The sequence below is a fragment of the Collinsella sp. AM44-11 genome (genome assembly GCF_003467145.1).
GTDB lineage: Bacteria > Actinomycetota > Coriobacteriia > Coriobacteriales > Coriobacteriaceae > Collinsella.
Genome location: NZ_QSFE01000008.1, coordinates 1 through 57,671, shown reverse-complemented (window position 1 = coordinate 57,671; position 57,671 = coordinate 1). Strand labels below are relative to the sequence as shown.

Genomic DNA, 57,671 nt, shown 5'->3' with positions numbered 1-57,671 from the left:
GCGTGTCTTTATGGGCACGTTGCGTAAGAAGATCGAGTCCGACCCCGCGCATCCGCGCTATATCCAGACGCACGTAGGCATTGGCTACCGCTTAGTTACCCAAGGCTAGATCGCCAACCACCATCCCAATATGAGTTGCGGTGAAATACGGTCTAAATTTGCCTAATTCCAGGCAAAACAGTCCGTATTCCACCGCAACTTTGTTATTTGCCCTTGGGCTTGCTGGCGTAGAACTTCTTCTTTTTGGGCTTGCCGGCGGGGGAGGGTTTGCCGGCAAAGTTGGACTTGTCGTTGCCGGCCTGCGCGTGCGCGGGTACTGCCGCACGAGGCTTGCGGGCTCCGGGGTTGCGCAGTTCCTCGACGCGTTCAGCAATTTCCTCGGCGCTAAAGCCGACTTCGGCCATGGCGTCCTCGATGGGCAGGCGGCGCACGATGTAGCAGTGGTGCACCTTCTGGTTGCGCGCGAAATCCTCGGGGATGGTCTGCGCCGTAATGTCCTCCAGCACCACGCCTGCGCGCGCAAGCTTGCGCGTCTCGGGGCGAAAGCCGCGCAGGTTGCAGCTAAAGATGGCATGGCCGCCCTGCGCGAGCAGGCGCGATACGCCGGCCAAAAGCTCAACATGGTCGCGCTGAACATCCCAGGTGCGACGGCCCATCTTGGACGAGTTCGAAAACGTGGGCGGGTCGACAAAGATCAGGTCCCAGCGGTTGCGCGTCTGACGCTGGTCGCGAATCCAGGCGAGCACGTCGTCGCGCACAAAGTGATGCTGCGGGCCCACAAAGCCGTTCTGACGCATATTGCGCTCGGCCCAGTCCAGATAGGTGTTCGAGAGGTCAACCGTCACGGTCTCCTCGACGCCGCCGTCTGCCGCATAGCAGGTGGCAGTGCCGGTGTAGGCAAACAGGTTGAGGAAGCGGCGCGCCTGCTTGGCGTGCTCACGCACCAGATTGCGCGTGACGCGGTGGTCCAAGAAGATGCCCACGTCCAGGTAGTCGTCAAAGTTGACGGCAAAGGTGAGGCCGCCTTCCTCGATGAGCGGTAGGCGACGGCGCGCAATGTTGGCGCGCTCGCCCGAGCCGCCCTTGCCGGCGCCCTGCTTACCGTACTGCGAGCCGCCGCGCGAACGCATGCGGGCCTTGGCATGCACATGCTCGGCTGGGACATCCAGGATGCGCGGCGCGATGGCCAAGATGTCGAGCATACGGGCCTGGGCCAGCGCCGGGTCGATGGTCTTGGGCGCCGCGTATTCGGCGATGACGAGCCAGCGGCCTGGAGTCTGTGGGCAACCCTCGTACAGGTCGATGGCGGCGGAGTAGTCGGGCAGGTCGGCATCGTAGACGCGGTAGCAGCTCACGCCCTCGCGCTTGGCCCACTTGCGGCGCAGGCGAGCGTTCTTGCGCAGGCGGTTGGCGAACTGTTCGGATTCGGGGATGAGCACGGGCAGCGGCTTGCCGTCGCCCAGGTCGAGCGTGGCAGCGGGCTCGGGCATGGCAGAAGCTGCGGCCTCATCGTTGACTTCGTTGGCATCCGCAACCTCGGCCTCGGCATCCGCGCTGGTCGCAGCTTCAAACGCTGCGGCGGCGTGGTCGAGCGAGGGCCAAACCTCGATAGTCGCCTCTTCGTTGTTGGGCATGACGGCAATGGAGCGCGCGGGCTCGGCATGGAACGCGCGGGCCAGCAGGCCGTCGCGGGTGAGCGCGGCGACCGGTGCCGAAGCAAGCTCGGGCGCGCGGCGCAGCTCGCCGACCAGCGTCATGGCGTCATGCATAAGCGACAGCGGTGTCTCGGTCGTATCCGCGACGAGGGCGGCACCGGCGACGGCGCCCGCGTGGTCCAGTACGGTGGCAGATTTGGCGGCGCAAAAATCGACAAAGCGCTTGTAGCCGGCAAACTTAACCATGCGCTCGGCGGTCTTGCGGGCGGCGGGGTCGATGTCCGCGGCCACGATGCGCGCCTCGCGCTCACGCGCTGCCGCCTCGCGCCCGCGTGCCTCGGCAAGCAACTGCTCCCATAGGGCGGCATCGTGCAGCTGCCAGCCCTCAAAGCCCCAGCGCTCGCGTGCGGCGCCCGGGGCGCGGTCGGTCAGGATGTTCACGGCCTCCAGCAGCAGGCCGCCGCCGGCGCACGACGCGTCGATCAGCGTAGGTAGGGCCTCGTTTTCGTAGTCGTCGGCCGTCAGCTCGCGCTCGCACAGCGCGGTCCAGCCGACCTGCGCCAACACCAGGGCGGCGTAGTCGGGGCGTAGCACGTGCGCGCCCTCGCCGGCGCGAGTCGCGGCGGGCGGCAGGCGCTTGAACAGCGGGTCGCCCGAAAGGTCCAGGCTTATGCTCGCACGGCGCTGGCGTAGCGAAAGCAGCAGGTGGACATCGGGGTCGGCAGCATCGACATCGGCGCGACGGCCTGTGGTCTCGGCCAGGCGATCGCACAATGCGTCCTTGGCGCGCAGGGCAGAGAAGCGCGTGTTGCGCAGCTGCTCGGTCACACCACGGGCAGTGATGGCAATGGTGGCGCCGCGGCGGACGATGTTTTCCCAGGCAATGTCGTAAACGGCATCGTACAGCTCGTCGGCATCCTGTGCCTCAAAGCGTCCGAGCACCACAAACACGCGGCTGGCCAGGCGCGACCACAGACAGGCGCGGTAGCCTTCTTCGAGCTCGCCCTCAAACGTAGCGCGGCCCTTCAGGCGGCGGACATGCGAAAGCCCGAGCCACTTGAGCTCGTCGGCGAGTGCGGATTCAAAGCCCTCGGGGCAGCTTGCATAAAATTCCATGGGTGACCTCTCTGGTTGCGTCGCTCCATTATATGATGGATGCTTCGTTTGCCATCGCCCTCGAAAGGAACCCATATGATTGATGCGTGCCCCGATTCCGCCGTGCTCTTTTTTGACGTGGACGGCACGCTGACGTCGTTCGATCCCGACAGCATGACCGATAAGGACTTCTCGGCGGTGCGTCCCTCGCAGGCGGTCATCGAGGCGTTTCATCGCCTGCGCGATGCGGGGCACAAGGCGTTTATCTGCACGGGTCGTCCCTTGTGGCTGATTGCGGACAGCCTGCGCGCGCTCGACCCTGCGGGTGTCGTGGCCATGGCGGGCGCCACGCTCGAGGTCGAGGGGCGTGTGGTGCACGAGGATTGCATTGACGGGGGCATTGTCGAGGAGCTTGCGCGTCGCATTGTTGCGGCAGGGTTCGAGGCCTTTTTCGAGGCCAACGAGGCAACCTTTGCGCTGGAGCCTGCGGGCGTTGAACAATCGTCTTTGATCGGCACCGCTGTGGTGCATAGCGCCGAAGAAATGCGCATCGACGGTCATCTGCGTGTGGGCAAGGTGTGCCTCAACGCGCCCGGCTTGGCTCGCGTGGCCAACGACGACGGCTTTATCGATCGCAACTTTGAGCTGTGCAATACCGGCGGCCAGAATCGCGAGCTGAGCCCCAAGGGTATCGACAAGGGCGTGGGCGTGGCACGTGCGCTGGAGTATCTGGGCCGCACGGGCAACGAGCGCACCTTTGGCTTTGGCGATTCGGGCAACGACCTGGGCATGCTTGCCGCCGTCGAGACGGCTGTCGCCATGGGCAACGCCATGCCCGAGGTCAAGGCGGTCGCCGACTACGTGACCGACGATGTCGCACACGACGGCACCGTCACGGCCATGCGCCACTTTGGGTTGATCTAGCGCTGCGCGCGTCCCAGCCACCGCATCTCGCCGTTCAAGCCGTCGCTCGCGTACCAAAGTACGCATCGCTCCTCTTTCACGGCGACCTGCGGCACTTGGAACACGCTCGCTGACGTTTGCTCAAACTGAGACTTTCTACTTTTGCATGCTCAACCGATTTATCAATCCAAACACTGAGGTGTTTATACCGTTCGCCGAGAAGATAAAAACCCGCAGCTCACGCCTTGATAAACATAGGTAAAGTGTTTAGCAGTTTACCGGCCTTGTGCAAACGGAAGGAATCAGGCAGATGGCAATCAAGGTGTTCGCTGACGGTGCAAACCTCGAGGGCATGCTCGACATGTACGAGAACGGCAACGTTCAGGGTTTCACGACCAACCCGTCCCTTATGAAGAAGGGCGGCGTGACGGATTACCGTGCGTTTGCCAAGGAGGTTCTGGCCCACATCACCGATGTGTCCGTGTCGTTTGAGGTCTTTGCCGACGACGTCGAGACCATGGAGATCGAGGCCCGCGAGATCGCTACCTGGGCCGAGAACGTCTATGTCAAGATTCCGTGCGTGACCACCAAGGGCGAGTCCACGGCCGAGTTGGTGCGCAAGCTTTCCGCCGACGGCATTAAGGTCAACGTCACCACCATCTTTACGCCTGCGCAGGTCGACGAGATGGTCGACGCTGTCGACGCCGAGACGCCGTCCATCATTTCGCTCTTTGCCGGCCGTATCGCCGACACGGGTGTCGATCCCATTCCGTTTATGACGGAGTCGGTCAAGAAGGCCGCCGCCAAGCCCAACTGCGAGGTCCTGTGGGCGTCCACGCGCGAGCTTATCAACATTTACCAGGCGCAGGCCTGCGGCTGTCAGATCATCACGGTGCCCAACAGCATCCTGGCCAAGCGCAAGAACATCGGTCGCGATCCGTACGAGGTCTCGCTCGATACCGTGCGCGGTTTTGCCAAGGATATCGCCTCGCTAGGCTTCCATATCCTGCCGTAACGCGAACACTGGCTGCGCCGCGGGTTGTTCGCCCCGGCCTTTCCTTTCCCTATCGCTCACGCGCTTCGCGAGGGTCGCGCTAGGCAAAGGAAAGGCCGGGGCTGCCGACACGAACCCGTCGGTAGGTCCTGAGCTGAATCGCTACCTTTATTCCGATGGGGGTCGACAGTGCTACCCCGCCAACTGTCTCGGGCAGTAATGGGGCTGGGCTCGGATGGCAACGCCGCGTGCCACTGGCGGCTTCGTTCGCCGGATGACGATTCGTGTTACGCGGCCGGCGTCACCTCGGACGGCGGCGTGGGCTCCGACGGCATCGCGTGGACAACGCGGTTCCGCATTATGGATCAACCTGTAATCTAATGATCTTCTAATCCATATCTATCAAGTATCGAAAACGATCCGGCCCCGAGTTGGCAGTCATCGCCAAGGCAAAGGACCCTGCCGGCTATGTGTTCGGGGCGACGCGCAAGTCGCCCAAGACCCTTCGATTATCCTTTGTTCCGCGCATGCAAGATCTCATGCTTGACGTGGTTGAACAGCTCTACCGGGCAAACGAGGTCTTTGCGGCTCGTGCCCATAAGTGTCCCACCAACAGAAATCGAGATATTCGGCCTCAGAGTGCCGTCAAGATTGCCAATATGGCTGAAAAACGTCCCGTACCGCACCTCTGCGGGTGCAGATATGGGACGTTTGTGGAATATCTGATGCCTATTTGTTGAGCTTGCACTTTGAAGAAGTGTTATCGCGGCCCAGCGAGGCCGAATATCTCAATAATTGCAGGTGATGATTAGCGGAAACGGCGTCTCGCACTTCGGGATATCGCCAAATCGTTTTAGAAGGAGAGGCGCTCGGCGGAATGGGGCCCGCCGAGCGCCTGCAGCGGCTTATTTGCCCCGCACCATGGTGAGGGAGATCTTTTTGCGGTCGCGATCGACCTTTTCTACCCATACCTTCACCGTGTCGCCGACGCGCACCACGTCGCTGGGGTGCTTGACGAAGCGGCTGGCCAGCTTGGAGATGTGCACGAGGCCGTCCTGGTGCACGCCCACGTCGACGAAGGCGCCAAAGTCGACGACGTTGCGCACCGTGCCCTTGAGCTCCATGCCGGGCTCCAGGTCGTCAATAGAAAGTGCCGAGCGGCTAAAGACCACCTCGGGCGCGTCGTCGCGCGGGTCGCGACCGGGCTTCTTGAGCTCGTTGACAATGTCGATGAGCGTCAGGGTGCCACAGTCCAGGTCGCTTGCCAGCGCCGAGATGCTGCCCAGGCGGCGCTCGATGTCGGGCACGCCACCGCGGCTGAGCTCGCTGGCTTTAACGCCTGCGCGCTCTAGGACGGACGTGGCCACCTCGTAGCTCTCGGGGTGGACGCTTGTCGCGTCGAGCGGGTTCTTGCCGCCGCTGATGCGCAGGAAGCCCGCGGCGTTGAGGTATGCCTTGGGTCCCAGCTTGGGGACCTTCTTGAGCTGGCGGCGATCGGTAAAGGCGCCGTTTTCCTCGCGGTATGCCACGATGTTCTTGGCCACGCTCGGCGTAATGCCCGACACGTAGCCCAGCAGGCTCGCGCTCGCGGTGTTGACGTCGACGCCCACGCGGTTGACGACGTCTTCCACCACGTGGCCCAGGGTGCGCGAGAGTTCGGCCTGGTCAAGGTCGTGCTGGTACTGGCCCACGCCGATGGACTGGGGCGGAATCTTGACGAGCTCTGCCAGCGGGTCTTGCAGACGGCGGCCCAGGCTCATGGCGCCACGCACGGTGACGTCCAGGTCGGGATACTCTTGGCTCGCGAGCTCGGAGGCCGAGTACACCGACGCGCCGGCTTCGTTGACGATGGTGTAGCGAAGGCTGGGCGCCTGCTCGGCAATGAACTCCGAGACGACTTCCTCGGTCTCGCGGCTGGCGGTGCCGTTGCCGATGACGATGGTGTTGACGCCGTCCTTTTTGACGAGGCGGGCGAGCTCGCGCTTGGTGCCGGCGACGTCGTGGCGTGGTTTGGTGGGGTAGACCACGCCGTGGTCGAGCAGCTTGCCGGTCTCGTCCATGACGGCGACCTTGCAGCCGGTGCGGTAGCCCGGGTCGAGCGCGAGCACGCGGGCACCGTGCACGGGGCGTGCCGAGAGCAGGCCCTCGAGATTCTTGGCAAAGACGTTGATGGCCTCGGTCTGGGCACGAACGGTGAGTTTGGCGCGGGCCTCGCGCTCCAGGGAGGGGGCCATAAGGCGCTTGTAGCCGTCGGCGATGGCGGCGTCGAAGACCGGGGCGAAGACGCCCTGGCGTCGGGGCCAACGGCTACCGAGGCGTGCCGTGGCGGCGGCGCCGTCGACGTTGACGCGTACGCGGAGCTTGCCCTCGCGCTCGCCGCGGTCGATGGCAAGGATGCGGTGGTTGGGGATCTTGCGCACGGGTTCGTCGTAGTTGTAGTAGGGCTCGTAGGGGGTCTTCTCGGCGGGATCGGTTGCCTCGACGACGATGTCGGCGGTGTTTTGCGTAAAGGCACGCAGGTCGGCGACGTTCTCCGGGTCCTCGGCTACCGTCTCGGCCACGATGTCGGCGGCGCCGGCAAGCGCCCTCTCGGGCGTGTCGAAGCCGGCCTCCCCGTTGACGTATGCCGCGGCGGCGTCGAGCGCGCTGCCCTTGGCCGAGGCCTGCATGATGATCATATTGGCGAGCGGCTCCAGGCCGGCCTCGCGGGCCTTCTGCGCACGGGTCATGCGCTTTTTGCGATAGGGCTTGTAGAGGTCCTCGACACGCTGGAGCTGCATGGCCTCGCGGATTTGTGCCTCGAGCTCGGGCGTGAGCTTGCCCTGGGCATCGATGAGCAGGATGACGTCCTCCTTGCGCTGCTCAAGATTGCGCAGGTAGGACAGACGCTCGTCGAGTGCGCGCAGGGCGACGTCATCCATGCCGCCCGTTGCCTCCTTGCGGTAGCGCGAGATAAAGGGGATGGTGTTGCCCTCGTCGATGAGCTTGACGGCCGCCTCGACGTTGGCGGCCTTAAGGTTGAGCTCGCGGGCGAGCTGGGCGATAAGATCCATGGGACTCCTTGCGTTTAAGGTGCGTTTGCAGCACAGGGCTACCAAGGATACCACCCGCCCCAAAAGACTGTTTTGGGGCCGCGCCACGAAAGCGGCCTATCTACTACGTTTGAACCGTATGGGTCGACCATCCCCGGTTTTCCGAGAATACGCAAGCCGTCTACCTGCGGCTTTTATTTCGCGAAATTTGGCATGGTTAAGGGCGATCGGTTAAACGTAGTAGATAGGCGCGTTTCGTGGCGAACGAATCAAGCCGAGGTGCAAAATAGCCCCCGCCCCAGAAAAATCGTCGGCAAGGTAGCAAAATGCCCCGCGGGCAGGAGGCTGCTCGCGGGGCAAAGAAGAGGGGCTTATTTGTGGCGGACCGAGGGGCTCGGCATGGGGTTTCCGCCGCGGCCGCTCTTAAGGCATTACAGCTCGACGAGCTGACCGGTCTCGGCGGCCTCCTTGATGGCGTTAAGCAGCGTGAGCGTCTTGACGTTGTCGGCGGGGGTCACGACGGGCTCGACCTCGCGGCGGACGACCTTCACAAAGTGCTTGAGCTGCATCTTGTGCGGCAGTGCCGGGTCGACGGCCGGGATCTCCATTTGCAGCGGCTTGTGCCAGTTGGAGGCACCGTCGTAGGAGAACTGGTGCAGGCGGGGCAGCGAAAGGGCGCCCTTGGTACCGCCAATAAAGTAGGCATCGGCGTCGAAGGGACGGTACTGCGGGTCCTCGCGGGCGGTCGCCTCCCAGTTCCAGGGGCTGGCGGTGGCGTCGGAGATGGTCATGCTCGCGAGTGCGCCATCGGCAAAGCGAACGTTGACCACGGCGGAGTCCTCGGTCTCAAAACCGCGGGCGGCGCTGGACTGCATGCCCTGGACGGCAACGGGCTCGCCCAGCAGGTAACGGAGCAGGTCGACGTCGTGCACCAGGTTGACCAGAATCGGGCCGGCACCCTTCTTGCGGCGCCACTCGACGTCGAAGTACTCGTCGTTCTTATAGATCATGTAGTGGAAGCTCGACACGGTGAGCTTGCCCAGCTCGCCGGACTCGATGATCTCCTTGGCCTTGTTCACAAACGGGTTGTGGCGACGGTGCTGACCCACGAGTACGGGCACGCCGGCGGTCTCGGCTTCGGCGGCGAAGGCCTGGGCATCCTCGAGATCGTTGGAGATCGGCTTTTCGACCAGCGGCACGATGTTGCGCTTGATGGCCTCGCGGGCAACGCCCAGGTGCAGGTCGTTGGGGGTGGCGATGATGACGGCCTCGGGCTTGACCTCGTCCATCATCTGGGCGGGATCGGTATAAAACGGCACGCCGGCGGCCTCGGCCGTGGCGCGGGCGCCCTCAAAGGCGTCGGCGATGGCGACGAGCTCGGCCTCGGGCTCCTCGGTGACAAAGCGGATGTGGTTGCGGCCCATGGCGCCGGCGCCGATAACGGCAATGCGGACGGGGTTGAGCTCAGACATTACGACTCCTTAATGCTGGTGGCTGGTGGAATGCGACAAAGGGACAGTCCCTTTGTCGCATCGATAAAACTAGGCGGACTTCTTCTTGCTGTCGGAGACCATCATGTAGACGGTGAGAACGACGGCGATGGCGGCAATCACGATGGCGCCGTAGAAGGACTGCTGGTAGGCGGCGCTGCCGGCCTCGGCGTGATACAGCACGGCGGTGATGGGCTGGCTGATCCAGGTGGAAGCGGCGTAGCCCAGGAACATGATGCCGTAGTTGACGCCGATGTTGCTGGTGCCAAAGGCGCCACCGGTGAGCGGCGGGTAGATGACGAGCAGGGCGCCAAAGCTAAAGCCGAGCAGGGCGAGTGCCACAAAGAACATGCTCTGCGTAAAGCTCATCGACATGATGACGAGCGCGACGATGGTGACGACAAGGCTGATGAGCAGCGACTTGTAGGCGCCGAGCTTGTCGATGATCTGGCCAAAGGACAGGCGACCGACCAGGTTGGCGCAGGTGTTGACGGAGACCACCACACCGCCGAGGGCGACGGCCGCGGCGCTCGTGGGATCGGCGAAGAGCTGGACGGCGGCGATGGAGGCAACCTTGCCCACGAGCAGGGTGCCTGCGGTGGCGGCACAGGCGAAGGTGACGATGAGGACCCAGAAGCGCGGGGTCTTGACCATCTCGCCCGGGGTGAGGTCACCGAAGGTGCCGGCATGCGCGCCGCCCTTGGGGGCCTCGAAGCCCTCGGGCAGCCAGCCGGCCTCGGGGGCCTTCAGGAACAGGGCGGAGGCGGCGATCGTCACAAAGAAGATGACGCCGAGTGCCTTGAGGGCGCCAAAGATGCCGAGGCTCGGGATGAGCAGCGAGGCGAGCACCGGGGACAGCACGGCGGGGCCGGCGGTCGAAGCGGCCAGGGTGATGCCGGAGGCGAGACCCTTCTTGTCGATGAACCACTTTTGGCCGGTGGTGAGCGCGGGGTTGTAACCCAGACCGTTGCCGATGGCGGCGACGAGCGAGAACCACAGGTAGAACTGCCACGGCTCGGTGACGGTGCCGGACATGAACCAGCCCACGCCGTAGCACACGGCGGCGGCGATCACGACGTTGCGGGGGCCGATCTTGTCGGAGATACGGCCGGCGAAGATGCCCGTCACGGCCATGATGGTCTGGAAGACCGGGAAAGCCCAGGTAAGTGCGCTGGACCACTCGGGGTAGACGGCGAGCAGATTCTTGGACACGACGGAGTACAGCGCGATGGAGCTGATGAAGAACATGGTGACGCACGCGGCAGAAAGCACGACGGCGCGACCCTTATTGGAGTTGGTGGAAGCCATTGGACTCTTTCTAATCGATACGGGGGAGGGAGGGGCGCGTCCGCGGGGCCTCCCAGTCGGGCTGGTTTACTGATCGGTCGGCTTTGCGACGCCGGACTCGTCGGACCAAAGCTCGACACCCTTGTTCTTAAGGTAGTTGTCGGCGTATGCGCGACGGCCGCCGGGCTTGGCGGTGAGGTCGCCCATCATATTGGAGAAGCCGCCGTCGACCTTGATGGCGTCGCCGGTGGTAAAGTCCGAGCGCGTGGACGCCAGGAACATGACGGCGTTGGCGATATCGCTGACCTCGCCGATGCGGCGCGTGGCGATCAGGCGGCTGCGGCTCTTCTCGACCTCGGGGTCGGCGTAGAAGTTGGCCGACATCGGGGTCTTAACGAAGCAGGGCTCGACGCAGTTGGAGCGCACGCCGTAGGGGCCCCACTCGGCGGCCAGCATCTTGGACATCATGTTGACGCCGGCCTTGGTGGAGCTGTACACGCCCGAGAACGTCTCGGGGGAGTGGCTGGCGACGGTGGAGATGTGCACCAGGCGGCCCTGGCCGGCCTTGATCATCTCGCGACCAAAGCGCTGCGAGGTGATGAAGTAGCCGGTGAGGTTGACGTTGATGACCTCGTTCCAGTCGGAGAGCGGCAGGTCCTCCATGGCGGCGAAGCGCAGGATACCGGCGGTGTTGACGAGGACGTCGACACGGCCGAAGTTGGCGATGGTGGCATCGACGGCGGCCTGAACCTCGGCCTCGTCGGTGGCGTTCATCTTGTAGCCCTCGGCGTGGATGCCAAACTCAGCGGCGAGGTCAGCGGCTGCGGCCTTGACCTTTTCCTCGTCCAGATCGAGCAGGACGACGTTGGCGCCGTTGCGGGCGAACTCGCGGCAAATCTCGACGCCCATACCGCCGAGTGCGCCGGTCACGGCGCAGACATCGCCCTCGAGCTTAAGCCAGTTGCTCATAGGAACTTCCCTTCTTGTGCCTCCCGGTGGGTCGCTCCCATTAACCGACCCACGTGGTTTTCGCTGGTTATCGTATGCTTAGCGTTCGCGCAGGTGAATTGCATATTTGTTAGAATGACGTTAACCGTAGGTTTACACTGTACATTGAGGTTTGTTCTCAATTGAGCGCGTGACCTGCGAAAACGACCCCCTGCGGTGCTGTGGGCCCGCGCGTGCGAAAACGGGAGATTGACGTGTACGATCGACGACTTGACGCTATTTCGGCCGCCGCGGAGCTGGGAAGTTTCTCGCGTGCCGCGGCAAAGCTGCGCGTGTCGACGCCGGCACTCGTCAAGCAGGTTTCGGGCTTCGAGGCCGAGTTCGGTATCACGCTGTTCGAGCGCTCGCATTCGGGCGTCAAGGTGACGCCGGCGGGTGCTCTGCTGGTGGACGACGCGCGCTCGATCATGCGCCAGTCCGAGGACGCACTGCGTCGTGCCCGACGCGCGGCGGGCGATGGCGGCGCCGTGCGCCTGGGTGTGTCGATGATGTGCCCGGGGCGCCATACACTCGCGCTATGGCCGCAGCTGCACGACATGGAACCGCGTTTGCGTTTTGAGATTGTGCCGGTGGGGGACCTTTACGATGAGCACGAGACCGTTATGCGCAGTCTGGGACGCGAGGTCGACGTGGTGCAGTCGAGTTTTTCGACCCCGCGCTGGGGAGACGCCTGCCAAAAGCTTCGCATCGTTACCGTGCCGTTTTATATCGACGTGCCGCGCACAAGCCGACTCGCGCGCAAGACGCGCATCACGGTTGCCGACCTGGAGGGTATGCGCCTGCGCGTGCTTCGTCACGGCAACGACGCCATGGACAGCCTGCGTATCGATCTTTTGGCCGACGGCGGCGTGGACGTGATCGACGTGGACAGCTTTGACTTTGCGCTTTTTAACGAGGCGGAGGAAAAGGGCGACGCGGTGCTCACCTGCGGAGCGTGGTCGGGCGTGCACCCGGCCTTTGTGGGCGTACCGTTTTTGTGCGGCCGCGAGGTGCCGGTCTATTTGCACTACCCGCTCGAGCCCACCCTCCAAGTCCAAAAATTCGTCAACGCCATTGCCCAACTCCTCAAGTAGCTCACACAAAACGAGGCCCTGGCCAAACGGCCAGGGCCTCACTAACCTTTATTTCGTTTTAAACGACGGGCTGATCACGCGTAGGAGGGTGCCCCGTGGACGGCGGTGTATTTCCTCCGCGCGCAGTTTCGCAGCGCAGCGAGAATGTTTGAGCACGGAGGAATTACCCCGCCGCCCCGGGGAACCCTCCGTCAGTAATCGTTCCTACTCCAGCTCAAATGCACCCGTGTACAGCTGGTAGTAATACCCGCGCTTGGCGATCAGTTCGTCGTGGTTGCCGCGCTCGATGATGCGGCCGTGGTCCAGGCAGATGATTGCGTCGGAGTTGCGCACGGTGGAGAGGCGGTGCGCGATGACAAACGTCGTGCGGCCTTCCATGAGCTTGTCCATGCCGGCTTGCACGATGGCCTCGGTGCGGGTATCGATGCTCGACGTGGCCTCGTCCAGAATCATTGCCGGCGGATCGGCGACGGCGGCGCGTGCGATCGAAATCAGCTGGCGCTGGCCCTGCGACAGCTGCGCGCCGTTGCCGGTGAGCATAGTGTCGTAGCCGTCGGGTAGGCGGGTGATAAAGTCGTCGGCGCCCGCGAGCTTGGCCGCCGCGATGCACTCCTCGTCGGTGGCGTCCAGGTTGCCGTAGCGGATGTTATCCATCACGGTGCCGGTGAACAGGTTCACGTCCTGCAGCACGACGCCCAGGCTTCGGCGCAGGTCGGCCTTGCGGATCTTGTTGACGTTGATGCCGTCGTAGCGGATCTTGCCGTCGGCGATGTCGTAGAAGCGGTTGATGAGGTTGGTGATGGTCGTCTTGCCGGCTCCGGTGGCGCCGACAAACGCGATCTTCTGGCCCGGCTTGGCAAACACGGACACGCCGTGCAGCACTTCGTGGTCGGGCGTGTAGCCAAAGTCGACGTTGTCCATGACCAGGTCGCCACGCAGCGGCACGTACTCGATCTCGCCGGTTGCGCGGTGCGGATGTTTCCACGCCCACATGCCGGTGTGGTGGTCGGCCTCCTCGAGCTGCCAGGTGTCGGGGTTGACCTGCGCGTTGACGAGCGTCACATAGCCTTCGTCGGCTTCGGACTTCTCGTCGATGAGCTCAAAGATACGGTCGGCGCCGGCGAGGCCCATGACTACGGCGTTGATCTGCTGCGAGATCTGGCCGATCTGTCCGCAGAACTGCTTGGTCATGTTGAGGAACGGCACCACGACGGCGATGGACAGCGCCATGCCCGAGATGCTCAGGTTGGGCACGCCCAGTGCCAGGAAAATGCCGCCGGCAAGGGCCACCAGCACGTAGAGCAGGTTGCCCAGGTTCATAAGGATGGGCATGAGGATGTTGGCGTACATGTTGGCCTTCTGCGAGACCTCGAAGAGCTTTTCGTTGCGCTCGTCAAAATCGGCCTCGGCGGCAGACTCGTGGCAGAATGCCTTGACGACCTTCTGGCCGTTCATGACTTCCTCGATATGGCCCTCGACCACGCCGAGCTCGGTCTGCTGCGCAATGAAGAAACGCGCGGAATTGGAGCCGAGCAGCTTGGTCATAAAGGTCATAAAGGCGACGCCGGCGATGATGACCAGGCACATCCACACGCTGTAGTACAGCATGATAAAGAACACCGTGACGATGATGATGATCGTCATGAGCAGGTTGGGCAGCGACTGACTGATCATCTGGCGCAGCGTATCGATGTCGTTGGTGTAGTGGCTCATGATATCGCCGCGCTGGTGCGTGTCGAAGTAGCGGATCGGCAGGTCCTGCATGCGGTTGAACATCATCTCGCGCAGCTTCTCGAGCGAGCCCTGCGTGACGATAGCCATGGCGCGGTTCCAGAAGAGCGAGGACAGGACACCGACGCCGTAGATGCAGGCGAGGGTGGTCACGAGCTGCAGAATCTTGGGCTGTGCGGCTTCCCAATCGCCCGACTGCCACGATTCGCTAATAATTTGCAGGGCGCTCTGCAGGAAGGTCGCGCCGATGGAGTTGATGATGGCGCAGAGCACAACGCCGGCGACGACAAGGGGCAAAAGCACGGGATAGAAGTCAAAGAGCGTCTTGATGAGGCGCGACATGGTGCTGCCCTTACGGTTGAGCGCGCGCTCGGCGGTCGTTGCCTTACTCATGTGCCTCGCCTCCTTCCTGGGTCTGAGCTTGCGTTGCGGATGCCTCGGTGTCGGCCTCGACGGCCCCTTCGCCCTCGGCAGACATCTTGTTTTGCGAGGTAAAGGTCTCTCGGTAGATCTCGCTCGTCTTGAGCAGCTCTTCGTGGTTGCCGATCTGTGCGATGCGGCCGCCCTCCATGACAATGATGCGGTCTGCGTCCTGCACGGAGCTGATGCGCTGGGCGATGATGAGCTTGGTCGTGTTGGGCAGATAGCTTGCCAGGCCTGCGCGAATCTTGGCGTCAGTCTTGGTGTCGACGGCGCTGGTGGAGTCGTCCAGGATCAAGATCTTGGGGCGACGCAACAGGGCGCGTGCAATGCACAGGCGCTGCTTCTGACCGCCCGAAACATTAGAGCCGCCCTGTTCGATCCAGGTGTCGTAGCCCTTGGGGAAACCGTCGACAAACTCGTCGGCGCAGGCCAGATGCGCTGCCTCGCGGACTTCCTCGTCGGTGGCGTTCGGGTCGCCCCAACGCAGGTTCTCGGCGATGGTGCCGCTAAACAGCACGTTTTTCTGCAGCACCATGGCGACCTGGTGACGCAGCGCGTCCAGGTCGTAGTCGCGCACGTCCACGCCGCCCACGCGCACAGCGCCTTCGGTGGTGTCGTACAGGCGGGCGATGAGGTTAACGAGCGTGGACTTGGCCGAGCCGGTGCCGCCGATGATGCCGATGGTCTCGCCGCTCGTAATGTGAAGGTCGATATCGTCGAGCGCCTGGCGCTTCGCATGCTTGGAATACTTAAAGCTCACGTGGTCAAAGTCGATGGAACCGTCGGCAACCTCGAGCACGGGCTCGGCGGGATTGGCGATCGTGGGCTCGGCGGCCAGCACCTCGGCAATGCGGTGTGCCGATTCGTCGGCCATGGTCACCATGACAAAGATCATCGACAGCTGCATCAGGCTCATGAGAATCTGGAAACCATAGGTAAAGGTCGAGGAGAGCTGGCCCACGTCGAACAGCGTGCCCTGGCTCGTGATGATGAGCTTGGAGCCCAGGTAGATGATGACGACAAACGCGCCGTTGACGCAGATGTTCATCATGGGGTTGTTAAAGGCGAGCAGCTTCTCGGCGCGGGTGAAGTCCATCTGGACATCGCGCGCGGCGGCCGCGAACTTCTCCTTCTCAAAGTCTTCGCGTACGTAGCTCTTAACCACGCGCATGCCGGTGACGTTTTCCTCGACGGACTCGTTAAGGGCATCGTACTTGTGGAACACGCGCGAGAAGATGGGGCGCACCTTAAAGATGATAAAGAACAGTCCAAAGCCCAGCAGCGGAATGATGACCAGGTAGACCATGGCAACACTGCCGCCCATGATAAACGCCATGGTAAAGGCGAAGATCAATACCAGCGGCGCGCGCACGGCGATGCGGATGATCATCATAAAGGCCTGCTGCACGTTGTTGATGTCGGTGGTCAGGCGCGTGACGAGCGAGGAGCTCGAGAACTCATCGATGTTGGCAAAGCTGAACGTCTGGATTTTGTAGAACAGGTCGTGACGCAGGTTCTTGGCGAAGCCGCAGCTCGCATGGCTGCAGGTGACGCCTGCCGCGGCGCCAAAAGCAAGCGACGTCAGCGCGATGAGCACCAAAAAGCCCGCGGTGGGAAGCATCTCGGCTACGGTGGCGCCGTCTTTGATGGCGTCGATCAGGTTGGCGGTGATAAATGGAATCAGCATCTCGCAGAGCACCTCGCCAAGCACGAGCAGCGGCGTGGCAACGGTGACTTTCATATAGTCGCGGATGCTTCCCATGAGGGTTTTAATCATCCAGTTCCTCCCAGGTTACACGGATTTTCTCGAGCATTTCGGCGAGCTGCTCGCGCTCGTCGTGGGTGAGGGCACTAAAGGCTTGCTCTCTAAAGCGAATGCGGGCCGCCTGGTCGATGCGGGCGTTTTCCCGGCCGGTTTCGGTCAGGCGAATGGTGAGCTGCCGTCGATCCTTGGGGTTACGGCTGCGCTCGATGAGGCCGTTGAGCTCGAGCTTGGACAGGATCTCGGAAAGCGACCCCGGCTTGAGGTCAAAGTGCATGCCGAGTTCCTGCTGAGACATCTCGCCGCCGGGCTGCTTGGCCAGCAGGCAGATGATGGGCGCCTTGCCGGACACGCCTCCGCCATGAAAGTGCATGTAATGGCCGCAGAAGCCAAGCCCGTTAAGGATGCGCTTGGCAAGTGCATCCGATTGCGATTGCGCCTCGGGCGAATCTGCAGGCTCGATGGGGTCGCCGCCCGGCGTATGGGGGCAGAGGTCGATGCATTCGTCGCACATGGTGTTGCTCCTTTCTTTAGTTAGGTAGAGAAATTGTTTTGTACCTAAGTGATTCTAGAGGTACCTAACTGATTGTCAAGGTACCGAATCGATTTTGTGGCAGTGCTGGGGTGCCGGTGCCAGGGGAATCTTGGACAGTCTTCGCAGCGTAGATTCAGCGGGCCACGGCGTATCCCGGAGTTTTCGATAGGTTCATTAAGGGGGCGAGACTGGCAGCTGCCGGTCTCGCCCCTTGGCTTTCCGAGACTTAGAGCGGCTCGTCGCCGGTTCGGAGGATGGCGAGATATGGCTCATATGAAAACGTGCGGTATCGTTTCCTGCTCGTATCACGTTGGACAAGAATGCCCCAATCGGTAAATTGGGATATAAGGTTGTTTGCGCTCGATCTGCTAATCTGCATTCGTTCAGACACAAAGGCGGTGTCGACGATCGGATTGCCCTCGAGAAGGTCGAGTAGCATAAGGGCGTTCGTCGTAGCCCTTCCCGCCTTTTCGCGAATCAGCCTTTCGGTTTCCGAATGGAGGTCGACAAGCTTCCGCATCGAATCCCGCGCCTCGCGTGCGCTTGCAAGCAAGCAGGTACTGAAAAACGAAACCCATCCCTCAAAATCGCCTCTCTGCCTTACGCGCATAAGCCAATCGTAGTATTCGCTCCTGTGTCGTTTGAGTTCATACGAGGGGTAGATGACCGGCTTGGTGAGCGCCCCATCATGTATGAGCGAAAGGAGGATGAGCAGACGCCCGAGGCGTCCGTTGCCGTCGAGGAACGGGTGCGCGGTTTCAAACTGGTAGTGCACCAAAGCGGCCTTGATGACTGGATCGATGTCGTCACGCTCGTTGATGAAAAGCTCGAGGTCGCCAAGTGCCTCCTTCATATCCTCCGTGTTGGGAGGGACATACGGGGCCTCATTGAGCGTGCAGCCGTTTGGTCCGACCCAGTTCTGAGTCGTCCTGAACTGGCCCGGCGTCTTGTCGGAGCCTCTGCCATTTCCAAGCAATGTGGCATGGACGGATTTGAGCAGCCTCATACAGAGTGGCAGTTCCTCCATGAGCGTGGTCGCCTGCTGCACCGCTCGAGTGTAGTTGACGACGTCGGTTAGGTCCCGGCTCGCATTGGATTCGTTTGACGGGTCAAGAACATCATCGAACGTACATTGCGTACCCTCGATTTGAGAGGACAAGAGCGCTTCCTTGCGAACGTACATAGAAAGGTACATGTCGATGTTCGGAACAAAGCGAGACATGCCCTCAACCTCGCCGAGTATGGCGCGGCAATCGGAGACAAGCCGCATGGAATCAGCGGATAAATTGATTGGAAAGAATGAATCCATATTGGCGGGTCTAAACGAATCATAGGCGAGGGCTCCTGAAAGGTTGTGCCTGACGTTTCCCTGTCGTCCGGGTGTGATGGGTGCGAGCATCGTTAGTGTCCTAAGAACAAATTTGAGCCAAAACTTGTTCTTAGAATTTTATAGCGCCTTCTAAGGCCAAGTTTCTGCAATAAGAAGCGTCAGAAAAACTCTAAGAACAAAATTACGCCCAAACTTGGTCTTACATCCGAAGGCAAGACTTAGATTGCACTGCGCTACACTTAGTCGCATTATGGCGACATCGCGCCGCGCCCGACCCAAGGGGGACACTCATGAAGAACACTCAGCTGCTGCTGATCAACGATATGTGCGGCTACGGCAAGGTCGCGCTCTCGGCCATGCTGCCGGTACTGTCGCACATGGGCTATCGCATCCACAACCTGCCGACGGCGCTCGTTTCCGATACGCTCAACTATCCCAAGTTCTACATTCACGACACCACGGAGTACGTGCGCCAGAGCCTCGCTATCTGGGAGGAGCTCGGCTTTGAATTTGATGCTATCTCGACCGGCTTTATCGTGACCGAGGAGGAGACGCGCATCATCTCGGACTTTTGCCACCGCCGCGCTCAAAAGGGCACCAGGGTGTTCGTCGATCCCATCATGGGCGATAACGGCAAGCTCTATGCCGGCGTGCCCGAGTCGACCATCGGACTCATGCGCAGCTTGGTCGAGTGCGCCGACTACGCGGTGCCCAACTATACCGAGGCGTGCCTGCTCACCGATACGCCTATCGCCGAAGAGATTACGGCCGATGAGGCCCGCACGCTCGTGGACGCCATGCTCGCGTTGGGCACCAAGTCGGTTGTCATTACGAGTGCGAAGGTCGATGGGGCGAGTGCCGTCATCGGCTACGACCATGTGGCGGGGGAATACTTTGAGATTCCGTTTGAGCTGATCCCGGTGTACTTCCCGGGTACGGGCGATACGTTCTCGGCCGTGCTCATGGGCCGCGTGATGAACGGTTGGAGCCTCCAGCGTGCCACGGCCGATGCCATGCGTGTGGTGGCCGAGCTTATCGAGCGCAATGCCGACCAAGAGGACAAGTCGGCTGGCCTTCCCATCGAGGCCTGCCTGGATGTGATTGACCATGAGTAACGCTGACGAGGGCGGCGCCAAGCCTGCAGGCGAGAGCAAGCCGCTCGGCGCGCCGCGTGGCAAGCGTCCGCGTATCCGCATTAGCTGCGTGGACCAGTTGGGAACGTGCCGCTGCCATCATGGTCACAAGCCAGGCGATGTCTTTGACTTTGACCGAGACCGCGGCAAGATGTGCGCTATGGCCTGCCATGTGGGCTTTCCTTACATTGACATCTTGCGTTACGGCGGAACCGTGCCCGGCAACGAGCCCGGCACGGCAAAGTTCTGCTGCCCCGAGGTCGATACATTGAACGTCTGGCTCGCCGAGATCGTCGACGAGTAGTCGAGCGAGGATTTTCTCCCGCCGAGATAATGAGCGTGGATTTTTCCCGTTTTGGACGCAATTTCGCGCTCAAAGTGGGAGAAAATCCACGCTCGATTTGTATATGGGAATCCCGATCTCGTTTATGCCCGTGCTTAGGCGTTATCGTCGTTGTCCTGCGTGCGAGTAAGGTCAAATTTCTGCATTTCATCCGATTTGTGGCTCTAAAAACTCTGCATTTCATCGATTACAGCTGCTCGAGCATAGCGGTGCAACCGGCGAGCACGTCGCGGTAGGTGGCATCGAAGTTGCCGGTGTACCAGGGATCGGCCACGTCGCCGGGGCGCTCGGTCCAATCGAGCAAGCGCGTAATCTTGCCGTCGGGGTCGTCGTCAAAGATGCGACGCAGACCGCGCGCGTTCTCAGCATCCATATAGACAATGCGATCCCAGTTGCCATACTCCGCGCGCCGCACCTGACGTGCGCGATGTGCGACGACGGGAATCCTGACTTCGCGCAGCTTGGCGACCGTGCCATGATGCGGCGGGTTGCCGATCTCTTCGGTTGAGGTTGCTGCAGAATCGATGACAAACTCGCCCGCGCGTCCAGCGCGGCGCGCTAGCTCGGTAAACACGGACTCAGCCATCGTCGAGCGACAGATATTTCCACAGCAGATAAAAAGAATGCGTTGCATGAGCGGTTTCCTTTCTGGGCGGTCGCGCGGGGCTTACAGGCTGCCCTTGAGACAGTTTGCTCCGATAAAACCCGCTGCGTACAAGGGGAGGTGGCGCAGCTCGCGCCCGTCATCAGTTTCGCTGCGGGCAAAATTGTTCTCGGACAAAATGTAGGCATATGGCGACCGGGCTTTGTCCATAAACGACCCGAGGGTTCTTGCGCGCACGTTGCGTGCGGACTTTACCTCGACGGGCACAATTTCCATACGGTCGGTCTGAAGTAGAAAATCGAGCTCACCGCTCGTCTTCCAAGACGACGGCGGCACCCAATAGTACGTCCGCAAACCATTGCTCGAAAATGCCTGCATGACCGAGTTTTCGGCCAGGGCACCTCGAAAGTCGGAAGACAGTGCTATGGCGGAATCCTCTTTGAGGTCGAGCCAGAGCCGCGGGTTGATACCGAGTTTGTAGAACATGAGGCCCGTATCGAGAAGATAGACCTTAAAGAAACTTCCGTCTTCGTCGTCGAAGGGAACGAGGGGAGGTTCGATGCCTTCGGTCAGGTTGTTGACCGATATGATGGCGGCGCCTTCGAGCCAGTCGAGCGGCTCGATAAGCTTGGCGCGACGGCCTCCGCGTTCGACCTCGGAGTACTTGAATTTCTTTGTGGACGATCTCAGCAACTGGGACGGAATGGAGCGCCATACCTTGCGCGCCGCCACGCCACTGATCCCGTTTTCGGGGTCGGTCATATCGGCGGTGTAGGTCTCGTCGATTTCGCGCTGCTCGACGCGCGCGTCTTCGATGGATAACGTCTTGCGATATGCGTTGACGGCGGCGGGCATGCCGCCCACGACCTGGTATCGATGAAACAGGCTGAGCGCGGCTTGGTGCGCGGCGTAAGCATCGAGCGTGCCGGCGTGGGTACGAACAGCATCGGCCATCTGCTCCTCATCGAGCGCCCAGAGAAACTCCTCGAACGACATGGGATGCATGGTCTCTTGACGAACGCCGCTGGGAAAAGGCAACTTGCGCTTGCGCGTGGCGACACCGAGTTGGCTGCCGGTCGCGCATATGCGCCAGCCCGAACCCGAGAAAAAGCGAAGCGAGTTGAGCGCCCGTTCGCAGAGCTGCACCTCGTCAAACAGGATGAAGGCGGTTTCCTTGCGAATGGGGGTGCGTTTATAGTCTGAAATTCGCGCCACGATGGTGTCAACGTCGTCGGTGGGACAGTCGAACAGCGGAGCAATCAGTTCAAGATCGGTCTGAAAGTCGAGTTTGACAAACGCATCGCCGGCGATTCGCCTGCCGATTTCCTCGGCAGCGTACGTTTTGCCTACGCGTCGCGCACCACGGATGAGGAGGGGGCGTGAGGCGTCCTTTGTCGCCCATGATTCGATAACGGATTCGATTGATCTGCGCATGGGGCCACCTTTCCGATTTCGTGTACTTCAGATACATAGTTTAGTACGATTTCGTGTACTTAAAATACACGAAATCGTAGAAAAGCGTGTATCTGAAATACACGAAATTGCACTGCCGGAGCTTGCAGGCGGATAAACACTACTAGTATGGGACGGTTTTCACTGGTCGCTCGCCACCTTGGGCTGTGTTCGTCCCTATGCCTGCATCCGGGGCTGTGCTGATTGACGACGGCGCTCCCAGCGGGCGAGCTTGATCGTCACTAGCGCAAGCGCCCAGGCTACGAGCGAGAACGCAGCGCCCACGGCACCCACGTACGCAATGCCAATTCCGTTTACCACGGCGCCGCCCACTGCGGTGCCAAACGAGATACCGACGTTAAACGCCATGGGCTCAACCGAACTCGCGAGCACCATCGACTTGGGATGGCGGCTGCGCGCCACGTCCATAAAGTGTGTGATGCACGACACCGAGAACAGGTACATGAGCATCGCCAAGCTAAAGACAAAGACCAGCGCGAGCGGCATGGTGCCGCCCACAGCAAACAACCCGAGTAACGCCACAGCCTGCAGCACAAACGTCACGAGCAGCGCCTTCATGCCAAAGCGCGCATCAATCCATCCGCCCAGGATGTTCGAGATCAGGCAGAACGCGCCGTAGGCCATGAGCGTGGTGCTGGCTTCGACCGTGCCCATGCCCAGCACCTGCTCCAGATAGGGCGTCACATAGCCGTAAAACACATAGACCGATCCCACGCCAAACAAGAAGATGAGCATGCCGGTGATGATACTCGGTTCGCGCAGCAGACCCGCCTGTTCGCGGAAGGTGGCGGGTTCGTCGGTCTGTCCGGCGCGCGGCATAAACACCACGAGCGCGGCGCAGATCAGAACGGCAAAGGCCAGCGTGCCGTACATGGCAACGTGCCAGTCGAGCGTGTCGGCCACAAACTTGCCGATCGAAGTGACAAAGACCATTGCTACGGAAAACGCACCATATACCACCGAGATGGCAAGCGAAGTTTGCTGCGGGGACAGCAGCTCGGGGATGTACGTCACGCCCACGGCGAGCAGTGCGCCCGAGACGGATCCCAGGACAATGCGCGAGATAAACAGTACCTGGAAGTTGGGCGCCAACGCCATGACCAGATTGCCGAGCACAAAGATAATGCTGTAGCACACGAGCAGCTGGTAACGACGGAAGCGCCCCGTGCTGAGCGCAAGCACCGGCGTCGCGATAGCGTAGACCAATGCAAAAACGCTGATGAGCTGGCCCGCAGTGGCAAGCGATATGCCGAGTTCCGTCGCCAAGTCACTTTCGATGCCGATGACCACGAACTCCGAGCAGCCGAGCGAGAAGCCCAGCAGCACGAGCAGCGCCAGGCAGAGCTTGGTGCGCGCGGGGGAGAGCGCGGCGGCGGTTGACTTACTTTTAGGCGTGGTTGCGGCGGTCAAGGTTGTCACTCCAATGTCGCATGAATAAGCGGGATTCAATCCCTGCAACTCTAACAGAATGTGTCAGGTGCCTGCCCCCTTTGTCGCAGGCTGCGCTTGCCTGTATAGTCGCAATACAGGCGAAGATGGTCTCAGGTACATCGCGGGCGACAGGAGATCCCATGGGTATGCACACGACAAAGGTTGCAGTGGGCGAGGGCAAGTTTGCGCTCGAGGCCCAGCTGACGGTGACACCGCGAGGCATGGCGGTGTACGCCTGCTCGCCGGAGTTCGCGCACCTGGGCGCCACGGCGCAGGCCATTCCGCGCCCCGAGCCCGGCCGCACGGCGACAGTGAGCATCCTGGCTGTTCCGTGCCATCGAGACGAAATTCCGGCGCACGATATCGCGGCGGCGCTGGCCACGCGCTTTGGCGTGCCGGTCGTTGCGAGCACGGGCTTTCATGTTGAACAGGCGAGCGGGGGCGACCTGCAGCGCGTGCTCGACACCACCAAGGAGCTCATCGCCGCGCTCGAGGAGGCCGCAGCCCGCATTCTGCGCGCCGGCTGGGATGAGGGCGGCGCGGGCGCCGAGGTCGTGGCGGTCAATGCCGCGACCGGCGAGACGCTTAGCCCCGTCGACCGCATCGATGCCCATGCCGGTGAGGGCATTCTGCATCAGGCATTTCTGACGCTTCTGGTCGAGGGCCAGGGCGAAGGCGCACGCCTGCTGCTCTGTCGTCGCAGTCCGCTCAAACGCCTGTGGGGCGGGGTGCTGGCCGATAGCTGTGCCGGCCATCCGCTCCCCGGGGAGGACGTTGTCGCCGCGACGGCGCGCCGCATCAACGAAGAGCTCGGCATCACGCGCGCACCCGACCAGCTCAAACACCTCGGTCACGTGACCTACCGCGAGGACCACGGCGACGGCCGCTGCGAGTGCGAATGGTGCGAGGTCTACCTTGCCCATGTTGAGCCGGGCGAGCTGCATATCAACCAAGAGGAGATCTCGGAAGTGCGCCGCGTGGCCCCGTCCGAGCTTAAAGGCTACCTGCAGGGTCACCCCGAGCAGCTGGCCCCCTGGCTCCGCGAGGCTCTGGAGGTCCCCTCCATCCGCGCAGCCCTCGCTATGTGAAAAAAGACAGTCCCTTTGCCACATCCAAACCGTCACAACATTTGATGAAAATCTCGAAAACGAGGAAAAGCGTCGAATGTTGTGACGCTTTTTGTCCAGAGGATCGCTTCTCATCCAAAAATCCCGCTTGACTGTATTGCCACAACACAGCGCAACGTAAGGGGTGTCCGATAACGGGCGCCCCTTTTTAAGTGGCAACGTGGCCGCGAATCCGGAGCGCCCCCAACAAGAAAGGTGGGGAGATGGAAGCGGAAAAGAAGGCGTTTAAGATCACCAAGCGCGAAATTGGCTTTGTGCTGGGTATCGTTGTCTTTTTGCTGGTGAAGTTTCTTCCTTTGGCGGAGCTGAGCTCGACGGTCGAGCTTACGGTCGGCGGTCAGACCTGTCTGGCGTTGACGCTCGCCACGGTGGTGTTCTGGGCGTGTGGCGTGGCACAGCCGGGCTTTGTGGGCCTGCTCTATTGCGCGCTGCTCGTTCTGTTCAAGGTGTGCGTGGACGACACGGGTGCCGCGAGCATCTCGGCGACGGTCGCCTCCACGTTTAGCTCGTGGACCAAAGCCACCATGTGGCTCGTCATCGGCGCCTACCTCATCGCCAGCGCGGTCAAGGAGTCGGGCCTGGGCGAGCGCATCGCCTATGCGTTTATGCTCAAGTTCGTGCGCGATGCCAAGTCGCTCATCATCTCAATCTTCGCGCTCACCTTTGTGCTGTCGCTGCTGATCCCGCATCCGTTCCCCCGCGCCTTCCTCATCCTCGCCGTCGTCTCGGTCATCGCCGAGTCCGCCGGCTACGGTGACGACGACCGCGGCAAGCTCGGCTTCCTCGTGTTTGCCGCTGCCGCCCCGGGCTCCATGTTCTTCCTGACGGGCGACTCCACGCTCAACCCGCTCGTTGCGCAGTACAGCGCCGAGGCCGGCGGCATGAGCCCGTCCTTTGTCGACTGGTTCCTGTACATGAGCGTGCCTATGCTGGTCGCGCTGCTGTGCACCCTGTTCCTGGGCCTCTTCCTCTTTAAGCCCAGCAAGGAGCTCGTCTACGATCGCGAGCAGATCGTGGCCAAGCAGGCCGCGCTCGGCAAGCTCTCCGTCAAGGAGATTCGCACCATCGTGTGGCTTGTCATCGCCATTGCGCTGTGGCTCACCGTCTCGGGCGATTACATCGGCTGGGTCACCCTGGCCATCGGCGTCTCTCTTGCCATGCCCATCATCGGCGAGGTCCTCACCCCCGCCAGCTGGAATGCCGTCGACATCAAGTCCCTCATGTTCCTGACGGCCGCCATGGCCGTGGGCTCCGTGGGCGGTGCCACCGGTATGAACGCCTGGATCGCCGATGTTGTGCTTCCCAGCTCCGTGCCCGAGAACATCTTCCTGTTCGCCCTGCTTGTCGCCGCGCTTTCCATGATCATCCACATGTTCATGGGCTCGGTCATGGCCGTGCTCGGCGTGTGCGTGCCGGCGTTCATCAGCTTTGCGGCCGGCTCCAGCGTGAGCCCGCTCGCCGTGGCGCTCATCGTCTTCACGTCCATCAACATCCACTACATCCTGCCGTTCCATAACCTGCCGATCCTTATCGGCGAGGGCAAGGACGCTGGCGGCTACACCTCCAAAGAGGCTATGCGCATGGGCATTCCCCTCACTGCGGTCGTCTTTATCGTCGTGCTGGTCGAGGCCGCCTGGTTCCACCTCTTTGGCCTGATGTAAGCAGTCGAGTGCTTGGCTGTAATTAGCCGAGTGCTTGAACTGCGAGTGCCCGAGCGCCCCATCTATGAGCGCTGCGGCCCCATTACGTTACCAAGCCGGCGGCACTCCCGCCGCCGGACACTCTCCCGAAAGGAGCACGCTATGTCCACTACCGATGCTTCCCAGATCCACGATCTGCGCTCCGCGCTCGACTTTTTGCGCGAGATGCCGGGCCAGCTGCTCGAGACCGACACCCAGGTCGACGCGGACGCCGAGGTCTCGGGCGTCTATCGTCGCGTCGGTGCCGGCGGCACCGTTATGCGTCCGACCAAAGAGGGCCCGGCGATGGTCTTCAACAACGTCAAGGGCTTTGACGATGCCAAGGTCTGCATCGGCATGCTTGCCAGCCGCAAGCGCGTTGCCGCCCTGCTCGACCTCGACGAGGAGCACCTGGGCCTCGAGATCGGCAAGCGCTTCGAGAACCTGATCGCGCCCGAGCAGATCGCCGAGGGTGCGCACGTCGACTGCCAAGAGGTCGTGTACAAGGCGACCGACGAGGGCTTTGACCTGCGCAAGATCGTTCCCGCTCCCACCAACACGCCCGTCGACGGCGGCCCCTACATCACCATGGGCCTCGCTTATGGCACGAGCCCCGACGGCTCCCAGTCCGACGTGACCATCCACCGCTTCTCCTGCGTCGACAAGGACAAGCTCGCCATGTGGATCACTCCGGGCAGCCGTCACCTTGGCGCGTTCTTTGACGAGTACTGCCAGCGCGGCGAAGACATGCCCATCTCCATCTCCATCGGTCTGGACCCCGCCGTGTACATGTGCTGTGGCTTCGAGGCGCCAACCACGCCGCTCGGCTTTAACGAGCTGCAGATCGCCGGCGCCCTGCGCGGCCACGCCGTCGAGCTTGCCGACTGCGTCACCGTTCCGCAGAAGTGCATTGCCAATGCCGAGTACGTGCTCGAGGGCTACCTCATGCACGACGAGACCATCAACGAGGACGTCAACGGCCACGGCTACGCCATGCCCGAGTTCCCCGGTTACACCGGTGGCGCCAAGGTCTGCCCGGTGATCAAGATCACCGCCGTCACCACGCGTGTCAACCCCATTATGGAGAGCTGCATCGGCCCTTCGCACGAGCACGTGTCCATGGCCGGTATCCCCACCGAGGCTTCCATCTACAAGATGGTCGAGACCGCTATCCCGGGCCGCCTGCTCAACGTCCACGCTGCACCCTGCGGCGGCGGCAAGTTCGTTGCCATCATGCAGTTTAAGAAGTCGAGCAAAAATGACGAGGGCCGTCAGCGCAACGCCGCCATGCTCGCCTTCTCGGCATTCTCCGAGCTCAAGCATGTGATCTTGGTTGACGAGGATGTCGACATCTTTGATATGAGCGACGTGATGTGGGCCATGACCACGCGCTTCCAGGCCGACGTCGACCTCATCACCATCCCCGGCTGCCACTGCCACGTGCTCGACCCGTCCAACGACCCTGCGTTCGACCCCACGATTCGCGAGCACGGCATCGCCTGCAAGGCCATCTTCGACTGCACGGTTCCGTTCGACCTCAAGAAGAATTTCATTCGCTCGCAGTTCATGGAGATCGACACAGACAAGTGGGCCAAGGAGATTGCTTTCTAGTAAGTAGCCCTACCAAGTAGTTAAGGAGCCGTCATGCCTGAGTCTTCTGTCCGTCCCCGTCGCATTGTCGTTGGCGTGTCTGGCGCCAGCGGTGCCGCGCTGGGCCTTGAGTGCCTCAAATGCCTGCGTCAGGCCGGTGCCGAGTCGGCGCTTGTCGTCACGCGCGGGGGAGAGATCACCATCGAGCAGGAGCTCGGCATGACGCTCGACGAGTTTGCCACGCATGCCGATGTGGTCTACGACAACAAGAACATCGGCGCCGCCATCGCAAGCGGCACCTATCCGGTCGACGGCATGATCGTGGCCCCGTGCTCCATGAAGACGCTCGCCGGCATCGCGAGCGGCTACAGCGACAATCTGTTGCTGCGTGCGGCCGACGTGCAGATGAAAGAGCAGCGCCGCCTGGTGCTCATGGTGCGCGAGACGCCCTTCAGCGCCATTCATGTCGACAACATGGCGCGCCTGGCGCGCGTACCGGGCGTCATGCTCATGCCGCCCATGCTCACGTTTTACAACGGCCCCGCCACGCTCGATGACGCGGTGCATCACATCGCCGCCAAGGCGCTCGAGGCCGTCGGCGTGTCATGTGCAAACTATAAGCGCTGGTCATAGGCGTCTTTAGGGTAGGATACGAGGAGTGTTTGAGCCCGCTGCCCCTGTGGGCGGCGGGCTTTGTGCGCAAAAAGGATGTGTCGGGAGGACCTATGCAGACGGGCATGTATGCGATTAGCGAGATGGCGAGTTTGTTTAACGTTTCGCGCCAAACGCTCATCTACTACGACAAGATCGGCCTGTTTAAGCCCGCCGTGGTTAACGAAAAAGGCTACCGTTTCTATTCGCCCACGCAGATCCCGCTCATGCGTCTGATCTGCATGCTGCGCGACCTAGGGCTCGAACTCGATGAGATCGACCGCCTAGCCTCGACGTTCGACATTAGCGAGATGACCGACCACCTGCGCTCGCGGGTGCAGGCGCTCGACGAGCAGATTGCCGGGCTCAAAGCCGAGCGTGCGAGCGTGCAGGAGCGTCTGAGCTTTTACGACGAGGCAGTTTACTGGCGCGAGCGCGAGGGCAAGCCGGAGCTCAAGCAGTTCGAGCGCCGCTTCGTGGTCTTTGAGGAGTTTCCAGGCGATATCGAGCGCGGCCGCTCGATGCTTCACCCCACGCTCATGCGGGCCATCCTGCGCATGCGTGCGTTGACGGGCACGCGCCCTATGCGCGGCTGGGGTGCCATGCTGCGTCGTGAGGCGCTGCATTCCGACGACCCTATCGCCGGCGCGGGCTCCTTTGCCGTGCTGCCGCGCGGTGTCGAGGAACTGCTGCCGAGCGATCCCGCCGAGCTGGCAGAGATCGGCATCGAAGTGCTGCCCGAGGGCACATACCTGTGCATGAGCCGCTGGGGTATGCCGTACGAGCCCGAGGGCATCCGCGCCATCGTTGCCTGCATGGACGAGCACGCGCTCCAGCCCGTTGGCAACGCTTTCGACTTTTGCTACCTCGATACCACGAGCTACGACGAGTCCCACCAAGAGGACTTTTGCTGCATCCAAATCCCCGTTACCCTCCAGATGTGACAAAGGGACAGTCCCTTTGTCACATTCGCGGCATGGCTGCCGCCCAAACCATCACAACATTCGATGAAAATCTCGAAAACGAGGAAAAGCCTCGAATGTTGTGACGCTTTTCCTGTCTGTGCCGGCGAGCTCCCGTGTCATCTGGGGGTATAAGGCTAGCAAGTGTTTATTTGCGAGGCCAAGGGGGCGCCCCGTATGGATATCGATAACTTTGAATGGTGGTATAGCGAGGGCGAGGCTCCGGACGAAGAGTGGGACGAGCCCGCGCCGTGTGACGTGTCGAGCGACGAGGACGAGACCGGCAACGATGCCGGTGTCGAGCCTGAAGCCGCTTCCGATGCCGCCGAACCCCTAACCTTTGAACAGGCTTGGGCCCAGGCCGAGGCCGACGAGGCGAAGGCCGATGCCACGGCCACGCTCGGCGAGCCGGCTGATATGTCGATCTCGCCGGCAAAGACCCCACAGCCGCGCCATACCATCGACCCCGGCAGCACGGCATCCTTCAGCATACTCGACGTGCCCGCGCAGGGTGCCCAGGCGCCCGCCCCCACCCATCGCCCCAACCTGGCTCGCGAGGAAGACGCGGGCCGTCGCTCTCCGCTCGGCCCCATTCTCATCGCCTTTATGGCCGGCGTCATCGCTTGCTCGGCGATCGGCAGCATCTGGGGTCATGTCGAGCAGCAGCGCCAAGACGCCGCCAAGGTCGAGATGTCCGTCGAGCAATCGCTCAGCCGCACGCGCTCGGTGCATGTGTCGGTCGAGGTTAAGGACGGCGCGACGTGGGATACCGCGCGCGGCGATAGCCAAATGCTCGTCCATATCGTGGGCCGCACGCTCAGGGGACAAGCAATCGACGAGTATCAATACGTCAATTCCGAAGGTGACGGTATCGAGCTCAAGCCCGGCGACTACGAGCTCACGGTTGATGAGCCGCCCGTCGCCACCGACGGCACGCGTTACCGCGCCTCAAAGCGCATGGTTCCGGTGAGTTTTAATTCACGGGCGCCCGATACGGTCGATAGCACGCCGCAGGGCGGGTTTGACCTTTACGCTATTGCTCAATAACTGCGCCTGACGCTCAACCCCGCCGCCAAGAGTGGGACAATAGCCCTCGATACTGTTGTTTATTTTTGGAGGAAGTAGCATGTCCACCGTCACTACCATCAAGCGCGGCGGCCTCACCGCGGCCATCGATTCCATGGGTGCCCAGCTCACGAGCCTTGCCCTCAACGGCAACGAGTATCTGTGGCAGGGCGACCCGGTCTTTTGGGGCAAGCACGCGCCCATTCTGTTCCCCATCGTGGGCTCACTGCGCAACAACACGGCAACATCTGCGGCTGGCACCTGCGAGATGCCGCGCCACGGCCTCGCGCGCATCGTCGAGCACAAGCTGGTCGAGGTCTCCGAGGACGGTTCGTCCGTCACCTACGAGATCACTGACACGCCTGAGTCGCTCAAGGCGTTCCCCTTCCACTTTAAGCTCAACATGACCTATGCCCTGACCGGCGACGCCACGCTTACCCAGACCTTTGCCGTTACGAACACCGGCGACGTGGACCTGCCGTTCTCGGTGGGCGGCCACCCTGCATTTAGCGTGCCCGCCCCCGGTGCCGAGGACGAGGCATTCGAGGATTACGAGCTGGCGTTTACCGAGGCTTGGACCAACGAGGCTCCCATCATCACGCCCGATGGCCTCATGACGTTTGAGGGTAGCTACAAGGCGCCCGATAACTCTGACGTGCTGCCCATCACGCACCGCAGCTTCGATAACGATGCCATCATGTTCACCGATACCCCGGGTTCCACGCTCACGCTGCGCGGCCGCAAGTCGGGCCACGGCGTCAAGATCGACTTTGAGGGCTTTAAGTACATTGGCGTGTGGTCTGCCGCCAACGATGCTCCGTTTGTGGCGCTCGAGCCTTGGACCGGTCACACCACCATGGACACCGAGGACGACGTCTTTGAGCACAAGGTCAACACCATTACGCTGGCGCCGGGCGAGACAGACGTCCGCAGCTTTAGCGTCACCTTGCTCTAGAGGTTCCGCCGTTCTAGCGAACGGCGGACCGGTCGACGCTGCGCCCTTAGGTTCCGCCGTTCTGACGAACGGCGGGCCGGTCGACGCTGCGCGCCACCCAGAGCGACAATTTGCCATTCAAAAGGCACGGCATGACCAGAAGGTCTATGCCCTGCCTTTTTCATGCCAACTTGTTCGCTCTGGGCGGCGCTCGCTGGCATTGCCAAAACATCGACGTTCCCAATGACTACCGTGTGTCTATTAATTTTTCGAGCTTGTGCTGCGCTGCTGGTCGCTGGCGTATATCCTGTTAAGTCGTCAGCATACGATTCAACAGGGAAGGCAGATTATGCATTCTCCCCATCAACGCGACGCGCATCCACAGCCGGTGTGCAGCCGTCGCATCTTTTTGGGTAGCGCTCTCGCTGCGAGCGCTTCCGTCGTCGCCGGCGCGCTCGCCGGCTGTCAGTGCCCGTCCACGCTCAAGGTGGTTCAGCCCACGACGGGCGGCGGTCGCGACGACCTGTCCGATTCCGTGATCGGCAAGGACAAGATCCGCATTGGCATGGAAGCGGCCTACGCCCCGTACAACTGGCAGGTTTCCGAAGCCAGTGAGTACACCATCCCCATCGACAACGTGCAGGGCGCCTATGCCGATGGCTACGACGTGCAGATCGCCAAGATCGTCTGCAAGGCCCTCGGCGGCGAGCCCGTTGCCGTCAAGCAGAGCTTCTCGGGCCTTATCGATTCGCTCAACAACGGCCAGATCGACCTCATCATCGCCGGCATGAGCGCTACGCCCGAGCGCGAAGAGTCCGTCGGTTTTTCCGACCCGTACTTCATTGGCTACTTTGGCCTGTTCGTAAAAGAGGGCTCGCCCTACCAGAACGCCACCAAGCTCAGCGACTTCAGTGGTGCCACGGTGCTCGGCCAAAAGGACACCATGCTCGATACCGTCATTGACGAGATCCCGGGCGTTGTCCACAAGAACCCGGTCGATTCGGTTCCCACGGTGTTTTCGAACCTGCTGCAGGGCACCTGCGACGCCGTGACCTACAATACCGAGAACGAGAAGGGCTATATGGCCCAAAATCCCGGTATCGTCCCCATTCATTTTGCCGAGGGCGAGGGCTTTAAGCAGGAGGTCACGGCAAACGTCGGCTGCCGCAAGGGCTCGGACAAGCTGCTTAAGCTCATCGACAAGACGCTCAAGGGCATTAGCCAAGAGGAGCGCGACCAAATGTGGGACGCGTGCCTCGATCGTCAGCCGGCATAGGGAGGCAGCATGAAAACCATCAATCGTCTGGCCTCCTTTACCAAGGCCGACCACCGTTATGTGTACCTGGGCACGAGCGTCATCGCGGCGCTCGGCCTGGCGTTTAGCCAACGCAACCCCACGCCGCTGAGCTTCTTGGCGCCTACGGGCGTGTTCCAAGACTGCCTCTGGGCAATCCTTTGGGCCTGGCTCGTCGTGTCGGCGGCGGCGCTCGTCACCAAACTCATGCACTGGAATGACTATCGCGAAACGTCGCCGTTTGCTTCCGAGCGCTTTCGTCGCGGCGCGCGCCTGGGCAGCTATCTCGTGGTCGCCATTGCGGCGATCTTCTTTATCGACCGTTGCGTCATGTCGTTTATCGACCTGGTGCGGGTGAGCATTGTCTCGGACTCCAACCCCAGCGACTTTTTGTCGAGTCTGGTCTACATGACCTACAAGAGCGGGGACTTCTTTATCCGCGGTATCGAGATCACCATCGCGCTTGCGACCTTCGGCACCGTCATCGCCTTTTTCCTGGCGCTGCTCTTTGTGTTCCTGCGCATTCAGACCTTCGACCGTGTGGACAACGATCTCACGCGCTTCTTCAAGAGCATCGGCCGTGGCTTTGCGACCATCTACTCCACTATCGTGCGCGGCACGCCCATGATGGTCCAGGGCCTGCTCATCTATTACGCGGGCTTCACCGTTTTGCGCGGCATGGGCTTCGAGACCGCCCAGGCCAACCAAATCTGGAGTACCTTCACTGCCGGCCTCGTCACCATCTCGCTCAACTCTACCGCCTACATGATGGAGGTCCTGCGCGGCGGCATCGAGTCCATCGACCCCGGTCAGGCCGAGGCGGCGCGTTCGCTGGGTCTTTCGCAGTGGCAGGCCATGCGCAAGGTTGTGTTCCCCCAGGGTATTAAAAACGCGATTCCGGCGCTCACCAACGAGCTCATCATCAACATCAAGGACTCGTCGGTGCTTTCGGTCATCGGCGTGTTCGACCTCATGTACGCCACCACCACCGTCGCCGGCGTGTACTACCGCCAGATGGAGGTCTACTGCGTGGCGCTCGTGGTTTACCTGATCCTGACGCTCGTGGCGAGCCGCCTGCTCGAGGCCTTTGGCAAAAAGCTGGGCGCTGAGGCCCCGGCCACGCTGCCCAGCTCCAACTAGGCTCAAGACGAGGAGAATCATCATGGCAGATACCGCCACTACCGGCACCGCGGCCGCCGCACAGACCAATGAGCCGCTCATCCGCGTCGAGGGCCTGCGCAAGAGCTTTGGCTCGCTCGAGGTGCTTAAGGGCATCGACCTCGCTGTCAATCCCGGCGAGGTCGTCACCATTATCGGCGCCTCGGGCTCGGGCAAGTCGACCTTCCTGCGCTGCCTCAACCTGCTCGAGACCCCGGACGCGGGCCACATCTGGTTCCACGGCCAGGACCTTACGGCCGAGCGCTGCAATATCAACAAGCTGCGCGAGGACATCGGCATGGTGTTCCAGGGCTTTAACCTGTTCAACAACATGGATGTGCTCGACAACTGCACGCTCGCGCCCGTCACGCTCAAAAAGATGGGCAAGGCCGAGGCCGAGAAGGTCGCAATGGAGCATCTGACGAGCGTGGGGCTCGAAAAGTTCGCGCACGCCGCCGTGGGTCGCCTGTCCGGTGGCCAAAAGCAGCGCGTGGCCATCGCCCGCGCCCTGTGCATGAGTCCGCAGATCATGCTGTTCGACGAGCCGACTTCGGCACTCGACCCCGAGATCGTGGGCGAGGTGCTCGAGGTCATGCGCAAGCTCGCGGCCGACGGTATGACCATGGTTGTCGTCACGCACGAGATGGCCTTTGCCCGCACGGTGTCCGACCGCGTGGTCTTTATGGACAAGGGCGTGGTGCTCGAGGACGCCGCGCCGGCCGAGCTCTTCGGCAACCCCAAACACCAGCGCACTCGCGAGTTCCTCTCTCGCTATCTCGAAGACAAATAACCGGCGCAAACGCTTACGTTGCAGGGCCGCTCCCGTGGGGCGGCCTTTGTCGTCACAATCGAAAGGATGTCATGGCCGAGGTTTGGCGCTTCTTTGCGCATGAGGACGATTTTGCCGATATAGACGAGGTCGGCGCGTACGAGCGTTTGGGCCGCGTGCTGTCGTTTCCGACCGTCTCGAGCATGGATGCCGAGGCGGTGGACTGGCAGCCCTTCGATGACCTGCGCGCCTATATGCAGCAGGCCTGGCCGCGCGTGTTTGCGGCGGGCGAGGTCGAGCTTATCGATCATTCGCTGCTGGTGACGCTTGCCGGCAGCGATCCGGCCCTTAAGCCCGTTATGCTCATGGGCCACATGGATGTGGTTCCCGTGGTGCCGGGTACTGAGACCGACTGGACGCACGCCCCCTTTAGCGGGCGCGTGGACGACACCTACATCTGGGGCCGCGGCGCGATCGACATGAAAGACCAGGTCGCAGGCATTCTCGAGGCTGTCGAGTATGCGCTGGCGCACGGTTGGCAGCACGAGCGCACGCTGCTCCTGGCCTTTGGCCAGGACGAGGAGACTACGCAGTACGGAGCAGGCGCCATTGGCCGTGCGCTCAAGGGGCGCGGCATTGAGCTTGAGTACCTGATCGACGAGGGCGACTACCGCATCGTTCCGGCTGCCGAGTACAGCGCGGGCGAGGGTTGGCTCATGCACGCCGACCTGGCTGAGAAAGGTTATGCCGACATTGTGCTCAAGACAAAGAGCGCGGGTGGACATTCTTCCAACCCCTACGGCGGCACGTCGCTTGAGGTGCTCAGCCGTGCCATCACCGCAATCTGCGATATCGAGTGGCCGACGCGCGTGACCGACTTGCTTGCCGCCCAACTCGTCGAGTTGGGGCTCTACACGGCCGATGAAATTGCCGCCAACGGGGACGCCATTGTCCGTGATTGCCTCGCCAGCAAAAAGCTCTATCCGCTGGTGACGACTACCTGCGCGCCCACGCAGATCGAGGGCGGCAGCACCGGTGCCAACGTGATGCCACAGGACATGTGGGCCAATATCAACTTCCGCATGCTCGAGGGCACGGGCGTGGCCGATGTCGCTACTCGCTGCCGCGAGGCCGTTGCCGCGGCGGGCCTTGCCGGGCGCGTGGAGGTCGAACTCGGCCCCGGCAGCTCCGAGCCTTCGCCGTCTCCGCGTGTCGGCGGGCCGGGGCTCGAGGCCGTCCGTGCCATCGCCGCCCACTATTTCCGTGAGCCTTTGGGGACGGAGGAAAACGGATTATTCGAGCCGGTGGCAATTGTGCCCTCGACCGTGATCGGTGCGACCGACGCTGCCAACTACCAGCGTATTTGCCCTGAGTGCATTCGCTTCTCGGCCTTTGTGGTTGATGACGACGAGTGTGATCGCGGCGTCCACGGCACCAACGAGCGCATCACCCGCCGTGCCTACCTCCAGGGCATCCGCTTCCTCGTCGCTCTACTCCAAACGCTCTAGAATGTGATAAAGCGACAGTCCCTTTGTTAGCCGTTGGGGACGTTCTCAAACGACTAGTCGTTAAGGAACGTCCCCAATGGCTGCGTCCAATCATTCCGTGCGGGTTATATGCAGGTTTGCCTGCGCACGCTATCATGTATGGGTTAGACCGCAACTATGTACCCCATACGCGAAGGGATGCGCATGTATCTGAAGATCGACATGTTCTAGCCGGGCTTACCCCCGTAGTGGCGCCGCGCGCCCCATCAACTCTGCCGATTTTCACCTTCACGCATATAAAGGAGTCCCGCCATGCGCGACAAGCTCGAAAAGATTATCAAGGCCTACGAGGAGCTCGAGAAGAAGCTCTCCGACCCGGCCGTCGCCTCTGATATCAAGGAGTTCACGCGTCTCAACAAGGAGTACGCGCACCAGTCCGACCTCATCGCCGCTTCGCGTGAGTACATCGGCGCGCTCGATGACATCGAGGCCGCCAAGGAGATGCTCCACGATACCACCGATGCCGATGAGAAGGAGATGCTCCAGATGGACATCTCCGAAAACGAGGCCAAGCTTCCCCAGCTCGAGGAAGACATCAAGTACATGCTCATCCCGAGCGACCCCAACGACGACAAGAACACCATCGTCGAGATCCGCTCCGCCGCCGGTGGCGACGAGGCGGCCATCTTTGCCGGCGACCTGTACAAGATGTATCAGCGCTTCTGCGAGTCGCGCGGCTGGAAGACCACCGTGCTCGACTCCAGCCCCAGCGAGGCCGGTGGCTTTAAGTCCATCGAGTTCAAGGTCGAGGGCGACCGCGTCTACTCCGTCATGAAGTTCGAGTCCGGCGTGCACCGTGTCCAGCGCGTCCCCAAGACCGAGTCCCAGGGTCGCATCCAGACCTCCACGGCAACCGTTGCCGTGCTTCCCGAGGCCGAGGAGATCGACGTTCAGATCAACCAGTCCGACCTGCGCATCGATACCTACTGCGCCTCCGGCCCTGGCGGTCAGTGCGTTAACACCACCTACTCCGCCGTGCGCATCACCCACCTGCCCACCAACACCGTGGTGCAGTCGCAGGAGCAGCGTTCCCAGATCCAGAACCGCGAGGTCTGCATGCAGATGCTGCGCGCTCGTCTGTACGAGATGGAGCTCGAGAAGCAGCAGGCAGAGCTCGGTGCCGAGCGCCAGAGCCAGATCGGCCACGGCAACCGTTCCGAGAAGATCCGTACCTACAACCAGCCCCAGGACCGCGTGACCGATCACCGTATCGGCTTCAACTCCACCTACAACGGCGTCCTTCTGGGCGACCAACTCGGCACCGTGATCGAGGCACTCGCCGCCGCCGAGCGCGCCGAGAAGCTGGCACAGGCTGTGTAGTGGGCTACGCGGTTTTGCCAAACCGCGTAACGGCTCGACGCTGCAAACGCCCCTAAGCGGCAATCTGACGTTCAATCGTCGGTCGCGTACCAAAGTACGCTTCCCTCCTCTTTCACGTCACCTTGCTCGCTTAGGGGCGTTTTCGCTGACTTATGCTCAACCTGCGGGGTTTCCAAGGTAGTCATTGGGGACGTTCTTAAATGACTAGGTTGTGCACATTGCTTTGAGATGTTATTTAATCGGCTTTGATGGCCATTAAGCCAGCTACCTGCTTAAAGCAATTAACGGCGTGCATCTTCTGCCGAAAATATTGCTCAAATAATCGTCCAAGAAGTCGCAGTGCATTTTTTGATGCGTCGCGCGTCAAGTGATTTGGCAAGTTCTTGGTTAGATATTGGTCAGTTTTGGGGCAACCTTGCCAAAAGCTTGACGGATGCAGTTTTAGACGTCGACGAATGAACACTTCGATTGCGATTCAAGCAAAATTCTGGGCTGATTCTCGATAATCGCCTTCAATCGTCCCTTGCCAAGCGCTGGCCTCGCTTACAATCTGCTCCGACATTCGCGCGCCGCCCGGCGCTTAAGAGGGGAGGGCCCCATGGCAAACGAGATCTGGACCATCAAGCGTTGTCTCGAGTGGACCAAGGAGTACCTGGCCGAGCGCGGTGAGGAGCATCCCCGTCTTTCTGCCGAGTGGCTGCTGTGCGCGGCCACGGGTTTGGCGCGTATCGACTTGTATATGCGCATGGACGAGACGCTTAGCGCGGCCCAGCTCGAGACCATGCACGCGGCCGTCGTTCGTCGCGCCAAAGGCGAGCCGCTACAGTACATCACCGGTAGCACGCAGTTTCGCATGATCGACGTCGCGTGCGCCCCCGGCGTGCTCATCCCGCGCCCCGAGACCGAGATGCTCGTCGAAGAAGTCCTGAACTATCTGGATACCGAGGTGCTGAGCCCCGAGGCCGCCGTCCGCCAGCGCGTGGAGCTGCCCTGGAACGATGAGGTCGAGCAGGCCCGCAAAGCCGAGGCGGCGCTGGCCGACGAACGCGCGACCGCCGAGCGCCGCGCCGCCAACCTGACGGCCGCCGATGAGGCTGCGCTGGGTGGCGACGTGCTCGGCAGCCGCGCCTATGCCGAGGAACTTGCCGATCGCGAGGCCGAGGAAGCCGCCGCGCAGGCAGCGGAAGCCGAGACTGCGGAAGCTGCTGAGCCCGAGCTCGACGAATACGGCATCGCCATCGAGGGTGCCGATCAGGAGACGGCTTCAGCTCAGGATGCCGCTGCGCCTGCCCCAGCCGAGTCCCGCACTGCCCGCGTTCTCGAGGTCGGCTGCGGCACGGGCTGCATCTCGCTCTCCCTTGCCTGGGAGCGCCGCGGCCACGTCACCTGCACTGCTACCGATATCGAGCCGCGCGCCATCGACCTTGCTACCAAAAACCGCGACGCGCTTGGCCTCGCGTCCGACGAGGTCGCCTTCAGCCTCACGAACCTGGTGAGCTCCATTCCCCACGAAGAGTGGGGCACCTTTGACGTACTCGTCTCCAACCCGCCTTACATCCCCACCGATGTCATGCGCTCGCTGCCGCACGAGGTCAAGGACTTTGAGCCCGATCTGGCGCTCGAGGGCGGTGCCGACGGCCTCGATATCTTCCGCCGCCTGCTCAATGCGGCACCCTATATGCTGCGTGCCGGCGGACTCTTTGCCTGCGAGCTCTACGAGGGTGCCCTCGACGCTGCGGCCGGGCTCTGTCGTCAAGCGGGTTTGTCGGACGTGCGCATCGTCCACGACCTCACCGATCGCCCCCGCATCGTCCGAGCCATCGTCACCGAGCCCAAGCAACGCCAGTAATATTTATTAACTGGTTAGCAAAAATTATAAAGTAGTTTATAATTAGGACGGCTGAAAGAGGTCGGCCCATGCAACCTCCTACCTTTCGGGAAATCATTGCCCTACTCAAGCACGATGGATTCGTGAAGGTCGCGCAAGTCGGTAGTCATGCTAAGTATGTTTCTGGTGACCGCGTTGTCACCGTGAACGGCTCTGGTGGTGATCGACCAAAGAAGGGCACGTGGGCAAGTATTCGTCGCCAAGCTGGATGGTAGTTGGAGGCAAAATGAGGCAGCGATTTACCTATGACTGCGTTCTCATAAAAGAAGACGATGGTTACTGCGCTAGCTTCCCGCAGATTCCCGGCGCCTTTGCCGATGGCGATACGCGCGAAGAAGCGATTGCCCATGCCACCGAGGCACTGATGGCGTTTTTGGCCGACGACCTCAACAACGGTTTGACTCCGGCAGGGTACGAACGCTCGGCCGAGGTCGTGGCCCTTTCAGTCGAAATCGACCACGAGGACGCTCGGGAAGCGGCGTGCCGAACATTTAAAGACGCAGCGCTGGACCTCAAAGTCTCCGCTCCGCGGATTACCGCGCTGGTCAAAGCCGGCAAACTCGATGTTGAACTCGTCGACGGCCGTCGGATGATAACGATAGACAGTATCGAGCGTTACGCCGCCCAAGAACGTCACGCCGGAAGACCAAAGAAGTTTGTAGCCGTCCAATAACCCCCTAACTTTCACCGACTACTAGAGCCGCTCACCAAACCAACATGCGCTCTGGGCAAATAGATTGAACGTTTCGTGCGAGAATGCCCCACAGTAAACAAACTTGCACCAGAGCGTAAGGGGCTGGCATACACATGCAGACGGTCTATCGGGTATACGAGGGAACGCGCGAGCCGCATCGGCTTGCCGTCGAGCGCACGGCCGAGGTGCTCGGCCGCGGCGGCCTGGCTTTGATCCCGACCGAGACCGTCTACGGTGTCGCCGTGGCAGTCAACGCCTTCTCGGACGCCGTGCCCCAAGATGCAAGCGAATTCCCATCGTGGCCGCGCGATCCGCAGGCCGCCGTCAATGGCGCCGCAGTTCCTGCGCTCGGCACCGGCTATCGCCGTATCTTCACTCTCAAGCAACGTGAGCTCACGCAAACCGTCGCTTGGCTGGTCGATGGCGTCGAAGCACTCGACCGCTATGGCGTGGATATCCCTAACGAGGCCCGCGTACTCGCCCGACGATGCTGGCCGGGAGCCCTGACTATCGTGATTAAGGCAGCCCCCTGCGTGCCGACCTTTATGTGCGCCGCCGATGACACGGTGGCTCTTCGCGCTTCGGCCTCTCCCGTGGTCCAAGCGCTCATCCGCGCCTGCGGCAGCCCTCTTGCCTGCACGAGCGCCAACACGCACGGCGCGCCCTCGCCGGCAAGCTTTGCCGCCGTCGAGGGTCGCATCCTGGAGGGGGTCGATGTTGCCGTCGACGCCGGTGAGACCCCGTGTCGCGACGCCTCGACCATCGTGTCGTTCCAGCACGGCGGGCTCCAGATCCTGCGCCAAGGCGCACTTCCCGCATCAGAGATCGAACGGGTCCTGTCCGACCCGATGCAATAGAAAGGTGTAAGCGATGTCGTTGAATCTGGGCAGCCTGGGCATGGAAGATGCCTCGTTTAACTTTGGCGGTTCCTACATCATGGCGCTCGACTGCGGCACCACCTCGGTACTTGCGACCATCGTCGACGAGTACGGATGCATCGTCGCGCAGGCACGTCGCAGCGTCAAAACCAGCTTCCCACGTCCCGGTTGGGTAGAGCAAGACCCCATGGCGGTCCTTGCCAGCCAGATCGCCGTCATGATGGAAGTCCAGTTTAAGAGCGGTATCCACTCCGACCGCATTGCCGCCATCGGCATCTCCAACCAGCGCGAGACCACGGTGGTCTGGGATCGCGTGAGCGGTCAGCCGATCTATAACGCTATCGTATGGCAGTGCCGCCGTACCGCACCTCTGATCGACGAGCTTGTCGAGCAGGGCGCAGAAGGGCTGGTGCGCTCCCGCACGGGACTCACGCTCGACCCGTATTTCTCGGCCTCCAAGGTGCAGTGGATTCTCGACAACGTCGACGGCGCACGCGAAAGCGCGGCGGCGGGCGACCTCATGTTTGGCACCATCGACACCTGGCTCATCTACAACCTCACCGGCGGCCAGGTCTTTGCCACCGACTACACCAATGCCAGCCGCACGGCACTCTTTAATATCCATACGCTCGATTGGGACGACGACCTGCTGGCACTCTTTGACGTTCCACGTTCCATGATGCCCGAGGTTCGCTGGAGCTCGGGCGACTACGGCCGCGTCGCGAGCGACATCATGACCAACATGCCGCCCATCATGGGCGTGGCGGGTGACCAACAGGCGTCGCTGTTCGGCCACTGCTGTTTCCGTCCCGGCCAGACCAAAAACACCTATGGCACGGGTTGCTTTATGCTCATGAACACCGGCGACGAGATCGTCGAATCCAAGAATGGCCTGGTCTCCACCATCGGTATCGCTGCGGACGGCAAAGTCAGCTATGCGCTCGAGGGCTCTATTTTTGCCGCCGGCTCAACGATGAACTGGCTTCGCAACAACATGGGCATCATCTCGAGCGTGAGCGAGTCGGCACAACTCGCTGCTTCGATTAGCGACAACGAGGGCTGCTACTTCGTTCCCGCCTTTGCGGGTTTGGGTGCTCCCTGGTGGGACCCGCATGCTCGCGGTATCGTGTGCGGTCTGACCGGCGCCTCGAGCCGTGCGACCATCGTACGTGCCGCCTGCGAATCCATGGCATATCAGAGCTACGACGTGCTGCGCGCCATGGAGCAGGACGTGGGGCTTTCGATTGAGCGCCTGTCTGTCGATGGCGGTGCCTCGCGCAACGAGTTCATCATGCAATTCCAGGCCGACCTGCTGGATATCCCCGTGCTGCAATGCGAGACGGTGGAGACCACGGCAATCGGTGCCGCGTACTTGGCGGGTCTTGCCGTCGGCTATTGGGAAGACCTGGAAGAGCTGGAGCAAAATGCCCAGATCGTTAGGACCTTCCTTCCCCACATGTCCGCCGAGCGCCGCGAGCAAAACCTTGCGGGCTGGCGTGATGCAGTCAGGCGCTCGCTCAGCACCTCACAGTAGGGCTGCGATGGGCTGCTCGATACAACAAACCGCTAAACTAATGCATGGCGTGCGGCGGCAACATTGCTGCGCGCCTTGTCAGCAAGGCCGTTTTGCGGCCGCAACGAAAGGGGCAATCAATCCATGACCGTCACCTACGATGCGTCCCGTGTGACGCTTGTCGATCACCCGCTCGTCCAGCACAAGCTGTCGATCCTGCGCGACAAAAACACCGGCACCAACCAGTTCCGCCAGCTCGTGCGCGAGCTTGCGCTCTTTGACGGCTACGAGGCCATGCGCGACCTGCCTATGGAAGACGTCGAGGTCGAGACCCCCATCACTACCGCCACGTTCAAACAGCTTGCCGGCAAGAAACTCGCCATCGTGCCCATCCTGCGTGCGGGCCTTGGCATGGTCGACGGCATCCTCGACCTGGTGCCCTCCGCTCGCGTGGGCCACATCGGCATGGAGCGCGACGAGGTCACCCACGAGCCGCATGAGTATTACTGCAAGATGCCCAAGGATATCGACCAGCGTATCTGCCTGGTTGTCGACCCCATGCTCGCCACGGGCGGTTCGGCCGAGATGGCTATCAGCTACCTGCGCGAGCGCGGTGTCAAGGACATCCGCATGCTGTGCATCGTCGCCGCGCCCGAGGGCCTCAAGTCGCTGACCGAGAAGGATCCTGACGTACATATTTATACGTGCGCCATCGATGACCATCTCAACGAGGCCGCCTACATCGTTCCCGGCCTGGGCGACGCCGGCGACCGCATCTACGGCACGCTCTAGTCGCTGGGCTAAACGGCCGCGGCTGCAAATACGAAGAAACGGTGCGCGCGGACGAACAAAAGGCGACCGCGCGCACTCCTGTTAACGGACGTTTTGCCCTGCAGGGTTCGAGAAAAACGTATTACCGTACCTGCGGCATAAAGAAGGTCTTAAGAAAACGAACAGGTGCGTATTAACCGATGCTTTTTCGGTTGTACTTTAGCGATTGGCTCGTACAATATTCACCAATGTTTGGCGGGAACTGTTCTGTGAGGCGTTAAAAAGGAAAGTGAGGACGCCAGTGTTTCAGATAGCCGATCTGCTCGCTATCGTTGCAGGCGCCATCGCGGGCGCAATTGCCTTCCTTCCCTTTGTCTTTACGCTCAAGCCGGTTCTTGACGATAAACAGAATGCGGACATGCTCAAGGGTATGGTGAGTCTGGCGGTCTCGGCAATCGCCCTGCTCGTCTTTACCTTGGTTGTGTTTGTGTTGTTCGGAGAGGCATTTCGCATGTTCCTCCTGGGCGAGGCGATCGGCTTCGTGGCCTTTATGGCTGCCTGCGCGGTTCGTGTCGCCAAGGCGCTGCGAGATCCTCATGAGGTCGAAAGGTAAGTCGTGGAAATTTTTGAAAAGCTGCCTGATGAGATTAATCATCTGGTCAGCGAGTTCAGCTCCACCCCTGTCGTGGGCGATCTGAGCTGCGGCATCACGCAGTACTCGTTTTGGCTGATCGTCTCCACGATCGTGCTCCTGATCGTCCTGGCCGTGTTCAAGAAGAAGCAGACCCTGGTTCCCAAGGGCTTCTTCGTCAACGGTTTCGAGTACATCATCGAGTACGTCGAGAACGATATCGGCAAGGGCGTCGTGGGTGAGAACTGGAAGAAGCACTTCCCGTTCCTGTGCTCGCTTTTCCTGTTCATCTTGATCAATAACATGATCGGCCTGATCCCGGGAATGAAGCCCGGCACCGGCGCAATCGGCTCCACCGCCGCACTCGCCATTTTCGCCTTCGTGTACTTCATCTACTACGGATGCAAGGCTCACGGCGTGATCGGCTACATCAAGAGCCTCGCCCCGCAGGGCGTGAGCTTCCCGATGAACGTGCTCGTGTGGGTCGTCGAGCTTTTCTCGACCTTCCTGCGCCTCATCACGCTCGCCGTCCGTCTGTTCTGCAACATGTTCGCAGGACACGTGGTCATGGGCTCGTTCGCCATCATGGCGAGCATGTTCATGCAGCCGCTGCTTCAGCAGGTTTCCGCGGCGCACGCCGTCGGCGCCCTGCCTTCGCTGGCCTGGCTTGTCATCCTCATCCTGATCTATGCGATCGAGCTTGTGGTCGGCGCTATCCAGGCTTACGTCTTCACGGTCCTTACCGCCGTGTATGTCTCCGAGGCGGAGGAGGTCGCAGAGGAGGAGTAGTCTTCCGTTCGCGCCTTAAAGGTAAGGCAATTCGTTAAACCGCCGGTGCCCGTACCCATGGAGCCCGGCAGTTATAAAAAGGTTATCCTGCGTGAAATAAGACACGCACGACAAAGGAGGAATCGTGGGAGTTATCGGTTACGGTCTCGGTGTTATCGGCGCTGGTCTTGCTATCGGCCTGTCTGCTCTGGGTGCTACGGGTGCTATGGCCCGTCAGCCTGAGGTCCAGGGCCGCGTGTTCACCGTCTTCATCATGGGCTCCGCCTTCGGCGAGGCTCTGGCTCTGATCGGCTTCGTTGTCGCGCTGATCGTTAAATAGCACGGAGCGTCAAGTATGAATCTTTCATCCCAGAAGAGCGCGATCGCACTCTCCGCGTCCGCGGCCGCGCTGCTCATGCCGGTTTCCGCGTTCGCCGAGGACGGCGCTGCCGGTGCGGACATCCTCATCCCTAAGATGGCGGAGTTCATCCCGGCGCTTATCGCCTTCCTGATTATCTGGATCGTGCTGGCCAAGGTCGCCCTGCCGGGCATCATGAAAACCATGGAGGAGCGCGGCAAGAAGATCGAGGAGAGCCTCGACGAGGCCGAGAAGACCAAGCAGGAGGCTGTCGCCAAGCGCGCTGAGTCCGACTCGATCGTCACCGACGCCCGTCGTCAGGCTGCCGACATCGTTCTCGAGGCCCGTAAGGACGCCGAGTCCGAGCGCGCCCGTATCATCGAGGCTGCTCACAAGGAGGCCGAGGAGATCATCGCCAAGGCCCATACGACCGTCGAGGACGAGCGCAAGTCCATTTACGCCGGTGCCGCGAGCTCCATCGCCGACCTGTCCGTTGCCGTCGCCACCAAGATCGTGGGCGAGGCACTCGAGGACGAGACCGAGCAGAAGAAGCTCATCGAGCGCTACATCCAGGAAGCAGGTAGCCTGAATGCCGACTAGCCGCTATCAGGACAAGGTGCTCGAGACCTACGCGCGCTCCCTTCTGGAAGCCGCTAAGGCCGAGAACCATGTGTTCGAGGACCTCGAGATGATCGAGCGCTTGGCTTCTGCCAGCCCCGAGATCATCGCCGTGCTCGACACCATGTCCAAGCGCGACCAGCTCGACCTTCTTCCCAAGGTGGCAGCTGCCTTTAAGTATGTTGCCGAGGAAGACGAGGATGTAGTGGGCGTGACCGTCACCACGGCGATCCCGCTCGACGACGAGCTGCGTCAAACCATCACTAAGAAATGCGAGCAGGACTTCGGCCGCAAGGTATTCCTTATCGAGCAGGTCGACCCGTCTATCGTGGGCGGCCTGGTGCTCGAGGCCCGCGGCGAGCGTCGTGATATTTCCGTCAAGACGCAGCTGCGCATCGCGCAGGAGACCCTCGCAAACTCTGCTAATTCGTACGGAGGTGAAGCCTAATGTCCGAAACCCTCAATGCCCAGGATATCGCCAAGAAACTGCAGGAGCAGCTCACGAGCCTCTCCGCGACGGTCGATACGCATGAGGTTTCAACGGTCGACGAGGTAGGCGACGGCATCGCGCGCGTCTCCGGCCTCAAGAGCGCCATGGCAGGCGAGCTTCTGGAGTTCAAGAGCTCCGATACCGGTGAGACCGTCTTCGGCCTTGCCCAGAACCTTGACCGTGACGAGGTCGGCGCCGTTCTGTTCGGTGCCGTCGACTCCATCAAGGAAGGCGACGAGTGCCGCACCACTGGCCGCATTATGGATATCCCCGTGAGCCGCGCCATGCTCGGCCGCGTCGTCAATCCGCTCGGCCAGCCCATCGACGGCCTGGGCGACATCGTCGCCACGCACCGTCGCCCCATCGAGTTCAAGGCTCCCGGCGTCATCGATCGTACCCCGGTGTGCGAGCCGGTTCAGACCGGTCTGCTCGCTATCGACTCCATGGTGCCTATTGGCCGCGGTCAGCGTGAGCTCATCATCGGCGACCGTAAGACCGGTAAGACCGCCATCGCCATCGACGCTATCCTCAACCAGCGCGGCAAGGGCATGGTCTGCATCTATGTCGCCATCGGCCAGAAGGCCTCCACGGTTGCCAACATCCGCGAGACCCTCGCTCAGCACGGTGCGCTCGACTACACCATCATCGTTTCGGCCACCGCTGCCGATTCCGCCCCTATGCAGTACATCGCGCCTATGGCCGGTGCCGCTATCGGCGAGTTCTTCATGTACAACGGCGAGGACGGCAAGCCCGCCAGCGAGACCAACCCCGGCGGCCACGTGCTCGTCATCTACGACGACCTGTCCAAGCAGGCTGTGGCCTACCGTCAGATGTCGCTGACGCTGCATCGTCCGCCCGGACGCGAGGCCTATCCTGGCGACATCTTCTACCTGCACTCTCGTCTGCTCGAGCGTGCCGTCAAGATGTCCAAGAAGAACGGTTACGGCTCCATGACGGCACTGCCGATCATCGAGACCCAGGACGGCGACGTCTCGGCCTACATTCCGACCAACGTCATTTCCATTACCGATGGTCAGATCTACCTGCAGTCCGAGCTCTTCTTCCAGGGTCAGCGCCCGGCAGTCGACGTGGGCATCTCCGTGTCCCGCGTCGGTGGCGATGCGCAGACCAAGGCCATGAAGCAGGTCGCCGGCAACCTCCGTCTGGACCTCGCTTCGTACCAGGAGCTCGCTGGCTTTACGCAGTTCGGCTCCGACCTCGACGAGGCTACTCAGAAGCAGCTGACCCATGGTGCTCGCATGACCGAGCTCCTGAAGCAGCCGCGTTACAAGCCGTTTGAGGTTGGCGAGCAGATCGTTACGCTGTTCGCTGGCAACGAGGGCTTCCTGGATGACCTGGAGATCGCCGACGTGCTGCCCTTCCGTGCCGAGCTCATCGAGTACATGGACAATGGCTTTGGCTCGCTGCTCGACAAGGTTCGCGCCAAGAAGATCGATGATGACACCAAGGCTGAGCTCTTGCGCGTCATCGGCGACTTCAAGCAGCAGTTCATGGCCAAGCACCATTCGGATGTTTCTGGATCAGAGGAGAACTAAGCCCCATGGCCAACCTTCGCGACATTAAGAAGCGAATCTCCTCGGTTACCACGACCAAGCAGATCACGCGCACGATGGAGATGGTCTCTACGGCCAAGATCCGTCGTGCCCTCGATCGCTCCAAGCAGGCCGAGCCCTATAAGGAGGCGCTGACCGACGTCATGTTGACGGTCGCCGGCGACGCCTCCTGTTCGGGCACCGATCCCATGCTGCAGAAGCATGAGAGCGTCAAGCATGGCCTGATTGTCGTTATTGCCTCGGACCGCGGCCTTGCCGGCGGTTTCAATACGACGGTGGAGCGCACGGCCGAAAAGCTCGCCGCTTCTTGGGCGAACGACGGCATCGAGTGCGAGATCATCGCGTGCGGGCGTAAGCCGGCCACGTATTTCCGTGACCGCGCAAACGTTGTCATGCACTTTGAGGGCAACTCCTCTGAGCCCGATTTCAATCAGGCCCGCATGATTTCCTCTCATATCTGCGATGCGTATCGTGCCGGTGAGCTTGACCGTGTCGAGCTTGTCTACCACCACGCCAAGAACCGCGTGGATCAGGAGCTTCGCGTCGAGCATCTGTTGCCGCTCGACCCCGAGATGATCGCTATGGCCCACGGTCCGCGTAAGAACGAGACCGACGCCCCTAAGCGCATCTCGTCCACGTTCGAGTTCGTGCCCTCTCCTGAGCATGTTCTCGGCAAGCTTGTGCCGTCTTATATCCTGACGGTCATCTACCAGGCCCTGATCGATTCGGCGGCTGCCGAGCAGGGTGCACGCCGCAAGGCCATGCACTCCGCGACGGAAAACGCCACCGCGATCATCTCGACCCTTACCCGCACGTATAGTCGCGTGCGCCAGGCTTCGATCACGACCGAGATCAACGAGATCGTCGGCGGAGCCTCAGCATTGGAGGAACAGTAATGGCTAATAACACCGTAAAGCTTGCGGTCGAGGAAGCCACCAAGAAGACGACTGCCGGTGATGGTCGCATCGTGCGAATCATCGGCCCTGTCGTCGACGTCAAGTTTGACGGCGCGGTGCCCCCGATCTACAACGCGCTCACGGTCGAGGCCGAGACCCCGATCGGTCATCTGAGCACGATCCTTGAGGTCGAGAGCCAGCTTCCGGGCGGCGTCGTCCGCACGGTCGCCATGTCCTCGACCGACGGCCTGCAGCGCGGCCTCATCGCCACCGATACCGGTGAGCCCATGAAGATGCCCGTTGGTCCCAAGACGCTCGGTCGCATTTGGAACGTCATGGGCAAGCCCGTCGACGGCAAGCCCATGCCCGAGGTGGAGGAGTTCTACCCCATCCACCATGCAGCGCCCCGCTTTGACGAGCTCACCACCAAGACCGAGATCTTCGAGACCGGCATCAAGGCCGTCGACCTGCTCGAGCCCTACATCCGTGGCGGCAAGACCGGCCTGTTCGGCGGCGCCGGCGTCGGCAAGACCGTTCTGATTCAGGAGCTTATCAACAACCTCGCCCAGGAGCACGGCGGCACCTCGGTGTTCACCGGTGTCGGCGAGCGTACCCGCGAGGGCACCGACCTGTTCCTCGAGATGAGCGAGTCTGGCGTTATCGACAAGACCTGCTTGGTTTATGGTCAGATGAACGAGCCGCCTGGAGCGCGTCTGCGCATCGGTCTGGCCGGCCTTACCACCGCTGAGTACTTCCGCGATCGCGGCCAGGACGTCCTGCTGTTCATCGACAACATCTTCCGCTTCTCCCAAGCGGGTTCCGAGGTTTCCGCACTGCTGGGCCGTATGCCGTCCGCCGTTGGTTACCAGCCCACACTGGCTACCGAGATGGGTGACCTCCAGGAGCGCATTACCTCGACCAAGACGGGATCCATTACCTCCGTCCAGGCTGTCTACGTCCCCGCAGACGACCTGACCGACCCGGCGCCTGCCACGACGTTTACGCACCTCGACGCCACCACGGTTCTTTCGCGTAGCATTTCGTCGCTCGGCCTGTTCCCGGCTATCGACCCGCTCGCATCTTCCTCCGACGCTCTCGATCCCTCGATCGTTGGCGAGGAGCACTACCGTGTCGCCGTCAAGGTCCAGGAGCTCCTGCAGGAGTACTCCGACCTTCAGGACATCATCGCCATTCTGGGTATGGACGAGCTGTCCGAGGAGCAGCGCCTTACGGTCAACCGTGCCCGTAAGATTCAGCAGTTCCTCTCGCAGTCCTTCCACGTCGCCGAGAAGTTCACCGGCAACCCCGGTGTCTACGTCCGCGTCGAGGATACCGTCCGCTCTTTTGCCGAGATTGTCGACGGCAAGGCCGATGACCTGCCCGAGCAGGCTTTCCGCTATGCTTCCACGATTGAGGACGTGCGCGAGCGCGCCCGCAAGATGGGGGAGAAGTAGGTTATGCGTATCCGCATCGTGTGCCCCGTGAGCTGCGCCTATGAGGGCGACGCTGCGTTTGTGTCGATTCCGTCCACGGATGGCGAGTTTGGCGTTCTGCCTGCTCACTCCAGCGAGATCTGCACGATCGACCGCGGTTACGTTCGCGTTTCCGATAAGGCCATGGGCACTGTCGACCACACGTTTGCCGTGGCCGGCGGCTATGCCCAGGTTGCGGACGATGTCGTGACCGTTCTCGCCGAGCGCGCTTGCGATTTGGCGACCGTCGATGCCGACAAGCTTAAAGCTGATATTCAAGGTTTTGAAGAGAAGCTGGGTAATTTGTCGGAGGATGATGCACGCCGCGCCTACCTCTATAATGAAATCGCATGGTGTAAGCTCAAGCTTGCCCAATAGTCAAACGATTTAGCGTTCGACCATTTGCGAACACATCATGCCCGGGATGGCCCAGCCACCCCGGGCATGCTTTTTGAAAGGGTAGACCTTGGATATTATCCGCGTTGAGGGTGGCCACGCCATCGGAGGCTCCGTGCCCGTCTCGGGTGCCAAGAACTCCGCGCTCAAACTCATGGCGGCAACGCTTCTGGCGCCGGGCAAGACGACGCTGCAGAACGTGCCCGATATTTCCGATGTCCACGTGATGGGCAAGGTGCTCAAGGGCATGGGCGCTACGATCGATGTTCTCGACGAGCACACGCTCGAGATTGATACCTCTCAGGTCGATTCATGGGAGGCCCCCTACGAGCTCGTTGCCAAGATGCGCGCTTCCACCGCCGTCATGGGACCCCTGCTGGGCCGCTTCCATCGCGCCAAAATTGCCATGCCGGGCGGCTGCAACCTGGGTGCTCGCAAGATCGATATGCACATTCTTGGTCTTGAGGCCCTGGGCGTCGAGTTTGATACCGCCCACGGCTATATCAACGCCAGCGCGCCTCAGGGCCTGCGCGGCACCACCGTCACGCTCGAGTTCGCCAGTGTCGGTGCGACCGAGAACCTCATTATGGCATCCGTGCGCGCGCAGGGTACCACGGTTATCGACAATGCCGCCCGCGAGCCCGAGATCGTCGATCTCGCCAACATGCTCAACGAGATGGGCGCCAAGATTGTTGGCGCCGGCACTCCCGTCGTGACTATCGAAGGCGTGGAAGAGCTCCATCCTGTTACCCATCGCGTAGTAGGCGACCGCATCGAGGCCGGTACCTTTATCGTTGCCGGTGCGTTGATGGCCGACGATCGCGGTGTCGATGTCACGGGCTTTTGCCCCATTCACTTGGGCATGGTGCTCAAGAAGATGGAGCTCATGGGTATCGACTGCGAGCGCGTCGAGGATGGCGTCCATGTGAACCGTGCCGAGCGTATCAAGCCGGTCGACATCCAGACGCTTCCGTTCCCCGGTTTCCCGACCGACATGCAGGCGCAGATTATGGTGCTCTCCGCCCTTGCCGACGGCAGTTCCGTTATTACCGAAAACATCTTCGAGAATCGCTTTATGTTTGCCTCTGAGCTGGTGCGCATGGGTGCCGACATTCGTATCGAGAGCCATCATGCCATGATTCATGGCGTCAAGGGCTTCTCGGGTGCACAGGTTACCTCGCCCGATCTGCGCGGCGGAGCGGCCCTCGTCGTAGCGGGCTTGATTGCCGACGGGACGACCGAGGTTTCGGCTATCCATCACATCAAGCGCGGCTACGAGCATTTTGTCGAAAAGCTGCAGGCGCTTGGCGCGCATGTCGAGCATGCTACCGTCCCCGATCCCGTCATCTACTAATACAGGTTGCCTATGTTTAATAAAAAGCCCCTCGCGGATACCACCACTCGAAGACCCTCAACTGGTGCGCAGGCCAAGATCTACAGTCGCGATAACGTGGCTCGTTATTCCGAGCGAGCTCGCCAACGTCGTCGTAGCCACACGATTCGTCACGTCGCGCTCATTGTCGTGCTTGGCGTGCTGCTGAGTGCCACTACCGCTGCCGGCCTGTGGTTTGCCACCATTATGGGCAAGCTCGGCGATTCTAATGTCATTACCGACAATCTGCGTCGGGTTCTGGTTGACACCGATGAGGCAAAGGATCCGTTCTACGTGCTGCTTCTTGGCACCGACGGCCGTCCGGGCGAGGATACGTATCGTGCCGACTCGATTATCCTGGCACGCATCGACCCCACGCAAAAGCAGGCGACGCTCATTTCCGTTCCGCGCGACACCAAGGTCGAGTACAAGGGCGAGACCATGAAGATCAACGCCTGCCATACCGTTGGCGGCGCCGAGGCCATGGTCGAGGCGGTCAACGAGCTGTGCGGTGTTCAGATTTCCCACTATGCCGAGGTCAGCTTCGACGGTATGCAGGCGCTGATTGATTCGGTTGGCGGTATCGACATTAACGCAACCGATGATGTTGACGACCCCGAGCACCTGGATATTAAGATTACCGCTGGCCAGCAGCATATGGACGGTGCCACCGCCCTTACCTATGCCCGCTGCCGCTACACCTATGCCGACGGTGATTACACGCGCATGCGCCACCAGCGTCAGGTGCTTGGCGCCCTTGCCAACCAGATTCTCAATAACTTCGATGCTACGAAGATCTTTGGCCTGGTTAATTCGCTGTCCGATATGCTCGTAACCGATATGAGCGTTCAGGATATCGTGGCTACGGTCAATGCCATGCGCGGTATGGATGTCGACGGTATCTACTCGGCCAACCTGCCCTCGTACGCCGACGACAGCACCATGATCGACGGTGTGAGCTACGTCTTTGTCTACGAGGACGAGCTCAAGGAAATGATGGAGCGCGTCGATGCCGGCAAGGATCCCAAGGGTCCCAACACCATGGGTCTTTCCGACGGTTCCAGCTCTACGATCGGTGACCTCAGCAACAACACGTCTGACGACTACGCAAACGGTACCGCAACCTCATCGGTCAGCTCTGACGATTCTGATGACTCAAGCGATTCGAGCGATTCGGACTACTACGAAGAGCCCACCGGTGACGGCAACGGCTACGAAGCCAACTACTAAGTTACGGCGTTTTACCAAACGCCGTAACGGCTCGACGCTGCGCGCCGCCCAAGGCGACAATTTGTCATTCAAAAGGCAGAGCATGACCAGAAGGTCAATGCCCTGCCTTTTTCATGCCAACTTGTTCGCCTTGGACGTCGCTCGCTGACGTTGGCTCAACCTGCGATGTTGACTGCTCCCCTTGTATCAAAAACCGCCCCGTTCTCTGTAGAGGACGGGGCGATTCGTCTTTTGGACTTGTGCAGCCAGGCTTATGCAAAGCGGGCGACGAGCTCCTGGAGCACGTCGGTCATCTTGACGAGCGAACTGACCGGGACGAACTCGTTGACGCCGTGGTAGCAATAGCCGCCGGTGGAAAGGTTGGGGCAGGGCAGACCGCGGAACGACAGCTGAGCGCCGTCGGTGCCGCCACGAATCGGCAGCACTTGGGGCTCAACGCCGCAGGCAAGGTAGGCTTCCTTGGCAACATCAATAAGCTCGGGATAGTCACGAACGATCTCGGCCATATTTCGATACTGCTGCTTAATCTCGACTGTCACGCGCTCCTCACTCAGACGCTGGTTGAGCATCGAGGCGGCGGCATCAATAAGGTCGAGTTTCTGCTGGAACTTGGCGGCATCGTGATCACGGACGATATAGCGCGCCGTGGCATGGTCGACCGTTGCCGAGACGCCCTCAAGGTGACAGAAGCCCTCGTAGCCCTCGGTGTATTCCGGACGCTGCTCGTAGGGGAGCAACGCGTTGAAGTCGCAGAACAGATTGCCTGCGTTGACCATACGGCCCTTGGCGTCGCCCGGGTGGATGGACTGGCCCTCAAAGCAGACGGTCGCCTCGGCGGCGTTAAAGCACTCCCACTCCAGCTCGCCGATGGGGCCGCCGTCGACCGTGTAGGCGTACTTGCAGCCAAAGGTATCGATATCCAGCAGCTCGGCTCCGTGGCCGATCTCCTCGTCAGGGCAGAAGCAAATGCCGAGTGCGGGATGGGGCAGAGAAGGGTCCTGAGCGATACGCGCGACAAGCGACATGATCTCGGCGACGCCTGCCTTGTCGTCCGCGCCCAGCAGCGTGGTGCCATCGCTGCAGACCAGGTCCTCACCCGCGAGGTCGTTCAGGGCGGGAAGCTTGGCGGTGCTCATGGCAACGGGCTTACCGTCAACCGTGCCGCAGACCAGGTCGCCGCCCTCGTAGTGTACGATGTGCGGCTTCACGCCGGCGCCCGGTGCAACTTCGGTGGTGTCGAGATGGGCGATCAGGCCCAGGGCGGGCTTGTCCTCAGCGCCCGCACTTGCGGGGATATGCGCGCAGACATAGGCATGCTCGGTCACGTGGGCATCTTCCGCACCAAGCTCGCGCAGCTCTTCAGCTAGCACGTTGGCAAGATCAAACTGAACGGCGCTCGAGGGTACCTGGTCGCAGTTTGCATCCTCGGACTGCGTGTTGATCTGGACGTAGCGCAAAAAGCGCTCGAGGACATCGGGGTTTGTGGTGGTGTTTTCCATAAAGATCGCTCCAATCTTGGTCGTCGTGTGCAACAAGAACTCTAGCACGGTATGCCACGGCATACCGCGACGCTTGGATGGGGTAGAATCAGCCATTGAATGCAGAAGGGACGGAAGATCATGGATACGACAAATAGCTCGCGCGAACTACATCTGACGGTGGCGAACGAAGACTACTTGGAGTGCATGGTTCGCATTGAAAGCGAAGAGGGGGAAACCAACGGCGTGCGATCGGTCGACATCGCGCAGCGCCTTGGCGTCTCCAAGGCATCGGTCAATAAAGCGGTTTCGGCGCTCAAGGCATCCGAGCTTGTCGAGCAATCGCACTATGGCAAGGTAATCCTGACCGATCGCGGCCGCGAGGTTGGCACGGCTATCTGGTACCGTCATCGCCTCATCCGCACGTTTTTGGTTCAGGAGCTCGGTGTCGAATTTGAGCGAGCCGATTCCGAGGCCTGCATGATGGAGCATGCGCTATCCGAGGACACGATGAGCCGCTGGCTCGCCTATCTCGAAAAGCAGGGAATCAGCGTCGAGGAATAGCGGGATATATATGGATACGAGTTATTACAACCGCTTTGGTGCCGAGGAACTTACGCGCCGCTTGTCGAGCGAGACCTTGTTGGCGCAGGGCCCCATGGGCAGTGTTCTGTTGAGTGAGTACGATGCCGCCGACATTCCACCGGCGTTTTGGAATCTGGCGGAGCCGCAGACCGTTTCTCGTATCCATCGCTTGTATGTCGCCGCCGGCGCGCAGGTGCTCATTACCAACACCTTTCAGGCATCAAGCTATGCCCTCAAGCACGACCAGATTGCGCCGTCCGTGGCGGAGGTCAATCGCGGGGCCGTCGACGATGCTCGCCAGGCGCACCCTCAGCTGCTGCTGGGCTCGATGGGCCCGATCGGTATTGAGTGGTTTGCCGAGGACTCTGCCGAGTATCGTGAAATCCGCGGCATTGCGCGCGAACAGGCGCACGCCTTGCTCAATGCCGGCGTTGACGGTCTGCTGATCGAGACGGTGACGTCTATCCGTAATCTGCAGCCCATGCTTGCCGGCGCCCGAGATGCCGCCGACGGCATGCCTGTCCTGGTGAGTTTTGTCGTTGACGATAAAGGCGACCTGTTGGGCGATGGCCTCAACATCGAGGCAGCCGTTTTGTACGCCGAAAAACACGGCGCAAACTCGGTTGGTGTTAATTGCTGTTCGCTTGCGGCCGCGAACGCGGCGGTGCCCAGGATGGTTGCATCGGCGACTACTCCCGTCACGGTGCGTCCCAACGTGGGCGATCCGGTCCAGACTCAGGATGGCCCCGTATGGCACGAGAACCCAGAAGCTTTCGCGCGCGCATGCATCGAATGGAGACATGCCGGTGCCGCAATGGTGGGCAGTTGCTGTGGAACCACGGCAATCACTACGGCAGCGATGGCCGAGGCGCTCGATATATAAAGGTCGAAACCGCTCCATGCGGGGCGGTTTTTTATTGCTTGCACATCGGCGGTAGCATTTGCCCAAATGGTGAATGCCGGTTTTGGCAGGTTGCTGGGCGAGCGTTGCGGGTATACCCCATGCGTACCATGATCCAAACACTGTGAGGTGTCTGCGCGTGTGCGCGATAATTCATTTTGGAACTGACGGTTGGCGCGCCCGCGTCGACGACGACTTTACCGTCGACAACGTTGCCCGCATTGCCGATGCCGTCGGCGAGTTGTGGCAAAAGATCAATCCAGGCAAAACAGTATATATAGGGTTCGACACCCGGCCGCAGGCGCGCGAGTTTGCTGAGCTTGCGGCAGGCGTGCTTGCCGCTCACGGATTGGACGCAGTGCTCGCATCTCGGCCTGTTCCGACCCCCGCCCTTACGTGGGCGGCGGCGTATGACGGCGAGGCCTGCGGTGCGCTCATGGTGACGGGATCCCATCATCCGCAGGGGTATCTGTGCCTTAAGCTGCGCATGGGAGATGGCTCGACGGCCAATCAGGATGTCATCGAAGAGCTCGAAGAGACTATGGCCCCCGAGCCGATGGGGATCGAGGAACGCTATCGCACCGCGGATATTATTCCTGACTATATGCAGGCGGTGGCATCGTTTGTCGATGCCGAGGCCATTCGAGCCGCTCACCTGCGTGTGGTAGTTGACCCCATGGGCGGCGCGGCCCAGGGATATCTTGCCGACCTGCTGCGGGAGCTAGGCGTCGAGGTGCACGAGATTCATGCCGGACAGTCGTCCGATCAAGAGGACATTTGCCCCGACCCTGTTGAGCCGTGGGTGGACGCTTGCGAGCGTGCGGTTGTCGAGGACGGGGCGTGCGCAGGCCTGGTGACCGACGGCGATGCCGACCGTATCGGTGCGGTCGACGAACGCGGTAGATATATTCATCCGCATCAAATCATGGCGCTTGTTTTGGGCGACCTCGTTCAATTCCGCAATTTGGAGGGGCGTGTCGTCGTCAATCTCTCGTGCTCGACGCTCGTGCGTCGCATTGCCGAGGCGCTTGGCTGTCGTGTGACCGTTAAGCCGGTCGGTTTCAAATATATAGCTGCAGAGATGAAGAAGGGCGGCGTCCTCATGGGAGGCGAGGAGGCCGGCGGTATCGGCATCGCCGCGCATATGCCTGAGCGTGATGGAATCCTTGCTTGTCTGATTCTGTGTGAGCTTATGGCAAAGACGGGCGCGCCTTTGGGCGTTTTGGTCGATCAGCTCGAGGCCAGTTTTGGTAAGACGAGCTATGGGCGTCGCGATTTGCGCCTTGAGGCCGAAGACGCCGAATCGCTGCGAACGCTGCTTCCTGGCATGAATCCTAAATCGATTTGCGGCAAGGCGCCGCAGGCTGTAAGCCATATGGATGGTTTACGTTTGGCATTCGAGGATGACACCTGGCTGCTGATCCGCCCCAGCGGGACCGAACCGGTGGTTCGCGTATACGCCGAGGGGTTCTCGGTGGAGGAGCGCGATGAGTTGCTCGATGCCGGCTGTGCCTTGGCTAAGGGAGCCTATCAGCTTTAGCCATATGACGCTTCACTATAAAGAGGCCCTCGGTGAGCGGTAGAGAACGGCTGGCAAACGTAAGCAGGGTTTTAATATGTGTAGGAAATGTGTGCTCCCAGATTCCCGCCCGCGGCGCCCCTCCGGTCTGGCAATATATCTCCTTGCCGCGCGGCCCGGTCGGACCGGATCAGCCGCCAGGCGTGCACCTTGAGAACCGGATACTGCGAGGATGGACACA

51 protein-coding genes (1 of these 51 running past the window's edge) are annotated in these 57,671 nt (G+C 61.2%); 38 read left to right on the top strand and 13 right to left on the bottom strand.

Annotated features, from left to right (window positions below):
• Window positions 1–109 carry the end of a response regulator gene (locus DW943_RS06575; RefSeq protein WP_117862539.1) on the top strand. 605 nt of this gene lie to the left of the window's left edge, so only the last 109 of its 714 coding nucleotides appear in the window; the start codon falls outside the window, past its left edge; it ends in the stop codon at window positions 107–109.
• A 94-nt stretch (window positions 110–203) separates the two neighbouring features.
• Here DW943_RS06575 and rlmKL read toward each other — a convergent pair whose 3' ends face one another.
• The gene (gene rlmKL, locus DW943_RS06570) at window positions 204–2,771 is read right to left on the bottom strand and encodes a bifunctional 23S rRNA (guanine(2069)-N(7))-methyltransferase RlmK/23S rRNA (guanine(2445)-N(2))-methyltransferase RlmL (protein ID WP_117862538.1); all 2,568 of its coding nucleotides are present in this window, start codon (window positions 2,769–2,771) and stop codon (window positions 204–206) included.
• 75 nt (window positions 2,772–2,846) lie between these two features.
• Here rlmKL and DW943_RS06565 point away from each other — a divergent pair, with 75 nt between their 5' ends.
• Both DW943_RS06565 and DW943_RS06560 read left to right on the top strand, forming a co-directional pair.
• A complete protein-coding gene (locus tag DW943_RS06565; RefSeq protein ID WP_158566127.1) occupies window positions 2,847–3,674 on the top strand; it encodes an HAD-IIB family hydrolase in 828 nt (275 codons plus the stop codon).
• Window positions 3,675–3,963: 289 nt separating this feature from the next.
• Entirely contained in the window at window positions 3,964–4,668 is a 705-nt protein-coding gene (locus DW943_RS06560; protein WP_199572808.1) for a transaldolase, read from the top strand.
• Window positions 4,669–5,552: 884 nt separating this feature from the next.
• Here DW943_RS06560 and DW943_RS06555 read toward each other — a convergent pair.
• The 4 genes from DW943_RS06555 to DW943_RS06540 all read right to left on the bottom strand — a co-directional run bounded on the left by DW943_RS06555 (window position 5,553) and on the right by DW943_RS06540 (window position 11,425).
• A complete protein-coding gene (locus DW943_RS06555; protein ID WP_117862535.1) occupies window positions 5,553–7,700 on the bottom strand; it encodes a Tex family protein in 2,148 nt (715 codons plus the stop codon).
• A 410-nt stretch (window positions 7,701–8,110) separates the two neighbouring features.
• On the bottom strand, window positions 8,111–9,151 hold the full coding sequence (locus tag DW943_RS06550; protein WP_055286288.1) for a Gfo/Idh/MocA family protein: 1,041 nt from the start codon (window positions 9,149–9,151) through the stop codon (window positions 8,111–8,113).
• A 69-nt stretch (window positions 9,152–9,220) separates the two neighbouring features.
• The gene (locus DW943_RS06545) at window positions 9,221–10,477 is read right to left on the bottom strand and encodes an MFS transporter (RefSeq protein ID WP_117862534.1); all 1,257 of its coding nucleotides are present in this window, start codon (window positions 10,475–10,477) and stop codon (window positions 9,221–9,223) included.
• A gap of 66 nt (window positions 10,478–10,543) precedes the next feature.
• Window positions 10,544–11,425, bottom strand: coding sequence for an SDR family NAD(P)-dependent oxidoreductase (locus tag DW943_RS06540; RefSeq protein ID WP_117843256.1), 882 nt, complete (start codon window positions 11,423–11,425; stop codon window positions 10,544–10,546).
• 233 nt (window positions 11,426–11,658) lie between these two features.
• On the opposite strand from DW943_RS06540, the gene DW943_RS06535 reads away from it, so the two are divergent.
• Window positions 11,659–12,537 carry a LysR family transcriptional regulator gene (locus DW943_RS06535; RefSeq protein ID WP_233514502.1) on the top strand — a complete coding sequence of 293 codons (879 nt, stop codon included), beginning with the start codon at window positions 11,659–11,661 and terminating at the stop codon, window positions 12,535–12,537.
• Window positions 12,538–12,741: 204 nt separating this feature from the next.
• Here DW943_RS06535 and DW943_RS06530 read toward each other — a convergent pair whose 3' ends face one another.
• From DW943_RS06530 to DW943_RS06515, 4 genes are all read right to left on the bottom strand, one after another.
• Window positions 12,742–14,661 carry an ABC transporter ATP-binding protein gene (locus DW943_RS06530; RefSeq protein ID WP_117862533.1) on the bottom strand — a complete coding sequence of 640 codons (1,920 nt, stop codon included), beginning with the start codon at window positions 14,659–14,661 and terminating at the stop codon, window positions 12,742–12,744.
• Window positions 14,654–16,468: an ABC transporter ATP-binding protein gene (locus tag DW943_RS06525; protein WP_117862532.1), complete on the bottom strand. Its 1,815-nt coding sequence runs from the start codon at window positions 16,466–16,468 to the stop codon at window positions 14,654–14,656. Before DW943_RS06525 ends, DW943_RS06530 begins: the two co-directional genes overlap by 8 nt.
• Window positions 16,461–16,967 (bottom strand): MarR family winged helix-turn-helix transcriptional regulator, encoded by a 507-nt coding sequence (locus DW943_RS06520; protein ID WP_117862531.1) that lies wholly within the window; start codon window positions 16,965–16,967, stop codon window positions 16,461–16,463. Before DW943_RS06520 ends, DW943_RS06525 begins: the two co-directional genes overlap by 8 nt.
• A 247-nt stretch (window positions 16,968–17,214) precedes the next feature.
• Complete coding sequence (locus DW943_RS06515) at window positions 17,215–18,387, bottom strand: Fic family protein (protein WP_117582978.1); 1,173 nt, start codon at window positions 18,385–18,387, stop codon at window positions 17,215–17,217.
• A 221-nt stretch (window positions 18,388–18,608) separates the two neighbouring features.
• Between DW943_RS06515 and DW943_RS06510 the strand changes: the two genes are divergently transcribed.
• Together DW943_RS06510 and DW943_RS06505 are read left to right on the top strand one after the other, a co-directional pair.
• A complete protein-coding gene (locus DW943_RS06510) occupies window positions 18,609–19,433 on the top strand; it encodes a PfkB family carbohydrate kinase (RefSeq protein ID WP_117779396.1) in 825 nt (274 codons plus the stop codon).
• A complete protein-coding gene (locus DW943_RS06505) occupies window positions 19,426–19,755 on the top strand; it encodes a TIGR04076 family protein (RefSeq protein WP_199408661.1) in 330 nt (109 codons plus the stop codon). The genes DW943_RS06510 and DW943_RS06505 overlap by 8 nt, the downstream gene beginning before the upstream one ends.
• A gap of 226 nt (window positions 19,756–19,981) precedes the next feature.
• On the opposite strand, the gene DW943_RS06500 is transcribed toward DW943_RS06505, so the two are convergent.
• The 3 genes from DW943_RS06500 to DW943_RS06490 all read right to left on the bottom strand — a co-directional run bounded on the left by DW943_RS06500 (window position 19,982) and on the right by DW943_RS06490 (window position 23,290).
• Window positions 19,982–20,428 (bottom strand): low molecular weight protein-tyrosine-phosphatase, encoded by a 447-nt coding sequence (locus DW943_RS06500; RefSeq protein ID WP_117635561.1) that lies wholly within the window; start codon window positions 20,426–20,428, stop codon window positions 19,982–19,984.
• Between the two features lie 33 nt (window positions 20,429–20,461).
• Window positions 20,462–21,832: an ATP-binding protein gene (locus DW943_RS06495; RefSeq protein WP_117635560.1), complete on the bottom strand. Its 1,371-nt coding sequence runs from the start codon at window positions 21,830–21,832 to the stop codon at window positions 20,462–20,464.
• A gap of 195 nt (window positions 21,833–22,027) precedes the next feature.
• Entirely contained in the window at window positions 22,028–23,290 is a 1,263-nt protein-coding gene (locus DW943_RS06490) for an MFS transporter (RefSeq protein WP_233539190.1), read from the bottom strand.
• Between the two features lie 152 nt (window positions 23,291–23,442).
• Here DW943_RS06490 and DW943_RS06485 point away from each other — a divergent pair, with 152 nt between their 5' ends.
• From DW943_RS06485 to DW943_RS06345, 29 genes are all read left to right on the top strand, one after another.
• The gene (locus DW943_RS06485) at window positions 23,443–24,390 is read left to right on the top strand and encodes an isopentenyl-diphosphate delta-isomerase (RefSeq protein ID WP_158566125.1); all 948 of its coding nucleotides are present in this window, start codon (window positions 23,443–23,445) and stop codon (window positions 24,388–24,390) included.
• A gap of 242 nt (window positions 24,391–24,632) precedes the next feature.
• Window positions 24,633–26,090 (top strand): SLC13 family permease, encoded by a 1,458-nt coding sequence (locus DW943_RS06480; protein ID WP_199572806.1) that lies wholly within the window; start codon window positions 24,633–24,635, stop codon window positions 26,088–26,090.
• Window positions 26,091–26,231: 141 nt separating this feature from the next.
• Window positions 26,232–27,719, top strand: coding sequence for a UbiD family decarboxylase (locus DW943_RS06475; RefSeq protein ID WP_117648415.1), 1,488 nt, complete (start codon window positions 26,232–26,234; stop codon window positions 27,717–27,719).
• A 33-nt stretch (window positions 27,720–27,752) separates the two neighbouring features.
• Window positions 27,753–28,331: a UbiX family flavin prenyltransferase gene (locus tag DW943_RS06470; protein ID WP_055252424.1), complete on the top strand. Its 579-nt coding sequence runs from the start codon at window positions 27,753–27,755 to the stop codon at window positions 28,329–28,331.
• Window positions 28,332–28,423: 92 nt separating this feature from the next.
• The gene (locus tag DW943_RS06465; RefSeq protein WP_117655373.1) at window positions 28,424–29,293 is read left to right on the top strand and encodes a MerR family transcriptional regulator; all 870 of its coding nucleotides are present in this window, start codon (window positions 28,424–28,426) and stop codon (window positions 29,291–29,293) included.
• 195 nt (window positions 29,294–29,488) lie between these two features.
• The gene (locus DW943_RS06460) at window positions 29,489–30,358 is read left to right on the top strand and encodes a hypothetical protein (protein ID WP_147348635.1); all 870 of its coding nucleotides are present in this window, start codon (window positions 29,489–29,491) and stop codon (window positions 30,356–30,358) included.
• A gap of 79 nt (window positions 30,359–30,437) precedes the next feature.
• Window positions 30,438–31,331, top strand: a complete 894-nt coding sequence (locus tag DW943_RS06455) for an aldose 1-epimerase family protein (RefSeq protein ID WP_117862528.1) — start codon at window positions 30,438–30,440, stop codon at window positions 31,329–31,331.
• Between the two features lie 328 nt (window positions 31,332–31,659).
• Entirely contained in the window at window positions 31,660–32,586 is a 927-nt protein-coding gene (locus DW943_RS06450) for a transporter substrate-binding domain-containing protein (RefSeq protein ID WP_117862527.1), read from the top strand.
• Window positions 32,587–32,595: 9 nt separating this feature from the next.
• On the top strand, window positions 32,596–33,744 hold the full coding sequence (locus tag DW943_RS06445) for an amino acid ABC transporter permease (protein WP_117862526.1): 1,149 nt from the start codon (window positions 32,596–32,598) through the stop codon (window positions 33,742–33,744).
• Window positions 33,745–33,766: 22 nt separating this feature from the next.
• Window positions 33,767–34,552, top strand: a complete 786-nt coding sequence (locus DW943_RS06440; protein ID WP_117635553.1) for an amino acid ABC transporter ATP-binding protein — start codon at window positions 33,767–33,769, stop codon at window positions 34,550–34,552.
• Window positions 34,553–34,623: 71 nt separating this feature from the next.
• Window positions 34,624–36,039 carry a M20/M25/M40 family metallo-hydrolase gene (locus DW943_RS06435; protein WP_117862525.1) on the top strand — a complete coding sequence of 472 codons (1,416 nt, stop codon included), beginning with the start codon at window positions 34,624–34,626 and terminating at the stop codon, window positions 36,037–36,039.
• Between the two features lie 291 nt (window positions 36,040–36,330).
• Entirely contained in the window at window positions 36,331–37,398 is a 1,068-nt protein-coding gene (gene prfA / locus DW943_RS06430) for a peptide chain release factor 1 (protein ID WP_055252487.1), read from the top strand.
• Window positions 37,399–37,996: 598 nt separating this feature from the next.
• A complete protein-coding gene (locus tag DW943_RS06425; protein ID WP_117862524.1) occupies window positions 37,997–39,247 on the top strand; it encodes a HemK/PrmC family methyltransferase in 1,251 nt (416 codons plus the stop codon).
• A 68-nt stretch (window positions 39,248–39,315) separates the two neighbouring features.
• Window positions 39,316–39,501: a type II toxin-antitoxin system HicA family toxin gene (locus tag DW943_RS10810; RefSeq protein ID WP_089573106.1), complete on the top strand. Its 186-nt coding sequence runs from the start codon at window positions 39,316–39,318 to the stop codon at window positions 39,499–39,501.
• Window positions 39,468–39,959, top strand: coding sequence for a type II toxin-antitoxin system HicB family antitoxin (locus tag DW943_RS06415; protein WP_128620077.1), 492 nt, complete (start codon window positions 39,468–39,470; stop codon window positions 39,957–39,959). The genes DW943_RS10810 and DW943_RS06415 overlap by 34 nt, the downstream gene beginning before the upstream one ends.
• Window positions 39,960–40,093: 134 nt before the next feature.
• Window positions 40,094–40,837, top strand: coding sequence for an L-threonylcarbamoyladenylate synthase (locus DW943_RS06410; protein WP_117635550.1), 744 nt, complete (start codon window positions 40,094–40,096; stop codon window positions 40,835–40,837).
• 13 nt (window positions 40,838–40,850) lie between these two features.
• On the top strand, window positions 40,851–42,392 hold the full coding sequence (glpK, locus tag DW943_RS06405) for a glycerol kinase GlpK (protein WP_117862523.1): 1,542 nt from the start codon (window positions 40,851–40,853) through the stop codon (window positions 42,390–42,392).
• Between the two features lie 123 nt (window positions 42,393–42,515).
• A complete protein-coding gene (upp, locus tag DW943_RS06400) occupies window positions 42,516–43,163 on the top strand; it encodes a uracil phosphoribosyltransferase (protein WP_040359658.1) in 648 nt (215 codons plus the stop codon).
• Window positions 43,164–43,443: 280 nt separating this feature from the next.
• Window positions 43,444–43,755 (top strand): hypothetical protein, encoded by a 312-nt coding sequence (locus DW943_RS06395; RefSeq protein WP_035138788.1) that lies wholly within the window; start codon window positions 43,444–43,446, stop codon window positions 43,753–43,755.
• A 3-nt stretch (window positions 43,756–43,758) separates the two neighbouring features.
• Entirely contained in the window at window positions 43,759–44,562 is an 804-nt protein-coding gene (atpB, locus tag DW943_RS06390) for a F0F1 ATP synthase subunit A (RefSeq protein ID WP_117862522.1), read from the top strand.
• Window positions 44,563–44,686: 124 nt separating this feature from the next.
• Window positions 44,687–44,881 carry an ATP synthase subunit C gene (locus DW943_RS06385; RefSeq protein WP_022094262.1) on the top strand — a complete coding sequence of 65 codons (195 nt, stop codon included), beginning with the start codon at window positions 44,687–44,689 and terminating at the stop codon, window positions 44,879–44,881.
• Between the two features lie 15 nt (window positions 44,882–44,896).
• The gene (atpF, locus tag DW943_RS06380; RefSeq protein WP_117862521.1) at window positions 44,897–45,499 is read left to right on the top strand and encodes a F0F1 ATP synthase subunit B; all 603 of its coding nucleotides are present in this window, start codon (window positions 44,897–44,899) and stop codon (window positions 45,497–45,499) included.
• Window positions 45,489–45,965: a FoF1 ATP synthase subunit delta gene (locus DW943_RS06375; RefSeq protein WP_006235713.1), complete on the top strand. Its 477-nt coding sequence runs from the start codon at window positions 45,489–45,491 to the stop codon at window positions 45,963–45,965. Before atpF ends, DW943_RS06375 begins: the two co-directional genes overlap by 11 nt.
• Window positions 45,965–47,563, top strand: a complete 1,599-nt coding sequence (gene atpA / locus DW943_RS06370) for a F0F1 ATP synthase subunit alpha (protein ID WP_035138794.1) — start codon at window positions 45,965–45,967, stop codon at window positions 47,561–47,563. The genes DW943_RS06375 and atpA overlap by 1 nt, the downstream gene beginning before the upstream one ends.
• Before the next feature lie 5 nt (window positions 47,564–47,568).
• On the top strand, window positions 47,569–48,477 hold the full coding sequence (gene atpG, locus DW943_RS06365; protein ID WP_006235716.1) for an ATP synthase F1 subunit gamma: 909 nt from the start codon (window positions 47,569–47,571) through the stop codon (window positions 48,475–48,477).
• A complete protein-coding gene (gene atpD, locus DW943_RS06360) occupies window positions 48,477–49,931 on the top strand; it encodes a F0F1 ATP synthase subunit beta (RefSeq protein ID WP_006235717.1) in 1,455 nt (484 codons plus the stop codon). Before atpG ends, atpD begins: the two co-directional genes overlap by 1 nt.
• Before the next feature lie 3 nt (window positions 49,932–49,934).
• Window positions 49,935–50,327: an ATP synthase F1 subunit epsilon gene (atpC, locus tag DW943_RS06355; protein WP_006235718.1), complete on the top strand. Its 393-nt coding sequence runs from the start codon at window positions 49,935–49,937 to the stop codon at window positions 50,325–50,327.
• An 88-nt stretch (window positions 50,328–50,415) separates the two neighbouring features.
• Complete coding sequence (gene murA, locus DW943_RS06350; protein WP_117773894.1) at window positions 50,416–51,699, top strand: UDP-N-acetylglucosamine 1-carboxyvinyltransferase; 1,284 nt, start codon at window positions 50,416–50,418, stop codon at window positions 51,697–51,699.
• A 12-nt stretch (window positions 51,700–51,711) separates the two neighbouring features.
• A complete protein-coding gene (locus DW943_RS06345) occupies window positions 51,712–52,947 on the top strand; it encodes an LCP family protein (RefSeq protein ID WP_117736598.1) in 1,236 nt (411 codons plus the stop codon).
• Between the two features lie 251 nt (window positions 52,948–53,198).
• Here the strand turns inward: DW943_RS06345 and pepT are convergent, their stop codons facing one another.
• Window positions 53,199–54,446: a peptidase T gene (gene pepT / locus DW943_RS06340; RefSeq protein WP_117736597.1), complete on the bottom strand. Its 1,248-nt coding sequence runs from the start codon at window positions 54,444–54,446 to the stop codon at window positions 53,199–53,201.
• 120 nt (window positions 54,447–54,566) lie between these two features.
• On the opposite strand from pepT, the gene DW943_RS06335 reads away from it, so the two are divergent.
• The 3 genes from DW943_RS06335 (at window position 54,567) to DW943_RS06325 (ending at window position 57,451) form a co-directional block, all read left to right on the top strand.
• A complete protein-coding gene (locus tag DW943_RS06335) occupies window positions 54,567–54,989 on the top strand; it encodes a metal-dependent transcriptional regulator (RefSeq protein ID WP_040359600.1) in 423 nt (140 codons plus the stop codon).
• Window positions 54,990–54,999: 10 nt separating this feature from the next.
• Window positions 55,000–55,893: a homocysteine S-methyltransferase family protein gene (locus tag DW943_RS06330; protein ID WP_035138801.1), complete on the top strand. Its 894-nt coding sequence runs from the start codon at window positions 55,000–55,002 to the stop codon at window positions 55,891–55,893.
• 157 nt (window positions 55,894–56,050) lie between these two features.
• Window positions 56,051–57,451, top strand: a complete 1,401-nt coding sequence (locus DW943_RS06325; protein ID WP_117758466.1) for a phosphoglucomutase/phosphomannomutase family protein — start codon at window positions 56,051–56,053, stop codon at window positions 57,449–57,451.
• Window positions 57,452–57,671: the final 220 nt, after the last annotated feature.

Coding starts and splice junctions, on each gene's coding strand:
- rlmKL (WP_117862538.1), bottom strand. CDS start 2,771: ATGGAATTTTATGCAAGCTGCCCCGAGGGCTTTGAATCCGCACTCGCC.
- DW943_RS06565 (WP_158566127.1), top strand. CDS start 2,847: ATGATTGATGCGTGCCCCGATTCCGCCGTGCTCTTTTTTGACGTGGAC.
- DW943_RS06560 (WP_199572808.1), top strand. CDS start 3,964: ATGGCAATCAAGGTGTTCGCTGACGGTGCAAACCTCGAGGGCATGCTC.
- DW943_RS06555 (WP_117862535.1), bottom strand. CDS start 7,700: ATGGATCTTATCGCCCAGCTCGCCCGCGAGCTCAACCTTAAGGCCGCC.
- DW943_RS06550 (WP_055286288.1), bottom strand. CDS start 9,151: ATGTCTGAGCTCAACCCCGTCCGCATTGCCGTTATCGGCGCCGGCGCC.
- DW943_RS06545 (WP_117862534.1), bottom strand. CDS start 10,477: ATGGCTTCCACCAACTCCAATAAGGGTCGCGCCGTCGTGCTTTCTGCC.
- DW943_RS06540 (WP_117843256.1), bottom strand. CDS start 11,425: ATGAGCAACTGGCTTAAGCTCGAGGGCGATGTCTGCGCCGTGACCGGC.
- DW943_RS06530 (WP_117862533.1), bottom strand. CDS start 14,661: ATGAGTAAGGCAACGACCGCCGAGCGCGCGCTCAACCGTAAGGGCAGC.
- DW943_RS06525 (WP_117862532.1), bottom strand. CDS start 16,468: ATGATTAAAACCCTCATGGGAAGCATCCGCGACTATATGAAAGTCACC.
- DW943_RS06520 (WP_117862531.1), bottom strand. CDS start 16,967: ATGTGCGACGAATGCATCGACCTCTGCCCCCATACGCCGGGCGGCGAC.
- DW943_RS06515 (WP_117582978.1), bottom strand. CDS start 18,387: ATGCTCGCACCCATCACACCCGGACGACAGGGAAACGTCAGGCACAAC.
- DW943_RS06510 (WP_117779396.1), top strand. CDS start 18,609: ATGAAGAACACTCAGCTGCTGCTGATCAACGATATGTGCGGCTACGGC.
- DW943_RS06505 (WP_199408661.1), top strand. CDS start 19,426: ATGAGTAACGCTGACGAGGGCGGCGCCAAGCCTGCAGGCGAGAGCAAG.
- DW943_RS06500 (WP_117635561.1), bottom strand. CDS start 20,428: ATGCAACGCATTCTTTTTATCTGCTGTGGAAATATCTGTCGCTCGACG.
- DW943_RS06495 (WP_117635560.1), bottom strand. CDS start 21,832: ATGCGCAGATCAATCGAATCCGTTATCGAATCATGGGCGACAAAGGAC.
- DW943_RS06485 (WP_158566125.1), top strand. CDS start 23,443: ATGGGTATGCACACGACAAAGGTTGCAGTGGGCGAGGGCAAGTTTGCG.
- DW943_RS06480 (WP_199572806.1), top strand. CDS start 24,633: ATGGAAGCGGAAAAGAAGGCGTTTAAGATCACCAAGCGCGAAATTGGC.
- DW943_RS06475 (WP_117648415.1), top strand. CDS start 26,232: ATGTCCACTACCGATGCTTCCCAGATCCACGATCTGCGCTCCGCGCTC.
- DW943_RS06470 (WP_055252424.1), top strand. CDS start 27,753: ATGCCTGAGTCTTCTGTCCGTCCCCGTCGCATTGTCGTTGGCGTGTCT.
- DW943_RS06465 (WP_117655373.1), top strand. CDS start 28,424: ATGCAGACGGGCATGTATGCGATTAGCGAGATGGCGAGTTTGTTTAAC.
- DW943_RS06460 (WP_147348635.1), top strand. CDS start 29,489: ATGGATATCGATAACTTTGAATGGTGGTATAGCGAGGGCGAGGCTCCG.
- DW943_RS06455 (WP_117862528.1), top strand. CDS start 30,438: ATGTCCACCGTCACTACCATCAAGCGCGGCGGCCTCACCGCGGCCATC.
- DW943_RS06450 (WP_117862527.1), top strand. CDS start 31,660: ATGCATTCTCCCCATCAACGCGACGCGCATCCACAGCCGGTGTGCAGC.
- DW943_RS06445 (WP_117862526.1), top strand. CDS start 32,596: ATGAAAACCATCAATCGTCTGGCCTCCTTTACCAAGGCCGACCACCGT.
- DW943_RS06440 (WP_117635553.1), top strand. CDS start 33,767: ATGGCAGATACCGCCACTACCGGCACCGCGGCCGCCGCACAGACCAAT.
- DW943_RS06435 (WP_117862525.1), top strand. CDS start 34,624: ATGGCCGAGGTTTGGCGCTTCTTTGCGCATGAGGACGATTTTGCCGAT.
- prfA (WP_055252487.1), top strand. CDS start 36,331: ATGCGCGACAAGCTCGAAAAGATTATCAAGGCCTACGAGGAGCTCGAG.
- DW943_RS06425 (WP_117862524.1), top strand. CDS start 37,997: ATGGCAAACGAGATCTGGACCATCAAGCGTTGTCTCGAGTGGACCAAG.
- DW943_RS10810 (WP_089573106.1), top strand. CDS start 39,316: ATGCAACCTCCTACCTTTCGGGAAATCATTGCCCTACTCAAGCACGAT.
- DW943_RS06410 (WP_117635550.1), top strand. CDS start 40,094: ATGCAGACGGTCTATCGGGTATACGAGGGAACGCGCGAGCCGCATCGG.
- glpK (WP_117862523.1), top strand. CDS start 40,851: ATGTCGTTGAATCTGGGCAGCCTGGGCATGGAAGATGCCTCGTTTAAC.
- upp (WP_040359658.1), top strand. CDS start 42,516: ATGACCGTCACCTACGATGCGTCCCGTGTGACGCTTGTCGATCACCCG.
- atpF (WP_117862521.1), top strand. CDS start 44,897: ATGAATCTTTCATCCCAGAAGAGCGCGATCGCACTCTCCGCGTCCGCG.
- DW943_RS06375 (WP_006235713.1), top strand. CDS start 45,489: ATGCCGACTAGCCGCTATCAGGACAAGGTGCTCGAGACCTACGCGCGC.
- atpA (WP_035138794.1), top strand. CDS start 45,965: ATGTCCGAAACCCTCAATGCCCAGGATATCGCCAAGAAACTGCAGGAG.
- atpG (WP_006235716.1), top strand. CDS start 47,569: ATGGCCAACCTTCGCGACATTAAGAAGCGAATCTCCTCGGTTACCACG.
- atpD (WP_006235717.1), top strand. CDS start 48,477: ATGGCTAATAACACCGTAAAGCTTGCGGTCGAGGAAGCCACCAAGAAG.
- atpC (WP_006235718.1), top strand. CDS start 49,935: ATGCGTATCCGCATCGTGTGCCCCGTGAGCTGCGCCTATGAGGGCGAC.
- DW943_RS06345 (WP_117736598.1), top strand. CDS start 51,712: ATGTTTAATAAAAAGCCCCTCGCGGATACCACCACTCGAAGACCCTCA.
- pepT (WP_117736597.1), bottom strand. CDS start 54,446: ATGGAAAACACCACCACAAACCCCGATGTCCTCGAGCGCTTTTTGCGC.
- DW943_RS06335 (WP_040359600.1), top strand. CDS start 54,567: ATGGATACGACAAATAGCTCGCGCGAACTACATCTGACGGTGGCGAAC.
- DW943_RS06330 (WP_035138801.1), top strand. CDS start 55,000: ATGGATACGAGTTATTACAACCGCTTTGGTGCCGAGGAACTTACGCGC.